The 46,840-nt window shown below is 42.4% G+C and carries 50 protein-coding genes (1 of these 50 only partly in view); 26 read left to right on the top strand and 24 right to left on the bottom strand.

Annotation, left to right across the window (positions count from 1 at the left end):
- Positions 1-281: 281 nt before the first annotated feature.
- Positions 282-698: a MerR family transcriptional regulator gene (locus tag L3V43_RS11505; RefSeq protein ID WP_237116503.1), complete on the bottom strand. Its 417-nt coding sequence runs from the start codon at positions 696-698 to the stop codon at positions 282-284.
- Positions 699-852: 154 nt separating this feature from the next.
- Between L3V43_RS11505 and L3V43_RS11500 the strand changes: the two genes are divergently transcribed.
- A complete protein-coding gene (locus L3V43_RS11500) occupies positions 853-1,773 on the top strand; it encodes an NAD-dependent epimerase/dehydratase family protein (protein ID WP_237116504.1) in 921 nt (306 codons plus the stop codon).
- Positions 1,774-1,910: 137 nt separating this feature from the next.
- Here L3V43_RS11500 and L3V43_RS11495 read toward each other — a convergent pair whose 3' ends face one another.
- The 3 genes from L3V43_RS11495 to L3V43_RS11485 form a co-directional block, all read right to left on the bottom strand.
- The gene (locus L3V43_RS11495; protein ID WP_237116505.1) at positions 1,911-2,219 is read right to left on the bottom strand and encodes a hypothetical protein; all 309 of its coding nucleotides are present in this window, start codon (positions 2,217-2,219) and stop codon (positions 1,911-1,913) included.
- Positions 2,220-2,330: 111 nt separating this feature from the next.
- Positions 2,331-3,344 carry a protease SohB gene (gene sohB, locus L3V43_RS11490; RefSeq protein WP_237116506.1) on the bottom strand — a complete coding sequence of 338 codons (1,014 nt, stop codon included), beginning with the start codon at positions 3,342-3,344 and terminating at the stop codon, positions 2,331-2,333.
- Positions 3,345-3,447: 103 nt separating this feature from the next.
- Complete coding sequence (locus L3V43_RS11485; RefSeq protein WP_237116507.1) at positions 3,448-5,877, bottom strand: VolA/Pla-1 family phospholipase; 2,430 nt, start codon at positions 5,875-5,877, stop codon at positions 3,448-3,450.
- A 196-nt stretch (positions 5,878-6,073) separates the two neighbouring features.
- Here L3V43_RS11485 and L3V43_RS11480 point away from each other — a divergent pair, with 196 nt between their 5' ends.
- A complete protein-coding gene (locus L3V43_RS11480) occupies positions 6,074-6,817 on the top strand; it encodes a YciK family oxidoreductase (protein ID WP_010604961.1) in 744 nt (247 codons plus the stop codon).
- Between the two features lie 302 nt (positions 6,818-7,119).
- On the opposite strand, the gene L3V43_RS11475 is transcribed toward L3V43_RS11480, so the two are convergent.
- The 6 genes from L3V43_RS11475 to L3V43_RS11450 all read right to left on the bottom strand — a co-directional run bounded on the left by L3V43_RS11475 (position 7,120) and on the right by L3V43_RS11450 (position 11,572).
- A complete protein-coding gene (locus tag L3V43_RS11475) occupies positions 7,120-7,524 on the bottom strand; it encodes a GFA family protein (protein ID WP_010604962.1) in 405 nt (134 codons plus the stop codon).
- A 273-nt stretch (positions 7,525-7,797) separates the two neighbouring features.
- Positions 7,798-8,658, bottom strand: a complete 861-nt coding sequence (gene rluB / locus L3V43_RS11470; RefSeq protein ID WP_010604963.1) for a 23S rRNA pseudouridine(2605) synthase RluB — start codon at positions 8,656-8,658, stop codon at positions 7,798-7,800.
- A complete protein-coding gene (gene scpB, locus L3V43_RS11465) occupies positions 8,655-9,242 on the bottom strand; it encodes an SMC-Scp complex subunit ScpB (RefSeq protein WP_010378581.1) in 588 nt (195 codons plus the stop codon). The genes rluB and scpB overlap by 4 nt, the downstream gene beginning before the upstream one ends.
- 53 nt (positions 9,243-9,295) lie before the next feature.
- Entirely contained in the window at positions 9,296-10,090 is a 795-nt protein-coding gene (locus L3V43_RS11460) for a segregation/condensation protein A (RefSeq protein ID WP_211866237.1), read from the bottom strand.
- 11 nt (positions 10,091-10,101) lie between these two features.
- Positions 10,102-10,722 (bottom strand): L-threonylcarbamoyladenylate synthase, encoded by a 621-nt coding sequence (locus tag L3V43_RS11455; RefSeq protein WP_010378577.1) that lies wholly within the window; start codon positions 10,720-10,722, stop codon positions 10,102-10,104.
- Between the two features lie 4 nt (positions 10,723-10,726).
- A complete protein-coding gene (locus L3V43_RS11450) occupies positions 10,727-11,572 on the bottom strand; it encodes a PHP domain-containing protein (protein WP_235367753.1) in 846 nt (281 codons plus the stop codon).
- Between the two features lie 437 nt (positions 11,573-12,009).
- Here L3V43_RS11450 and L3V43_RS11445 point away from each other — a divergent pair, with 437 nt between their 5' ends.
- From L3V43_RS11445 to trpA, 6 genes are read left to right on the top strand one after another with little or no spacing between them, the layout of a single operon-like run.
- A complete protein-coding gene (locus tag L3V43_RS11445; protein ID WP_237116508.1) occupies positions 12,010-13,587 on the top strand; it encodes an anthranilate synthase component 1 in 1,578 nt (525 codons plus the stop codon).
- Positions 13,580-14,161 carry an aminodeoxychorismate/anthranilate synthase component II gene (locus L3V43_RS11440; protein WP_237116509.1) on the top strand — a complete coding sequence of 194 codons (582 nt, stop codon included), beginning with the start codon at positions 13,580-13,582 and terminating at the stop codon, positions 14,159-14,161. Before L3V43_RS11445 ends, L3V43_RS11440 begins: the two co-directional genes overlap by 8 nt.
- 9 nt (positions 14,162-14,170) lie before the next feature.
- The gene (gene trpD / locus L3V43_RS11435; RefSeq protein WP_237116510.1) at positions 14,171-15,175 is read left to right on the top strand and encodes an anthranilate phosphoribosyltransferase; all 1,005 of its coding nucleotides are present in this window, start codon (positions 14,171-14,173) and stop codon (positions 15,173-15,175) included.
- A complete protein-coding gene (trpCF, locus tag L3V43_RS11430) occupies positions 15,168-16,532 on the top strand; it encodes a bifunctional indole-3-glycerol-phosphate synthase TrpC/phosphoribosylanthranilate isomerase TrpF (RefSeq protein WP_237116511.1) in 1,365 nt (454 codons plus the stop codon). The genes trpD and trpCF overlap by 8 nt, the downstream gene beginning before the upstream one ends.
- A 7-nt stretch (positions 16,533-16,539) precedes the next feature.
- Positions 16,540-17,724: a tryptophan synthase subunit beta gene (gene trpB / locus L3V43_RS11425; protein ID WP_010604969.1), complete on the top strand. Its 1,185-nt coding sequence runs from the start codon at positions 16,540-16,542 to the stop codon at positions 17,722-17,724.
- Positions 17,721-18,527: a tryptophan synthase subunit alpha gene (gene trpA / locus L3V43_RS11420; protein ID WP_010604970.1), complete on the top strand. Its 807-nt coding sequence runs from the start codon at positions 17,721-17,723 to the stop codon at positions 18,525-18,527. Before trpB ends, trpA begins: the two co-directional genes overlap by 4 nt.
- A gap of 42 nt (positions 18,528-18,569) precedes the next feature.
- On the opposite strand, the gene L3V43_RS11415 is transcribed toward trpA, so the two are convergent.
- Positions 18,570-18,842 (bottom strand): HU family DNA-binding protein, encoded by a 273-nt coding sequence (locus L3V43_RS11415; RefSeq protein WP_010604971.1) that lies wholly within the window; start codon positions 18,840-18,842, stop codon positions 18,570-18,572.
- 122 nt (positions 18,843-18,964) lie between these two features.
- Here L3V43_RS11415 and L3V43_RS11410 point away from each other — a divergent pair, with 122 nt between their 5' ends.
- Positions 18,965-19,534: an inner membrane-spanning protein YciB gene (locus L3V43_RS11410; protein ID WP_010604972.1), complete on the top strand. Its 570-nt coding sequence runs from the start codon at positions 18,965-18,967 to the stop codon at positions 19,532-19,534.
- 90 nt (positions 19,535-19,624) lie between these two features.
- Complete coding sequence (locus L3V43_RS11405) at positions 19,625-20,266, top strand: CPBP family intramembrane glutamic endopeptidase (RefSeq protein WP_102056944.1); 642 nt, start codon at positions 19,625-19,627, stop codon at positions 20,264-20,266.
- Between the two features lie 72 nt (positions 20,267-20,338).
- Here the strand turns inward: L3V43_RS11405 and L3V43_RS11400 are convergent, their stop codons facing one another.
- On the bottom strand, positions 20,339-21,763 hold the full coding sequence (locus L3V43_RS11400; RefSeq protein WP_102056945.1) for a sodium-dependent transporter: 1,425 nt from the start codon (positions 21,761-21,763) through the stop codon (positions 20,339-20,341).
- 221 nt (positions 21,764-21,984) lie between these two features.
- On the opposite strand from L3V43_RS11400, the gene L3V43_RS11395 reads away from it, so the two are divergent.
- From L3V43_RS11395 to L3V43_RS11375, 5 genes are all read left to right on the top strand, one after another.
- Positions 21,985-22,284, top strand: a complete 300-nt coding sequence (locus L3V43_RS11395) for a YciI family protein (RefSeq protein ID WP_102056946.1) — start codon at positions 21,985-21,987, stop codon at positions 22,282-22,284.
- A 108-nt stretch (positions 22,285-22,392) separates the two neighbouring features.
- Positions 22,393-22,650 (top strand): PepSY domain-containing protein, encoded by a 258-nt coding sequence (locus L3V43_RS11390; RefSeq protein ID WP_010374059.1) that lies wholly within the window; start codon positions 22,393-22,395, stop codon positions 22,648-22,650.
- A gap of 2 nt (positions 22,651-22,652) precedes the next feature.
- Positions 22,653-23,327, top strand: coding sequence for a response regulator transcription factor (locus tag L3V43_RS11385; protein WP_010374057.1), 675 nt, complete (start codon positions 22,653-22,655; stop codon positions 23,325-23,327).
- A complete protein-coding gene (locus L3V43_RS11380; protein WP_211866261.1) occupies positions 23,321-24,664 on the top strand; it encodes an ATP-binding protein in 1,344 nt (447 codons plus the stop codon). Before L3V43_RS11385 ends, L3V43_RS11380 begins: the two co-directional genes overlap by 7 nt.
- The gene (locus tag L3V43_RS11375) at positions 24,648-25,082 is read left to right on the top strand and encodes a hypothetical protein (RefSeq protein WP_010604978.1); all 435 of its coding nucleotides are present in this window, start codon (positions 24,648-24,650) and stop codon (positions 25,080-25,082) included. The genes L3V43_RS11380 and L3V43_RS11375 overlap by 17 nt, the downstream gene beginning before the upstream one ends.
- Before the next feature lie 121 nt (positions 25,083-25,203).
- Here L3V43_RS11375 and L3V43_RS11370 read toward each other — a convergent pair whose 3' ends face one another.
- Positions 25,204-26,241 carry an AI-2E family transporter gene (locus L3V43_RS11370; protein WP_237116512.1) on the bottom strand — a complete coding sequence of 346 codons (1,038 nt, stop codon included), beginning with the start codon at positions 26,239-26,241 and terminating at the stop codon, positions 25,204-25,206.
- Positions 26,242-26,356: 115 nt separating this feature from the next.
- Between L3V43_RS11370 and L3V43_RS11365 the strand changes: the two genes are divergently transcribed.
- Entirely contained in the window at positions 26,357-27,253 is an 897-nt protein-coding gene (locus L3V43_RS11365) for a TIGR01777 family oxidoreductase (protein WP_235367748.1), read from the top strand.
- 14 nt (positions 27,254-27,267) lie between these two features.
- Here L3V43_RS11365 and L3V43_RS11360 read toward each other — a convergent pair whose 3' ends face one another.
- Together L3V43_RS11360 and L3V43_RS11355 are read right to left on the bottom strand one after the other, a co-directional pair.
- Positions 27,268-28,593 (bottom strand): murein transglycosylase domain-containing protein, encoded by a 1,326-nt coding sequence (locus L3V43_RS11360; protein ID WP_235367747.1) that lies wholly within the window; start codon positions 28,591-28,593, stop codon positions 27,268-27,270.
- A 41-nt stretch (positions 28,594-28,634) separates the two neighbouring features.
- Positions 28,635-29,213: an LPP20 family lipoprotein gene (locus L3V43_RS11355; protein ID WP_010604982.1), complete on the bottom strand. Its 579-nt coding sequence runs from the start codon at positions 29,211-29,213 to the stop codon at positions 28,635-28,637.
- 176 nt (positions 29,214-29,389) lie between these two features.
- Here L3V43_RS11355 and L3V43_RS11350 point away from each other — a divergent pair, with 176 nt between their 5' ends.
- Genes L3V43_RS11350 through L3V43_RS11340 form a run of 3 tightly spaced genes read left to right on the top strand, consistent with a single transcriptional unit; the run spans position 29,390 to position 32,661 of the window.
- Positions 29,390-31,051 carry a hypothetical protein gene (locus L3V43_RS11350; RefSeq protein ID WP_235367746.1) on the top strand — a complete coding sequence of 554 codons (1,662 nt, stop codon included), beginning with the start codon at positions 29,390-29,392 and terminating at the stop codon, positions 31,049-31,051.
- Between the two features lie 4 nt (positions 31,052-31,055).
- The gene (locus L3V43_RS11345) at positions 31,056-31,673 is read left to right on the top strand and encodes a penicillin-binding protein activator LpoB (RefSeq protein WP_174168739.1); all 618 of its coding nucleotides are present in this window, start codon (positions 31,056-31,058) and stop codon (positions 31,671-31,673) included.
- Entirely contained in the window at positions 31,621-32,661 is a 1,041-nt protein-coding gene (locus L3V43_RS11340) for a hypothetical protein (RefSeq protein ID WP_237116513.1), read from the top strand. The genes L3V43_RS11345 and L3V43_RS11340 overlap by 53 nt, the downstream gene beginning before the upstream one ends.
- Positions 32,662-32,697: 36 nt before the next feature.
- On the opposite strand, the gene L3V43_RS11335 is transcribed toward L3V43_RS11340, so the two are convergent.
- The 3 genes from L3V43_RS11335 to yejK all read right to left on the bottom strand — a co-directional run bounded on the left by L3V43_RS11335 (position 32,698) and on the right by yejK (position 35,357).
- Positions 32,698-33,102: a phosphate ABC transporter substrate-binding protein gene (locus L3V43_RS11335; protein ID WP_010374038.1), complete on the bottom strand. Its 405-nt coding sequence runs from the start codon at positions 33,100-33,102 to the stop codon at positions 32,698-32,700.
- Positions 33,103-33,112: 10 nt separating this feature from the next.
- Complete coding sequence (locus tag L3V43_RS11330) at positions 33,113-34,189, bottom strand: porin (RefSeq protein WP_010604987.1); 1,077 nt, start codon at positions 34,187-34,189, stop codon at positions 33,113-33,115.
- A gap of 154 nt (positions 34,190-34,343) precedes the next feature.
- Positions 34,344-35,357, bottom strand: coding sequence for a nucleoid-associated protein YejK (gene yejK / locus L3V43_RS11325; protein ID WP_102056952.1), 1,014 nt, complete (start codon positions 35,355-35,357; stop codon positions 34,344-34,346).
- A gap of 65 nt (positions 35,358-35,422) precedes the next feature.
- On the opposite strand from yejK, the gene L3V43_RS11320 reads away from it, so the two are divergent.
- From L3V43_RS11320 to L3V43_RS11290, 7 genes are all read left to right on the top strand, one after another.
- Positions 35,423-35,635 (top strand): DUF1414 domain-containing protein, encoded by a 213-nt coding sequence (locus L3V43_RS11320; protein WP_010374035.1) that lies wholly within the window; start codon positions 35,423-35,425, stop codon positions 35,633-35,635.
- A 4-nt stretch (positions 35,636-35,639) separates the two neighbouring features.
- Positions 35,640-37,160, top strand: coding sequence for a DUF3413 domain-containing protein (locus tag L3V43_RS11315; protein ID WP_235367744.1), 1,521 nt, complete (start codon positions 35,640-35,642; stop codon positions 37,158-37,160).
- A gap of 65 nt (positions 37,161-37,225) precedes the next feature.
- Positions 37,226-37,702 (top strand): hypothetical protein, encoded by a 477-nt coding sequence (locus L3V43_RS11310; protein ID WP_102056954.1) that lies wholly within the window; start codon positions 37,226-37,228, stop codon positions 37,700-37,702.
- 162 nt (positions 37,703-37,864) lie between these two features.
- On the top strand, positions 37,865-39,589 hold the full coding sequence (aceK, locus tag L3V43_RS11305) for a bifunctional isocitrate dehydrogenase kinase/phosphatase (protein WP_010604991.1): 1,725 nt from the start codon (positions 37,865-37,867) through the stop codon (positions 39,587-39,589).
- Between the two features lie 16 nt (positions 39,590-39,605).
- The gene (locus tag L3V43_RS11300) at positions 39,606-40,544 is read left to right on the top strand and encodes a LysR family transcriptional regulator (protein ID WP_010604992.1); all 939 of its coding nucleotides are present in this window, start codon (positions 39,606-39,608) and stop codon (positions 40,542-40,544) included.
- A 99-nt stretch (positions 40,545-40,643) separates the two neighbouring features.
- Positions 40,644-41,018, top strand: a complete 375-nt coding sequence (locus L3V43_RS11295) for a hypothetical protein (RefSeq protein WP_235367743.1) — start codon at positions 40,644-40,646, stop codon at positions 41,016-41,018.
- A 282-nt stretch (positions 41,019-41,300) separates the two neighbouring features.
- A complete protein-coding gene (locus tag L3V43_RS11290; RefSeq protein WP_017219127.1) occupies positions 41,301-41,909 on the top strand; it encodes a MarC family protein in 609 nt (202 codons plus the stop codon).
- A gap of 37 nt (positions 41,910-41,946) precedes the next feature.
- Here L3V43_RS11290 and mltG read toward each other — a convergent pair whose 3' ends face one another.
- The 6 genes from mltG to fabD form a co-directional block, all read right to left on the bottom strand.
- Positions 41,947-42,918: an endolytic transglycosylase MltG gene (gene mltG / locus L3V43_RS11285; RefSeq protein ID WP_102056956.1), complete on the bottom strand. Its 972-nt coding sequence runs from the start codon at positions 42,916-42,918 to the stop codon at positions 41,947-41,949.
- Positions 42,919-42,923: 5 nt separating this feature from the next.
- The gene (gene pabC / locus L3V43_RS11280; protein WP_010604996.1) at positions 42,924-43,763 is read right to left on the bottom strand and encodes an aminodeoxychorismate lyase; all 840 of its coding nucleotides are present in this window, start codon (positions 43,761-43,763) and stop codon (positions 42,924-42,926) included.
- Between the two features lie 33 nt (positions 43,764-43,796).
- Positions 43,797-45,035, bottom strand: a complete 1,239-nt coding sequence (gene fabF / locus L3V43_RS11275; protein ID WP_010604997.1) for a beta-ketoacyl-ACP synthase II — start codon at positions 45,033-45,035, stop codon at positions 43,797-43,799.
- 86 nt (positions 45,036-45,121) lie between these two features.
- Positions 45,122-45,358 carry an acyl carrier protein gene (acpP, locus tag L3V43_RS11270; RefSeq protein WP_010374019.1) on the bottom strand — a complete coding sequence of 79 codons (237 nt, stop codon included), beginning with the start codon at positions 45,356-45,358 and terminating at the stop codon, positions 45,122-45,124.
- Positions 45,359-45,574: 216 nt separating this feature from the next.
- Positions 45,575-46,321: a 3-oxoacyl-ACP reductase FabG gene (fabG, locus tag L3V43_RS11265; protein ID WP_102056958.1), complete on the bottom strand. Its 747-nt coding sequence runs from the start codon at positions 46,319-46,321 to the stop codon at positions 45,575-45,577.
- A gap of 13 nt (positions 46,322-46,334) precedes the next feature.
- A protein-coding gene (gene fabD, locus L3V43_RS11260) for an ACP S-malonyltransferase (RefSeq protein ID WP_237116514.1) crosses the window boundary here: on the bottom strand, positions 46,335-46,840 show its 3' portion. 421 nt of this gene lie beyond the right edge of the window; 506 of the gene's 927 nt are visible here — the last part of the coding sequence; the start codon falls outside the window, past its right edge — the gene reads right to left on this strand; its stop codon occupies positions 46,335-46,337.

Genomic DNA, 46,840 nt, shown 5'->3' with positions numbered 1-46,840 from the left:
AGAGCAGCACCTTATTTAGGGTGACTCAAAGTGACTGTTTATCAATACATACAAATAGTAAATGAGAGATAAATAAAAGAAGCAACAAGGCTGTTAAAACAACCTTGTTGGATGAGTATTACTTGACAGCAGCTGAGCGTCCATATATGTCATCAATGATTCACTATAGATTTCATTGATTTGATTGCTTTCAGATATCGCGCTGATCTTGATACTACTCAGTTGACAAACATTACAAAAAATAATCTCCGCTTTGGCAGTTTACTGCGCTTTTTTTGCATCTACCTCCTCCCTTTACCCATCCCCATTTGTGATATCACTCGCTTGGCATTGTCGGCACACGCCATGTCACCTGGTTTGGCTTCTATGTCATTAAGGATGGAGTTTAATTGTCGTTTGTTGTCTGCAAGCTTTTTCTCCATCAGTTCAATATCAGCAAGTTTTTGACGTAAAGCGTTAAGTAACTGATCATGTTTCCAGTCACTTAGATCACTCGGAAGTAATTTACTCAACTCATCTAAACTAAAGCCTGCCTTTTGACCATTTGAAATTAAATGCAATACAGTTTCAGCTTCAGGGGGATAGGTCCTATAACCATTGGCAGCGCGCTTAACTAATTTAAGTAGGCCAATATCCTCATAGAATCGAATTTTCGACGTCGCTAAGCCTGTTCTTTTTGATAATTCACCAATTTTCATAAACTCGAGTTCCTACTGCACTCAGTCTGCTACCTTAAATGAAAAAATCTGTGCTTATCCCAAACAATAGCAGATAACAGAAATTAAGTATTGACCTTCAAGTTTACTTTAACCTTATGCTTGCACAAAACAGATACAAATTAAGGTAATTTTTATGCAAACAATACTTGGAGCAAACGGCCAAATTGGTAGTGAACTCGCCCGAGCTTTAAAGAAAGACTTTACCGATAACATTCGTCTTGTCAGCCGAACACCAAAAAAGATAAACAACACGGACGAATTACTCAGCGCTAATCTACTTGACGGCAGTCAAACGCAAAAAGCAGTAGCAGGCTCTAAAATTGTTTACTTAACCGCAGGACTGCCGATTGACACAAACATGTGGGTTGAGCAATTTCCTATTATGATGCGAAATGTAATCGATGCGTGCGCAAAACATAATGCCAAATTAGTGTATTTTGATAACACCTATATGTATCCGCAAAGCAATGAACGTCTCACAGAAGAAACACCTTTTTTGCCATATGGCGAAAAAGGCAAAGTTAGAGGCCTAATAGCGAATATGCTGCTCGATGCGATGAGTACAGGCCAAGTCAATGCGATGATTTGCCGCGCGCCTGAGTTTTATGGACCGGGTAAAACGCAAAGTATCACCAATACAACGGTTCTTGATAAGCTGCGAGCAGGCGATGCTGCGAAAGTATTTATCAGCGATAATACGTTACGTACCTTGATATACACGCCAGATGCTAGCAGAGCAATGGCGTTACTAGGCAATACCTCTGATGCGTATGGCCAGACATGGCATCTACCATGTGATGACAATCGACTCACTTACAAGCAAATCGTTAACTTAGCGAGCGAAATACTCGGCATTCAAGGCAAGTATTCAATATTAAAGAAATGGCAGCTATCACTGCTAAGCATTTTTAGCAAACCTATAAGAGAAACACGAGAACTGTTACCTCGATATGCAGTCGACAACATATTTGTATCAGATAAATTTAAGCAGCGCTTTACGGAGTTTGAAATTACCACTTACCGAGATGGACTAACAACAACTCTCAAGGAATGACGACGTTATTTAATACCTAGATCATTAGGCGTTAAGTTAAGTGCTACAACTAACACACGCTTTGGCGAGGAACAAACACTTAGATTGCTAAACTTGGACTCTGTACGGGAAATTGCCCCGCACAGAGTTGATGCTTTTTATCTCATCCCTTTAAGAATTTCGACAATTTCTAGGGTGTTTTCAAGTACCCTGATGACCCTACCTTCAACGCTTATCGTTACCAAATCCCGATCTCTGTCGCGATAAATCACTTTGCCATGGTCGTAGATATCTGGATCTAAGCGTTCTCCAACTTGGAGCTTTTTTTGCCAACCTGGTGGAAGTGGCTTGCCCTGCTTCAACTTTTTCTCAAGGCCCGGTGGTAACTTCTTCAGTTTAGCATTCGCCTGATTTAAACCTAAAGTCAGACTAAAGGTAAGTAGAGAAAGTACAATAACTTTATTCATAACAACCTCTCTTTTAGCGCGGCATCATGCGCTTTGTGAACACAATGCCGTCTATAAAGTATTGTTAATAGTTTGAAATAAAGCTTATTGATATAAACTGAACAACAATCACTAATATTTAGACTGATTTAGTTTTGTTAACGCTTTAACGGAGAAACGTTCAATGGCGAGCCCCAACTGAAGTCCAAACTTCTCAGCAACGCCTTTTTTAGCCTTATAAGCCACTTTATAAAGTTGGTGACTTTCATTTAGTGACATGAGTAAATCGTCGCTGGTTGATATTTCATCAACTAGTTTAAGTTCTAACGCTTGTGTACCAAACCAATGTTCTCCAGTGGCCACTTTCTCAATATCGAGCTCGACACGGTTATCAGAGACAAAGTGTTTGAACAGACCATGCGTTTCTTCAATCTCCTCTTTAAACTTTTCTCTGCCTTTATCCGTATTTTCACCAAACAGCGTGAGTGTACGCTTATATTCACCAGCGGTTACCATTTCAAAGTCAACGTTATTCTTTTTCAATAAACGATTGAAGTTGGGGATCTGCGCAATCACACCGATTGAACCAATAATTGCAAATGGCGCTGCAATAATCTTATCTGCAACACAGGCCATCATATATCCGCCACTTGCAGCAACCTTGTCTACACAGACGGTTAGAGGAATACCCGCTTGCTTGATACGCGTAAGCTGCGATGCACCAAGTCCATAACCGTGAACAACCCCACCACCACTTTCTACAGACACAATAACCTGATCCTTTTCTTTATCTGCAATCGTTAAAATAGCGTTGATCTCTTCTCTTAAACCCGAGACTTCGTGAGCGTCCATACTCCCGTTAAATTCAAGATAAAAAACATTTTTCTCTGTTTCTTTATCTTTATTTTTTTGCGCTTTTGATTGCGACTTATTTAGGGCTTTTAGCGCCTTTTTATCAAGCGTTTGCTGCAAAAACTGCTGCTTAGATTGCGCCAAGCTGTCGCTTAAATCGGTAACTTCTATTTCGCCCTTTTTCGATTTTGGTTTTGAGCTTGCTCCCACCATCAAAATAATGACTACTGCAATACCAAAGATAACGGTTACTGTCTTGGCTAGAAATAACCCATATTCAAACAAAAATGCCAAGTCGTTCTCCTCATTTAGCTCATAAAGGGGCCCATTTAACTCAATATTAAATAGACACAAAAAAGGCCGCTAGCTGCGGCCTTTTATAGTCTCGAAAAATGTCTTAGTTTGCAACAACATCCGGGTTAGATACTTGTAAAACCAAACCCTTTGACTTCAAGAAGCTTGCAACTTGTGTTTGCATTTCGAGTGAAGCTGCGGCGTGTCCTGCTGCTGTACCACCGGCTCTTTCATCAAAGCCTGTCGTCAAGATTGAACTATGATGGCCCTGAGAGAACTTCACTACATAACTTCCAGGTGTTCCGTCTTGACTCATTTGCGTTTCGCTTGCAGGCATTAAGCCCATGAAACCAGCAAGTGGTAAGCTACCTGACAAGAAGCTGCGTTCTGTTGTTGGAGGAATAACCAAGTCAGCAGCATTGCCATCAACACCACCCGTAACAACGCTCATATAAACTGGCGTTTGTAGCGCTTTCACGGAAGCTGCATAGTTAAGTGGATCGGCACTGCCTAATGCCGTTTGTGCTGCAAAACCAAACTGCGTCACCGTACCATCAATCAGTGCAAGTGTTGCGGTATCTTCAGCCGCCTCTAGCCCTGCTCTAAAGGTTGCATAAGCACACGACACAAACTCACTTTGTACAGCAACAAGCGTACCACAGTCAGCAATTGCGCCTTCTTGCAGATAGGTATTAAACGCTTGCGATGCTAGGTTACCTGCAGAGCTCAACACTGAACCTTGTACAAACGGGCCAAATGATTTTGATTCAATCAAGAAATTAGCAATACCCGAACCACCACTTGCAAGCGCTGCTGACTCAACTTTAAAGAAGCCATCAATTGCTGGATTTAATGGTGTATTGGTTTGTGCAAGGAAGCTTGGGCCTACAATAGAACCAAGTGAGTGACCTAGGTAACTAACTTGTTGAGTATTAAAGTTAACTTGACCGCCAGATGCTAGATTAATGAAGTTTAAGCCTAAACGTAAACCCATTAAATCTGCTGCTGATTGCTTTAAGTTATCACGCGCAACCAACAACGATGTAAGGTTCATGTAGGATAACACGCTACCTGTCGAGGCATTAAAATCATCAGTGCCATCACCATCGATATCTAAACCGCGAGCACCGTGCATTGGGTGATCGATCGCAACTGTGGCAAATCCTGCTTGTGTTAATGACAACGTCAAACCAAGCATGTCTTCTTTTTTACTCGTGATACCATGTTGCAAGATAACAACAGGCCAGCCGCCTTCTGGGCGCTGAGACTCATCCGCAGGCATTGTGATTTGCACAGGAACATTAGCAAGCCACTGCTCTTTAGGGATTGGATTGTACTTAGTTAAGAACTTAGTACCATCTAAACCTAAATCTCTCAACTTTCCACCCGAAAGTGTATTACAAGCAATATCATTTGGTTCTGTTGGCTCTGGTAAACCACCAGCTTGCGCCGCATATCCAGCGACAGCTACCGCGCTGTCGCAGCGAGCTTGCCAATAGGTATCAGCTAGCGCAGAGATATCTTTATTTTTTGGTTGTGATAAGTACTGAGGTAGTTGTATTTGACCTTGCAATAAACGTACGCTTCTAAAAGCAGGTAAAATAGCATCAGGCACTTTTCCTGCAAGTGCATCTGCAACGGTGATCACCGGTTGTGCAGGTACAGCGACAACAGGGTTAGCACCACCTTGTAATTTAGCGGCTAACAATTGCTTAGTCGCCGCCAATGCGTGGCCTGTCGACTGTGTCGTCATTGCAGCTGTATATATAATCTCTTCTTTACTCACCGAACCCGCTGCAGTTACCGCCCCTTCATAGCTACGAATCACAGCCTGAAGAGACTTCTGAGCATCAGTTACCAATGGCGCGTCTTGGCGCAATAAGGTGTAAGTCGAAGAAGCATCTACACTTTGACCTTTTGAGTCTTTAAGACCTTTGGTCAAAACAGTAATGTACGTAGTTTCAGGTTTGAATGGTTTAACTGGGATAATAACTAAACCGTTACCTGTGCTATTAGCCATGGTAACAAAATCACCATCAGGGCCAAATTGTAATTCAGCAATTGGCTTACAAGCGATACCTGAAGGCACCTGAGCACAGTCTTCGTCGGTCTGTAATGGTCCACCCATTGCAACTTCAAAAATTCGTACAGAGCCCGGGGTCATGACGCTTTGCGCATCGAGTGTCAAACCATTCGGTGTCGTCATGTCGATAACGTAAGGCATTTGCGTCGACCAACCATCTAAGGCGCCAATCACAATACTTGGGTTTGCGTAGCTTGCACGCGTTACCAGAGGGTTACCTTCACCATCTTTCACTCCTAACATTTCGTCAGGTAGGTTTAAGGTACCGTCTTGAGTGCCGGATAAAAGAATATCGTTTGGAACTGAGATCACACCACCTGATGGATCAAATTTAACAGAAATCGTTGGAGAAACGGGTGTAGTATCATTTTTTACATCTTCTAACGTTTCACCGCCTCCACAGCCAGCGAGTGCTGCTGATACTGCGAGTGAGAGTAGCATTTTTTTCATTTTATAGGCTCCGACATAATCTTATTATTATTGTGATAATTCTCGTTAAATCTATGTAATTGCATTTTTAATAAGACATTAGACCAGTTAAACTTAACTCAAACTTTGTTATTTCGCCAGCCATATTTACAATAAATTCGCTAACTTGCTACGGCATTGTGATAAAATAGCCCAAACATCTTAATTGGAGTCCAGAATGCAGACTTATCAAGCTCCTGAAAACGCACTTGCGAATAAAACGATACTAGTAACAGGTGCCGGCGACGGCATCGGCCGTGTTGCGGCAATTAATTACGCCAAATATGGTGCAACGGTTATTCTATTAGGCAAAACCACCAGTAAACTAGAAGCCGTTTATGATGAAATTGTTAACGCCGGTTACCCACAGCCTGCAATTGTACCTTTAGATTTACGTGGTGCAACCAAACAACACTTCCGAGACTTGGCTGCCACTATCGAGCAGCAATTTGGTAAGCTCGATGGCTTGCTAAATAATGCTTCTATTTTAGGCTCTTTAGGTCCAATGGAACACTTTTGCGTTTCAACCTTTGAAAACATAATGAAGGTAAACGTAACAGCCCAAGCGGTGATCACTAAATCGCTATTCCCAGTAATGAGAAAAGCGCCTAATGCTTCTATCGTCTTTACTTCATCGGGTGTAGGACGTAAAGGTCGTGAGTTTTGGGGAGCGTATGCAATTTCTAAATTCGCAACCGAAGGTATGATGCAAACTTGGGCCGAAGAAGTGGGTAAAACCAATATTCGCATCAACTGCATTAATCCTGGTGCAACAAGAACAAGTATGCGTGCATCAGCATTCCCAGGTGAAGATAAAGATAAACTAAAAACACCTGAAGAATTAATGCCAACATACCTGTACTTGATGTCTGATGACTCAATCGGAGTTAATGGCCAATCTTTAGATGCCCAAACCTACTAACTAGTAATATAGAAGGCTGCAGATCCATAGTTGCAGCCTTCTATATTAACCTGAGGTTTGGATAAGGAATGTTCCAACTCATTGTTGCTAAAGCACAACTTAGTTTTTTCCTTGCCTAGCCAGAGAGTTTTAGGGAAAACACCGCTTCCGCGTCCTGCTCTCGCTAAGGTACCTACATCCTGTAGGCAAGGCGAATTTACGCACCAATAGCTGGCTATTGGAAGTGAATTCAACGCAGTTAGCGATAAAACTCGCTGCTAGAAAGGCATTAATTATCCGCAGCTCAGGTTATATTACTTAAGTTAATCTCTCGGCAAGGTTTCAAACGCCAGCACTTGCTCTAATTTTTCATCCCACTTCGCTTTACTCGCGATAAATAGGTGTGCAGTTGGCGTAAGACTCGGCGCATCATCTAAGCTACCGGCAGGTACAACTAAACCAACAGGCTGCTGGTTTGGTAATGCAGAGCCACAACAAGTACAAAAGGCTTTAACGTGCTTAGTATTCGGTAAAATAAAGCGGGTTATTAACTTTTCGCCCGCAAGCCAAGTTAGCACTGCATTTTGAAAAAATAAATTCGCAGCATGTGCGGAGCCTGTGTCTTTTTGACAATACTCACAATGACATAAATAAAAGCCCTGCGCGTTGCCCTCTACAAGATACTTAACCTGACCACACAGACAACTACCAGCAAACATCTCTTTCATTTGCATCTCCTTATCAAATACAAAAACACCAGCTCACTAGGCTGGTGTTCAATACCAATTAGTCTTAATACTTGATCAATTTGAAGGAGCAAATCTGACGCTAACTACGTTAAAAACTTCTCATTTAGAACAACTAAATAGCAAAATTTTTGCCTTGCCTATATGGATGTAGGTACCTTGGCGATAGCAGGACGCGGTAGCGGTGTTATCGACAAGATTTTCTCGCCTCAAAATAGCTCACTTAAATAAGCTAATTGGTATAAAAAGCTTAAATTACTTTCTTCTTGGGGTTTTGACCCTTTGATTATGCTTTTTCACTGCTTTGCGGATCTTATTAATTTTCGCGCGCTTGTCTTTGCGCTTTTCTGGCATAACCGACAACTTAGTTTGCTGCTCGGCCCTCATGCTTACCGATTTACGTAGGTAGTTAACATCTTCTAATTTTAATTCTTCCCATCCACCTTGTGGTAAACGCTTATTAAGCTCCAATTTACCATAGCGGATACGGATCAAACGCGACACTTCAACATCTTGCGACTGCCAAAGACGTCTAACTTCACGATTACGCCCTTCCGTCAGTGTTACATTGAACCACTTATTCAGACCTTCACCGCCAAGTGGCTTAATCTTAAGGAATTTTGCAGGACCGTCTTCTAGCTCAACACCTTTGGTTAATGTACGCAACGTTTGGTTTGTTACTTCACCAAATACGCGAGCAGAATATTCACGTTCCACTTCGTATTTTGGGTGCATCAAGCGATTAGCTAGCTCACCATCATTGGTAAAGAGCAACAGGCCTGATGTATTGATATCTAATCGCCCAATAGCTATCCAACGGTCACCATCTAACTTTGGTAGCCTATCGAATACAGTACGACGACCTTGAGGGTCGCGACGAGTACACAGCTCACCTTCAGGTTTATGATACATAAGTACGCGACAGATGCGCTCTTCTTGCTGCTCTATTTTAACAATATGTCCATCTACACGGATCACCGAAGTCTCTTCCACTCGGTCTCCTAGCTTGGCAACTTTTCCATCTACACTTACGCGGTTAGACTCAATATACTTTTCCATTTCGCGTCTTGAGCCAACGCCAGCTCTTGCCAATACTTTTTGTAGTTTTTCACTCATTCAGATGGTTCTCTCACAGAAGGATCGTTTAATAACTGTTCTATTTTCTCATTATGTTGTTCCGGTAATCGAGGTAATTCCCCAAGACCAGATAATGAGAAGTAATCTAAAAATTGTTTTGTCGTTGCATACAATGCAGGCTTACCCGGTACCTCTTTGTAACCCACCACTTTTATCCACTCGCGATCTATCAAGCTTTTGATAATATTAGAACTCACGGTGACCCCGCGCACTTGCTCTATTTCGCCTCGAGTGATTGGTTGCCGGTAAGCAATCAATGCCAAAGTCTCAAGTGTAGCACGTGAGTATTTTGGTGCTTTTTCCTGCCACAGTTTACTTAGCCAAGGGCTCAAGCTCGGGCAAGCTTGAAAACGGTATCCAGTACCAACCTCAACCAGCCTTACACCGCGAGTTTGATAATGATTTACCAATGTTTCCAGTGCCTGATCAATACGCGGTGATGACACGCTGATATCTTCCAGCACAGTTTCTTTTAAGCGCTTTTTAGATAACGGCTTATCTGAAACGAAAATCGCTGCTTCAACCAATTCAACCAGTTGTTCATCGCTAACGCGTCTTTTCATATTTTATGCTTGAAGATAAAAATGCGGAGTATAGCAGAGGCTGCAGCCATCCCCTAGCCTTTTAAATGCAGGTAAATCGCCGCTGCTGTTGCTGACTGAATATAGTCAACTAATTGCTCCTTAATGAGTTCGAGCATGGCAATAAAAGTAACCACCACACCACTGCGCCCTTCGTCCAAGGTAAAAAATCGCACAAATTCTACCGGCTTATTCTGTTCTCGTAGCAATTGCAATATAAAGCTCATACGCTCTCGAGTCGAAAGTGCTTCTGCGGATATATGATGGTGCTCAAAGGTCTTGGCTCTAGCCATCACTTCCGACAGCGCCAAAAGTAATTCCCTCAGTTCAATGTCTGGGAATTCTGGCTCAGAGTCGGTACTACTGTCTACCAACGCATGAGCGACAAAGATATCACGCTCAACACGAGGGATCTCATCTAAATTCTCAGCAGCTTGCTTAAATTGCTCGTATTCCTGCAAGCGTCTCACCAGCTCTGCTCTGGGATCTTCCTCTTCCTCTAACTCTTCGTGTTTTGGTAGTAGCATTCTTGATTTTATTTGTGCCAGCAAAGCTGCCATCACTAAGTATTCACCCGCAAGTTCGAGCTGCATGTCCTTCATCATTTCAACGTACTGAACATACTGCTGAGTAATACTAAAAATCGGTAATTCTAGAATATCTAATTTATGTCTTTTTATAAGATAAAGCAGTAAGTCCAACGGGCCTTCAAAGGTCTCTAAGATAACTTCTAGGGCTTCGGGGGGAATATAAAGATCTTCCGGCTTTTCAATTACCGCTTCACCGTGTAAAAAAGCCAGCGGTAATTTCTGTTGGAGTGCTTCTGTCATCTCAACATGCGTTATTCAAAAGGCGACGTATCGCCACAGCCACGACGCAAAATTTCAATGGTGTCTTCGGACATATCAATAACGGTGGTTGCTTGCTCGATTAAATAGCCACCATGGATGATTAAGTCTACGTGCTTCTCAAGACGCATGCGGATATCATCGGGGTCAGACTCAGTAAACTGCTCTCCTGGCAAAATCAAAGAGCATGACATCAAAGGTTCACCTAGTGCTTCCAACAACGCGCAAGTAATTGGGTTATCAGTAACACGGATCCCGATGGTTTTTTTCTTCTCATTGAGCAAACGGCGAGGAACTTCTTTCGTCCCTTTAAAAATAAACGTGTACGGACCGGGCGTATTATTTTTAATCATTCTAAACATTTGATTATCGACACGGGCATAGGTCGAAAGCTCCGACAGATCACGGCATAAAAGAGTGAAGTTATGGTGCTTTTCGATGCCGCGGATCCGCTCTATCCGCTCCTTAGCTTGCTTATTACCGAGGTTGCAACCAATGGCATAGCCGGAGTCGGTTGGAAACACCACCACGCCACCTTGTTCAATTATATCAGCCGCTTGGCGAATTAAACGCGTTTGCGGGTTATCTGGGTGAATATGAAAAAATTGACTCATAAGCTTATTCCTCTTTGCCTCCCCAATGACGCCAAACTCCTTGACAATCTTTAGGTAAATACAAGTTACGACCAAGGTCGACCCAAGGCATTGGGAAGTGGAAATCTGACCCTTGGCTTGCTAACAATTCAAACTCTTGACTTAGTCGTCCCAAAAACTGGCGCTCAGTAGGCGCTTGCTGGGGCTGTGCAACTTCCATTGCAGCTCCCCCAACCGCTTTAAATTCAGCAATTAACTTTCTTAGCCACTTATTCGACATCTTATATCGAGCAGGGTGTGCCAATACACTTACTCCACCCGCTGCGTGAATAGCAGAAACAGCCGTTTGTATATCGCACCACTGACTTGGCACATACCCAGTTTTGCCGCGTGCTAAAAATTTATTGAAAACGCTTTGCACATTTTTAGCCACGCCCCGCTCAACCAGCACTTGAGCAAAATGCGCTCTGGTGATCTGCGCAGTTTGGGCAAGTGCAAGGGCATCTTCGTAAACATGCTCATAGCCCTTTTTGGCTAATCGCTCGCCGATTTCTTTTGCTCTGGCTTCTCGCTTTTGCTGCTGTTCGTGCAGCAACTTTGTTAATGCTTCATGCTCAGGGTCAAAATTCAATCCAACAATATGGATCTCAAAGCTTTCCCATTTTGTGGAAATTTCAACGCCATTGATAAGTTCTAACGTGAGATTATTTTGACTAATGTAGTCACGGGCAGGCTGGATCGCATCTATCGTGTCATGATCTGTAATTGCAAGAATATCAACGCCTTTTTCCGTTGCTCGCTCAAGCAATTCATCAACAGCTAAGCGGCCATCGGAAAAAGTAGTATGGCTATGAAGGTCATATTTAATCAAAATGTATTAACTATCTCTATGAATTATCAACGTTTTGATTATATCACAAGTTAACTGATACGACCTTAGGTTATTTTCTGATATTTGCCCTTGACACTTGTAGCAAGAATAGGGTTTACTGTAGCTAATTTAGATTAAACAACGAAATATTCACAAATGAACAAACAAATTCAAAAAAACATTTGGTGGTGGCACTCGAACTAAGCGGGTGTGTTTCGTTATATCTACGATTTATCAACCCGCGCAATGTCGCGGGTTTTTTTATACTTTTTAGAGGCTTATATGAACAACAATATCACAGTAAACACAATTTGGTGGTGGTGGATGCCCTAGCGGGACGGTATTGTTGTGTCTGAACAATAACCCCCGCAGAGCTCAGCTTTCGGGGGTTTTTTTATTTTCTAAACAGAATATCTAGAAATTAAGAGGAATGAGGTTTGATTTTTAGTCATATAACGACCACACCAGGTGAGGTCACCAGCATAAGACAAAGGCGCGATTATATTGCCAGCCCACTGTCTTTATACGCAGGTTTAAACAAAGCAAACTCGTTACTGCTCGAATCAGCAGAAATAGAGTCTAAAGACAATGTGAAAAGTATCGTGCTTGTGGATAGTGCAATTCGATTCGAATGTAATGGCGCCCAAGTCATTGCCAAAGCCTTGTCTAACAATGGTGCTCAGTTGCTACCGTACCTTGCGCAAAAGGTCACAAATTGTGACGTGATCCTCAATGATAATACTTTGACGCTCACGTACAACGCATTGGAAAGTAACATTGATGAGCATACAAAACTAAAAGCGGATAACGCCTTTAGTGCGCTCAGAACCTGTATCAATGAAATTAAACGTAACTCAGATACGCCGTTTTCCGTCTTTTTAGGTGGTGTATTCGCCTATGATATGGTGGCAAACTTTGAGCAACTTCCTGAAGTACCAGATGGGGACAACGACTGTCCCGACTATGTTTTCTATCTCGCTGAAACCTTAGTTGTGATCGATCATCAAGCACGAACTACTGAGCTCATTGGTAATGTTTTCAATGGCCCTGAAGTTCACGCCAATTGTTTTGAAGTAGGCAAACAGCTAGAAGAGCTAAACAGTCAATGTGACCAAATCACTGAATTTCAGTTTGAGCCACAAAGTGGCGCTGCAGACGTCAAAGTCAATGTGAGTGACGACGAATATTGTCAACACGTTGAAAAGTTGAAAACCAACATTATTAACGGTGACATCTTTCAAGTCGTTCCCTCTCGCACTTTTTCACTTCCTTGCCATAACTCACTCGCCGCCTATAAACAGCTCAAACTACAAAACCCTAGTCCTTACATGTTTTATATGAAGGATGAGCGCTTTGTACTATTTGGCGCATCTCCAGAGTCTGCACTCAAATATTGTGAGCAGAGTAACCAAGTTGAAGTCTATCCCATCGCGGGGACGAGACCACGAGGTAAGTTTGCTGATGGTAGTATCAATCCAGATTTAGATAGTCGCATTGAGCTTGAGCTGCGCAACGATCAAAAAGAGCGTGCTGAGCACCTTATGCTGGTTGACCTTGCTCGTAACGATGTCGCACGGATCAGTATTGCAGGTACTCGACACGCAAAAGAATTATTGAAAGTGGACCGCTACTCACAAGTCATGCATTTAGTATCACGCGTCGTTGGCCAATTAAAGCCGGATTTAGATGCGCTTCACGCCTATCAGGCTTGTATGAATATGGGCACTCTCGTCGGCGCACCAAAAGTTAAAGCCGCAGAACTTGTTCGCCATACAGAAAAGCAGCGTCGTGGTAGTTACGGCGGAGCGGTAGGTTATTTGATGGGCAATGGCGCGATGGACAGCTGCATCGTAATTCGCTCCGCGTTTGTAAAAGATAACGTTGCTTACGTGCAAGCGGGTGCGGGTGTTGTGTTTGATTCAAATCCACAAAGTGAAGCAAATGAAACCAAAGCTAAAGCCATGGCAGTGATTAAAGCAGTACAGTCCACGTATGAAGGAGCAAACCATGACTAAGGTATACTTTTTAGATAATTTTGATTCTTTCAGTTATAACCTTGTGGATGAGCTTAGTTTGCTAGGGCTCGATTTGGTCGTTTATCGTAACAATCTCTCTGCCGAAACCATTTTCAATAAAATGTGTGCAGAGGTTGATCCAGTGATATTAGTTTTATCACCAGGACCTGGCGCGCCATCGGAAGCAGGCTGTTTGCTCGCGTTAATTGAGCTATGTAAAGGTAAATTCCCCATGCTTGGGATTTGCCTCGGTCAACAAGCCCTAACCCAAAGTTATGGTGGTAAAGTTGGCAAAGCGGGTGAGACGGTACATGGCAAATCTTCTATTATTGAAGTGGATGAGCATCCGGTATTTGCCGGACTTGGGACGCAATTCCCTGTTGCGCGTTATCACTCTCTGATGGCAACAAGCGTACCACCAGCACTACAAGTGATCGCGAGATATCAGGCCATTCCGATGGCTATCTATCACAGTGAACACAAAGTAATTGGCTATCAATTTCACCCAGAATCAATATTGACCCCCAATGGCGCTCAGCTATTACAACAAAGTATCGCGTACCTTAGCGCTTAGGAGAGCACGATGGAAAAGTTACAACCTCTATTACAGCAACAAGATTTATCGTTCGACGCCGCCAAATCCTTGTTTAGCGATATTATGGCTGGACAACTGAGCGACATCGAACTTACCGCAGCGCTGCTTGCGCTAAAGTTTAAAGGTGAAACAGCGGCGGAAATAGCCGGAGCAGCTCAGGCCATGCGTGATCATGCCACCGCATTTGACAAGCAAAATCTACTCGCAGCAGACAGCTGTGGTACGGGTGGCGATGGCACAAATACCATCAACGTGAGTACCACCGCCGCCATTGTCGCCGCAGCATGTGGTATTAATATGGTCAAACACGGTAATCGCAGCGTGAGCAGTAAATCAGGTTCCGCGGATTTACTAAAAGCACTTGGGATCAACATTGATATGACCCCCGCACTTGCAGAAAAGTGCTTAGCAGAGACCGGCTTTACCTTTTTGTTTGCGCCGCATTACCACGCCGGTGTAAAACATGCCATGCCGGTTCGCACGCAACTAAAAACACGCACGATATTTAATATTCTCGGGCCATTGGCAAACCCTGCTAAGCCTGAGGTGCAATTACTCGGCGTTTACGACCCTGCCCTTGTTTTACCCATGGCTGAAACGTTAAACCGTTTAGGTACGAAACGAGCGATGGTAGTTCACGGTAGTGGCACAGATGAAATTGCCCTACACGGCGAAACGCTAGTCGCAGAAGTAAAGCAGGGTGAAGTGACGCAATACACCGTTACCCCAAGCGATTTTGGACTAGAAAACTATTCACTTGAATCTATTGCTGGTGATACGCCAGAATATAACGCGAAAGCGAGCCTTGCGATTTTAAATGGTGAAGGCGAAGCAGCACACAATGCAGCGATTATTGCAAACGTTGCAGCCTTGTTGGTATTAACCGATAAGGCGTCAGATTTTAAAACCGCAAGCCAACAAGTACGCGAAGTGCTTGCTAGCAAGAAAGCCATGACAACCTTGGCTAACATTGTAGAGGTGAGTAATGGCTAATGTATTAGAAAAAATTGTTGCCGATAAAGTCGAAGAATTAAAAGCGCGCAAGGCGCAGCGTCCGTTAAGTGACTTTATCGATGAAGTAACCCCCACCACGCTTAACTTTATCGCTGCGTTGGCGCAAGCTGGGACCCAATTTATTTTAGAGTGCAAAAAGGCGTCACCTTCAAAAGGCCTTATTCGCTCACATTTTGATTTGACTGAAATTACCAATGTTTATCGTAAGTACGCGACGTGTATTAGTGTGCTAACCGACGAAAAATACTTTCAAGGCAGTTATGAATACCTTGCCACGGTGAGAAAGCTGGTTGATCAGCCTCTGATCTGTAAAGACTTCTTTATTGATGAATACCAAGTTTATCTCGCCCGCTTACACGGTGGCGATGCCATTCTTTTGATGTTGTCTGTATTAAATGACGAAGAATATTTGGCACTAGCGAGCGTGGCTAAATCACTTAATATGTCGATTTTAACGGAAGTAAGCAACGAAGAAGAAGTGACAAGAGCGCTTGCGTTAGATGCTGAACTTATCGGTATTAACAATCGTGATCTCAGAGATTTATCAACGGATTTAGCAACAACAGAAAAGCTACGAGCGTTAATCCCCGAAGACAAAGTGGTGATTTCAGAGTCTGGCATATACACGCACCGCGATGTGAAACGCTTATCACCGATTTGTGACGGCTTTTTGGTTGGCAGCTCACTGATGGCTGAACAGGACTTAGAACTTGCTTGCAGACGCTTGATTTTGGGCGAAAACAAAGTGTGTGGTCTTACTCGAAGCCAAGATGCGCAAGCAGCTTATGAAGCTGGAGCGGTATACGGTGGCCTTATCTTTTATCCAAAATCGCCTCGTTATGTCGACATTGATTGTGCGAAGGCCGTCGCCGATAGCGCACCGCTCAAGTACGTTGGTGTGTTCGTTAACGCACCGCTTGAGCAAGTTGCTGAGTATGCGCAAATATTAAAACTGAGTGCAGTGCAATTACATGGCAATGAAGATGCGCTGTACATCGATACCCTGCGAAAACAACTTCCAGTTACCTGTCAAATTTGGAAAGCACAAGGTGTGGACACAGCACTGCCAAGCCCCTTCGCTGGCGTAGACAAGCAATTGTACGATACCAAAACCGACACCGCATTTGGTGGCACGGGACAAGTGTTTGATTGGCAGCTATTAAATCGTAGTTCGAGCAATTATATGTTGGCTGGCGGCCTAAACCCCGACAACATTCACGGTGCCGTCAATATAGGTGCCGATGGTTTTGACCTAAATTCAGGCGTTGAGCAATCGCCTGGTAAAAAATGCGCTCAAAAAATCGCAAACGCGTTTACACAAATTCGAAAATATTGAGGTGGACATGAGTAATTCAGCTTATTTTGGTGACTTCGGAGGCATGTTCGTGCCCGAGTTACTCGTACCTGCGTTAAAGCAGTTAGAACAGGAATTTTATAAATCACAAAAAGACCCAGAATTTCAGCAAGAGTTTTATCAACTTTTGAATGAATTTGCGGGTCGCCCAACACCACTGACCAAGACACGCAACTTAGTTAAAAACCCTAAGGTCAAACTGTACTTAAAGCGTGAAGATTTACTTCACGGTGGTGCACACAAGACCAACCAAGTGTTAGGTCAAGCGCTCTTAACCAAACGTATGGGTAAAAAAGAAGTCATTGCTGAAACCGGCGCTGGACAACATGGTGTTGCAACCGCCCTAGCCTGCTCATTACTCGGCTTAAAGTGCCGAGTATACATGGGGGCTAAAGATGTTGAGCGTCAGCAACCAAACGTATTTAGAATGCGTTTGATGGGTGCGGAAGTTATCCCAGTTACCGCTGGCTCAGGCACATTAAAAGACGCGGTAAATGAAGCATTACGTGACTGGTCTGCAAACTACAAAACGGCACATTATTTACTCGGAACGGCTGCAGGTCCTCACCCGTTCCCGACGATTGTCCGAGAGTTCCAAAAAATGATTGGTGAAGAAGCGAAACAACAAGTACTAAAAGCAGAAGGTCGTTTGCCAGATGCGGTTATCGCTTGTGTGGGCGGCGGCTCAAATGCTATTGGTATGTTCGCAGATTTTATTGACGAAAAAGGCGTGAAATTAATCGGGGTGGAACCGGCTGGTAAAGGCTTGGATACTGACGAACACGGCGCAGCATTATGTAAAGGTACTAAAGGTATTTTACATGGCGCCTATACCTATATCATGCAGAACAAAGATGGCCAAATTGAAGAATCTTATTCTGTCTCAGCAGGTCTTGACTACCCAGCTGTTGGTCCACAACACGCCTACCTTCATGAAACAGGCCGCGCGCAATATGTTGGCATTACCGACACTGAAGCATTAAATGCCTTTCAAGCGCTTGCTAAACACGAAGGTATTATTCCAGCCCTAGAGTCAAGCCATGCTCTGGCATACGCACTAAAATATGCAGAAGCGCAAACGGAAGAAACGGTGATTGTTGTTAACTTAAGTGGTCGCGGAGACAAAGACTTAGCTCACGTCCACCAGGTACTATCTGAGCGAGGTGAACTATGAGACGTTATGACGCGATGTTCGCGCACTTAAATGAAAAAAACCAAGGTGCATTTGTTCCTTTCGTGACGATTGGTGATCCCGATAAGGCACTCAGTATTGAGATCATCAAAAGCCTGATTGACGGTGGCGCTGATGCATTGGAGCTCGGTATTCCGTTTTCCGATCCCATCGCTGATGGTCCTGTTATCCAAGCGGCTAACATCCGTGCATTAGAGCAAGATGTTAATACGCAAGACTGTCTTGAGATCATCGCTGAAATTCGTCGCTACAACAGTGATATTCCAATTGGTTTGCTGCTTTACTCAAACTTGATTTTTGCTCGTGGTATTGAGCAGTTTTATCAAGACGCCAAAACTGCGGGTGTGGATTCTATCTTAGTTGCTGATGTGCCACTGCACGAAGCCAAACCGTTTAGGCTCACTGCAATGGCAAATGACATCGCGCCCATTTTCATTGCCACACCGAATGCCTGCGATGATACGTTACGAGAATGCGCCACCCGAGGTCGTGGCTATACCTATTTACTTTCGCGTGCAGGCGTGACAGGTACAGAAACGACAGCACAAATGCCGGCAACAGAGATGATCACCAAACTTATCGAATATCATGCTGCGCCTCCACTGCTAGGGTTTGGTATTTCTGAACCGGAGCATGTAAAGCATGCGATTGGCTCAGGTGCAGCAGGTGCGATAAGTGGCTCTGCAGTGGTGAAAATCATCGAAAAACACTTGGATGACCCTAGCACCATGTGCTTTGAGCTAAAAACCTTTGTTGAGCGAATGAAAGCTGCAACGCAGAAGTAATATTACTTTCAAGCCAGTGTTTAACACTGGCTTTTCTTAGAATTAACGCAAGTTATCTTTTAAGGCTTTAGCAGGCTTAAATAATACCTTATTTTGTCCCTCAATGGTGATGGTCTCACCCGTTTGAGGATTACGTCCTTGCTTTGGGGGATGATAACTTAACGCGAATGTCCCAAGTCCATTGATTTGCATCTGATCGCCTTCTGACAAGCGCTTTTTAGTGGCCTGTAAAATGACATTTAACACCGTCTGTGAATCTTTCTTTGTTAATCCACTAATTTCCGCCATTTTTGTAACTAAATCGCTCTTATTCATGCAAATACCTCTGAACCATTGAATGAGCGCAGCAGGCTATGGGTTTCGTCAAAGAAAGTCAATGTTGATGTTCTCGCCGTATCTTGGTAAAACCCTTACAACCAACTTTGTTAGGATAAAAAATGTCATTTTTAATTGAGTACTTACCGCTTATCCTGTTTTTTGCGGTTTATAAGTTTGTCGATATTTTTTGGGCAACGGGTGTGCTAATCATCGCTTCTCTTATACAGGTTGCACACCAATACATCACTAAGCGCGAAGTCGCAAAACGTCATTGGGTATTCTTAGCGATTGCGTTGATCCTCGGTGGAATGACGATTTTCTTCCATGATGAGCAATTTATAAAATGGAAAGCCACTATTATTTATGCAATTTTAGGTGTGGCTTTACTCGTATCGAGGTACTTGTTTAATAAAAACTTGGTAAAAGGCGCACTCGAAGGGGTATTAAAGTCAGTAGCTGAGAAGGAAAAAAGCGAGATTGATATTGATTTACCAGTAAAAGACTGCGACCAATTAAACCTATTTTGGGCAGTATTACTTTTCTTCATCGCTGGCCTAAACCTTTACGTTGCGTACCACTTCTCTCTTGATTTTTGGGTGAACTTTAAAGTCTTTGGTTTAATTGGGATCACCTTCGTTGCACTCCTCTTTACCATGTTTAAAATTCAAAAATATTTACCTGAAGAGTAACCATTCAAGGTTCATCTACAGCTGCTATAGTTAACGAGTAAGAGCTAACTATAGCGGCTTGTAGCCGCCAAATATTTTGGGGAACCAGCCTTGAACGCAAGCCAATACCGGTGGTGTGAACTCGTATTTGTATTCTTTGTCCTGCCCATTGTCGCTTATCAATTCCGTGATCACCTCAACAATTGGCTTTTTCCAGCACTGATCATTTTAATGGCAGTCTGTACCCATTTACTACTAACCGACCCCCATTTCAAACGATTTAGGTTAACCAGTTTGGGAGAGTTTTCGTCCGTCAAAAAACGTTTATTCACCACGTTTTTCGCAGGTGCGATGTTTTCAGCCATGCTCTATGGTTTAGTTAGTCAAGGAAATTGGTTTTCCCTGCCGCTCAATTCACCCAGCGACTGGTTATTATTATTATTTGCTTACCCTATTCTTTCTGTCTTACCACAAGAGTTAATTTTCAGGAGCTACTTCTTTCATCGCTATAAAAGGATTTTACCAAATAAAAACAACCGAGTTTTGTTAAGTGCATTGGTGTTTGCGCTTGCTCACTGCGTCTATGACAACTGGATAGCCGTGGCGTTATCTTTTGTTGGAGGACTACTATTTTCTTATACTTACGCACACAGCCGTTCCCTTGCCGTGTGTGTGTTAGAGCATAGCCTGTGGGGGCTGTGGATGTTTACAATAGGAGTTGGGCAGTACTTAGATTCGGGCGTAAAATTTTAGTGGCTTAGTGAAGAATAAACATCGGCGCATTAATACGCCGATGTCATCGTGCCCAAACCAAATGTTCCGTTGCTAGAAGCCAAAGATACTAAATGCAAAATATTTAGTTGCAACGGTATTAATGAAAATAGCTAACAGGATCACCGGGATGAATGTAGATAGGGAGAAATTAATATATTTCTCAGTAAAGCTGCCTACGTACCCCTCTGAACCTTGCGCAAGTTCTTCATTCAAACCAGATTTTTTCCAGCGATAAGTAACAAATAGACACAACAGCAGACCATTCAAGGGTAAAATAGTGTCGTAAAACACATCGTAGATTAGGTCAAAGAAGCTCTTCTGAGCATCGCCATAACTTACAAAACTTGTAAGCCAATCCACCATTCCAAAAGACATAGTAGATAGCACAGTCAAGATACCTGTGGTCAACGCTAAGATAATCAATGCCTTTTTACGTGAAATACATTTTTCTTCCATCAAAGTCGCTGTAGGCACCTCGACAATTGACACTAGCGACGTTATCGCAGCAAAGAAAACCAGTAAAAAGAAAGTACCTGCAACTATTGAGGCACCGACGTAGCCAATATCATCTTGTAAAGCCAATAACAATTTCGGCAAGTAATCGAAAATCATAGATACAGAAGAGTCAGATAACTTACTTGGATCTGTATTCGGATTGAAACTGAAGATAGCCGGAAGTACCATCAGACCTGCGATAAACGCCACTAATGAATCTGTAATAGCGACCATTTTAGAGCTACCGACGATGTCGTCTTTCTTAGAAATATACGAAGCGTATGTGATCAATATACCCATCCCCAAAGACAGTGAAAAGAACGCTTGTGACAGTGCGCCATTTAACACACTTGCATTCATCTTTTCGAAGTCAGGAACGATGTAATAGCGTACACCTGCCATCGCGTTATCAAGAGTTAATACGTATGCGACAAGGCCAATTAACATGACAAATAACGCTGGCATGAGTAACTTAGCTGCTTTTTCAATCCCTTCTTTTACACCGCCAACCAAGATAAGATTCACGATCACACCCACTATCAACATATAGATGAAAACATTGGTATCGTTGATAAAAGTGCCAAAGTACTTCGGAGAGGCGAGTGCATCTAAGTTACCTAAAGCTGTTTGCGCTAAGAAGCCAAAAATCCAAACGGTAATAACCATATAGAAGACGGCAATCATAAACGGCGTGAGTACAGCCAAGAATCCAGCTATTGACCACTTTTTATCATGATTAGATAGCAGCTTATATGCGCCAAACGGGTCCTTTTGGGCTTTCCTACCCATTGCCATTTCGGCCATCATGACAGGTAAACAGATAAACACTACAAATAGTGCATAGATTAGTAAAAATGCCCCACCACCATTTTTTGCGGCGGAAACAGGAAAGCCGACTAAGTTACCAATACCAACAGCAGAACCTGCAGCGGCAAGGATAAACCCTAATCGGGAGCTAAAATGCTCACGGTTTGCACTCATTGCAATCAACCTTATTATTATTTTCTACAAATATCCGAAGGACTCTACCAGTCAAGCTGAGTGTTTTTCAAGTTTAAATGTCTAATCACTGAAAAACTCTGTGTACATTTACTTTTGCACTGAGGGCGTTTTATCATAGTATTGATAAACGGGCCTGAACAGCCGACAAAATACGTAAAAATAACAATAATAACCTAGAAACCAATCCGGAACTAATACTTATGCTTTACATGATCTATTCAACCGACGCTGAAAACTCATTAGAAAAGCGTCTTGCTGTACGCCCTGCTCATCTAGCTCGTTTAGAAGAATTAAAACAACAAGGTCGATTGTTTGCAGCAGGCCCGTTACCGGCGATTGACTCGGAAGATCCTGGTGAAGCGGGTTTTGCGGGTTCTTTGGTTATTGCTGAGTTTGAAAACCTAGAAAGTGCACAGCAATGGGCGAGCGTCGATCCCTATATTGATGCTGGTGTCTATACTGCTAGTATTGTAAAACCGTACAAGCGAGTTCTGCCATAAAAGTTTACTGAACGTTAAGTTCAGCAAAGGTTAATTACAAAAGCACTAAATTTGTTTGAGATTTATGAAGTTTAGACACTTAGTATCTATGAAACTGTGGAGCTTAAAATGCGATTGCAACTCACTCTTTTAGCGTTGATTTTGGCGTTCGCTTCGAGTGTAGCAGACGCCAATAGCCGCAATGATAAAAATGTAAAGACAATTACAAAAAAAGAAGCTGTGTCTCTGGCGCTTGATAAGTACGCTGGGAAGACGCTTAAGATTTCTGAAGAAAATCAGTTTTTTGTGGTAAGAATTCTCCAACCAGATGGTCGAATTGTTGACTTAAAAGTAAACAAGAAGACAGGTGAAGTAAATAAGGACTAAGGATGCGTATTTTAGTTATCGAAGACGATATTCAACTAGCAGAAAACCTGCGAAATGCATTAGAGAAAGAAAAATATAGCGTTGACTTGTGTCATGATGGTGAGTCTGGATTATTTCACCTTGAAGAATATCCGTTAGATATGGCAGTAATCGACCTCGGTTTGCCAAAACTTGACGGTATTGAAATTATCCGTAGAGCACGTGCTAACGGCGTTAAGATCCCTATTTTAATCTTAACGGCACGCGACCGCTGGCAAGACAAGGTGGAAGGCCTTGATGCAGGTGCTGATGACTACCTCACTAAACCGTTTCATGTTGAAGAGCTAATTGCGCGCTGTAATGCACTTATTAGACGTAGCGCTGGACAAGCAAATCCAGAGATTTGCATTGGTCCAATCAAAATCCATACTCGCTCACAGCAAGTCTGGGTTAACGATAACGAGCTATCACTAACAGCCTATGAATATAAAGTTTTAGAATACTTAATGGTTAACCCACAAAAAGTCATTTCTAAATCTGAGCTCACTGAGCACATATACGATCAGGACTTTGACTTAGACTCTAACGTCATTGAAGTGTTTGTCTTAAGGCTGCGTAAGAAACTTGATCCTGATGGCACTCTGAACCCTGTTGAAACCCTTAGAGGACGTGGATATAGGTTTAAAAATCAGTGGTAAACAGCTCTCAAATTTCGCTTAAAATAAGACAAGGATTTATCCTTGTCTTTGTGCTTATTATTGCCCTTCCCGCGCTATTTTTCTCCGTGGGCAGGGCTTATTACTCTTCTTTAGTCGATGCGACTGAAAAAACATTGGAAGCCCACCTCTACTCACTTATCTCTGAAGTCGAATTTGTCTCTAACGGACTCGAAATGCCTCGCAGTATTCTTGCACCTGAGTTAAACAGATTGAATTCTGATACTTATGCACTGGTCTATCAAGATAACTCCCTCGTTTGGTATTCCGAGTCGGCTGTAAACCTCTCAATTTCACCTGACTTTTCAGAAAACCAGGCTGGAGCATCTGAGTTTAAGCGAGTTGAATATAATGGCGTACTGTTTTGGCAACTTAGCCTGACCGTTATTCTCGGAAATGCAGAGCAATCGCAGCAAGCCCGCTTTGTACTTTTAAAGAAAAATGACGCGCTGATGGAATTAATGTCAGGGTTTAGAAACACCTTGGTCAACTGGATGCTGGTTATGGGTGTAGTGATAGCCGGATTGATGGCATTTGGGTTTGTATGGAACGCAAGGCCGCTGCAACGACTCGATAGAGAAATTAAAGAGATTGAAGCTGGCGAGCGCGATAAGATCACAGGTCTTTACCCCGTCGAACTCCTAACAATCAAATCCGACTTAAACCTACTATTAGAATCTCAAAAGCGTCAAAAAGAGAGATATAGAGCTTCACTTAGCGACCTTGCGCACGCGTTAAAAACTCCCCTTGCGGTGATCAAATCCAGTCCACTGGCAAAAGATGCAGACGCTCAGGAGCAACTAGACAGAATCAATGCAATGATCGAACATCAATTGAAACGTGCTGCAACGGGCGCATCCGATACATGGAAGAAACAAACATCAGTAAAACCCGTACTTGACTCAATACTCAACGCCATGACTAAAGTGTATCACGACAAGCACATTCAATTTTCATCCGAATGTGGTGAGGAGGTTGCATTTTTAGGTGATAAAACGGATTTAATGGAAATTCTTGGTAATATTATAGATAACGCCTGTAAAGCATGTGGTTCCTTGGTCGATATAAAAGTAAGTGCACCTAAAAAGCGCCTACTAATCATAGAAGTAGAAGATGATGGCCCTGGCATTCCAGAGCATCGCCGCTCAGAACTACTAACCAGAGGTGCAAGATTAGACACCTATGAAGCTGGCCACGGCGTAGGAATGGCTATCGTATCTGATTTAGTTAAGTCCTATCATGGCTTGATGCAAATCGGTACTTCCAGACATGGTGGCGCGAAATTTACGATAGAGTTTAACCATGAAAAGAATAATTAGCAGTCTATTGGTATCGGGATTAACCTTTTCTGTGATTGCAGACGACGATGTCACACTACAAGACTGTACGAAGTATGAGTCAACGCACCCGGAAAAGGCAAAAAAATTCCTCATGTGCCTGGATGGCAATATCAACTTACTTGAACGTCATCGTCAAACCTGGATCACTAAGTTATTGCTCGATACTAAAAAGTACCAAGCGGACACTGGTAATACACAGATCTTGCCAATTATGGAACGTGCCCTTCGCAATCAGGAGGAATATATGGAAGACAGCTGCCGGTGGCGATACTTACTAGACATGCCAAACGCGACGCGCTCAGCGACAGCTTATAAAAATTGCAAAATTGCATTTTTAAAAGCGCACATCATCGAGCTAAAGAGCAGTAAAGTATTGAAAGAAGATTTGAATCTCTAGCGACATTTTTGATTGGATTATTAGGTGCTAAGCTTTAATAACCTGAGCTTCAGATAATGACGAGTAAACCTTAGAAAGGAGCTGTTTATAGCTCCTTTTTATTTGCCGGATCTCAGCGTTGTTAAGATGATCTATTATCGGGTTGTTCTGAACCGAGAAGGATTGCAAGCCATTTACCCTCTTCGCTGGTTTCAAGGGCAATTTTCACAACCATGGTAAGTGGCACAGAAAGCAGCATTCCAACAGTTCCGAGTAACCACCCCCAGAAGATTAACGAGAGAAACACTACCAAGGTCGATAAACCTAACCCTCGACCCATAAACCTTGGCTCAATAATGTTGCCCATCAAGGTATTAATACAAATGTAACCCACAGCAACAATGCCGCTCACCAATGGCCCCTGTGTCACTAAGGCCAGAAAAACAGGCGGCACAGCCGCAATGATTGAACCTATGTTTGGAATATAGTTAAGCAAAAATGCAACTACGCCCCAAAGCACGAAGTAATCAACATCTAACGCCCATAAAAAAACGGCCGCCACGACACCAGTCGCCAGTGAAACAAGCGTTTTAATCGCCAAATAGCTATTGATAGAATCTAAAAATCTATCAATTTGCTGCATTTTCATCTCTGGATCGTCTAGTGCGAGATGCACTTTGTGGCCCAAAGAAGGCGCTTCAAAAAGCATGAAGACGACGATAAGCAGAATTAAAAAACTATTTGCCATCACACCACCAAAGCCAGTCAGCATGTTGGTGGCCACATCGATTAGCTTATTTGGGTCTAGCATGCTAATAAGTTGTTGTTTATCCAATAATATATTGTAGTTCGCTGCAGTATTGACCAACCAAACGAACTTTTCTTGTAAGTCTTCTTTATAAGTTGGCAGCTGCTTAGAGAAATCATTGACTGATTGCCCAACAAGCCCACCAATGCTTGCACCAATTAAAATCACAAGTGCGATAATCACCAGAATGGCCAGACCTTTTGGTATCTTAAAACGGGCCAAAAGCTTGAGCATGGGATTACAGATAATCGCAATGAATGCGGCTAATATAAACGGCACAACAATCTCAGACGCAAGCTTGATCCCACCTAACACTAAAAATAGCGAGGCCAAAACCACCAGCGTTTTGTTAATTCCAGTCAGTGAAGACACAGTTCACTCCTTTTACTTTTTTACCATTCTAAAACAAACCACCTATAATGAAAATGAGTGATCTAACTCCTTGCTAAAACGTAAGTTTATTTTATTACAATAAAGAGTATTGAGAATGAATATATTCATAACAGGCGCTACAGGATTAATTGGTAAAAAGCTATGCCAATTTTTAGTACACAAACATAATCTGGTTGTACTGACCCGTTCGCCTTCAAAAGCTGTAAGCCTATTACCAGGAGGGGTTAGCTGCGTCACCGATACTGATGATGTCGACTTTAATGAGCTTGATGCGGTCATTAATCTTGCGGGTGAACCAATAGCCAATGGCCGGTGGAGCAAAGAAAGAAAACAAGAGATCTACAATAGCCGGATAAAAATCACTGAGCAAATCGTTACAGCGATAAACACTGCGACGTCACCGCCCAAGGTGTTTATTTCAGGTAGTGCAATAGGTTTTTATGGACGCCAACCGGATAACTTGACCATCACTGAAGATTTCAAGGATTACCATGATGAATTCTCCCATAGGCTGTGCCGAGATTGGGAAGATACCGCCTTTAGAGCCAGCTCCAGCCAAACTAGAATATGTATAATAAGAACAGGCATTGTGCTTTCAAAATCGGGAGGTGCTTTAGATAAAATGTTACCGCCTTTTCGATTTGGCGTTGGCGGCCCGATTGGTTCTGGAAGACAGGTGATGTCTTGGATCCATATCGACGATATGATTCAGGCGATAATGTATCTACTTAAACATGACGAGATCTGCGGTGTTATTAATGCAACAGCCCCAAACCCGGTATCAAATAAGCAATTTTCTCAAGCCTTAGCACGCGCTATCTCACGCCCTTGCCTATTTACCGTACCACCGTTTGTCCTCAAATTGGCATATGGTGAAATGTCAGAATTGCTATTGTACGGCCAATACGTCGTACCAAAAAAACTTCTCGATGCAGGTTATCGATTCCGCCACGATCATATTGAAGATGCCTTGAACGCACTTAACTTATAACTTTGTGCAATACTTTATTCAGATGGTATATAGAGCTTTTCCCGCGTTAAGACTTTATCCAGGTAATGTTTGGTTTCATCATACGGTAAACTTTTGTCTAGCGCTGCTAGTACGTTTTCTGGCGAGAGTGAATTAATTATCTTTGCTGCTTTTGTAATTGATCTCGAATCATCAGCATTAAAAACGCGAGCAACATTTCCAGCACCGGTGTTATAAGCCGCAATCGTGCAATACTTACGACTAAGTGGGTTATGTATTTTACTCAGGTAGCGCTTATCTAGAATATTCAGGTAAGCCGTCCCCGCTTCAATATTATTATCCGTCACATATAGATAAGGTGCCGACATCGGTTCATCGCGATTGTACAACATACGATTCACATCAACACCCGCACTCGTCGGTACTATCTGCATCAAACCAAACGCAGGAATGTGTGACTTTGCCATTGGGTTAAAGTGGCTTTCGGTGTGCATAACCGCAAAAATTAAACTAGGTTCAATGTCAAAGCGCTTCGCTTGTGCATTCACTTGGCTCACATAACGTTCTGCTCGATGCTTGGAAAGTTCAGTCTGCTTGGGTAGCTTAAGCACGATTTCAGATACGACAGTTGCTTCACTTTTACCAGTATTACTAGCTGTTTCTAATAGCTTTTTAAGGCGTTTTTGCTTTAACAACTCCAACTTTTTCTGTTGCGCTTGTTGTTGAGCCTCTGCTAATTTTGAATCTTCACCGTCAATGATGGCCTCATCCGTCTGACGTTCTATGTACCGTTGCTGTTGTTCAAATTGGCTATCTATTTGCTTTTTCGCTGCGATCAACGCTTTTGCACGAGCAGCGTTATCCACTTCACGTTTCGTTGTTTCACTTTGGTTTATCGCGAGCGTATCAACATTAAATACATCAATTACTGCACGGTCTTTTGCGGTAAATTCCTTGTATAGGGCTTGAAGTTGAGCCTGAGATACCTTTTCATCTTCTGCATGCCTAATGCTTACTACCAACTCATTGGCTTCAAAGTCGACAACCATTCTGGATGATAAATCGTCACTGTAGGTGACAAATGCAGCTTGATCAGCAACAGTTATATCTCCCCACTGTTGGATCACATTATCACGAAAGGCATCGTACTCTTCAAAATGCTCTTCGACATAATCAGCAAACTCACTTAATTGTTGGCGTTTATATTGCTCAAACTCGCTCAGCTCTTCATCATTAGGCTCGGAGGTTTGCCAACGTGACATTTTCTCTGATAGCTCTTCAAAAAGCTGGGCTTGACTCGCCACCGCACTTGGAATGGCACTTAACGCCATGACTAAAAATGAGTATATCGATTTGCGCATAGAGCGTTCCTTTCAAAAAATTAAAGCGTGAAACTCACGCTTTAATTAGTTAGCCTTGCAATTTCCTTCTCCAGATCTTTTTCTGCTTTGTAAGCTTTAAATTCTTGATATAAAAACTTTTCATCTTGAGGGTTTACACTGCGCTTACTTTCTTTGATCAAATCTTTGAAAAGTTCTTTAGTCTGATCAGGTGATAACGTCGTCAATGCACAGAAATAATCTTTACCAGAAATATCGATAACATCGGCCTTAACGATACGAGAGCCATTTAATGTTTGTTTAGTCAATTGTTTGGATACAGAGCTAAAGGTTGCGCCTACCGTTGTGTCATCGTTTGCATCTGTACGGTTCGCGAATGTCTTATCAAGGCCTTCAACACGGGTTTCAATTTGCTGAGCTAACGCAAGACGTGCATTTGCAACCGCCATTTTTTGATCGATTGAAATGTTGCCCGAGTATTTCACACAATCTGCTGCAGCTATACCATCTTCGATTGTTGGATTGAGAACCCATTCTGGAATATTAACTCTTGGGCTTGAAGCCGCATCATCTTTACTTGAACTACAAGCCGATAGCATCCCTATAACGGCCACTGATATAAGTAGTTGTTTTGCTTTCATGTTGGGTTCCTTAATTGCCCTGATTACGGAATAAAATTTATCAAAAAAATTATTGATTAACAGTAATAAATTGTAAAAACGATTTTTAACAATTTAGCACTTTCAATTCAATTTTTTACTATTTAATTTATTGTTATATGATTGAACACCACAACACTGCCATTATAAGAACAAGTATGCAAGGAATGCGATTCCAAATTGATTTATATAACTTCATGATAAAGCTCTTTATCTTTACAGGTTGCTTGATGCTGAGCGGCTGTAACTTGACCCCTAAAGCCAACAAGCAGGCCATAGAATACGCGGAGCAAGGAGATTTTATCTCAGCCCAACAGCGTATTGACGATGCCTATAAAAATTCATCTAGTGACGAATTATTGTATTACCTAGAATCAGGCATGTTAGCTCACTTACAACATCATTATGAGTTAAGTAATCAACATCTTTCTCACGCAAAAGAAATTATTGAAGCCGCTTACACTGTCAGCATCAGCGACCAGCTTTTTTCTGCTTTTACTGGTGCGAGTTACAAAAAATATACTGGCCGTGCTTTTCATAAACCTATGATCCATACATTAATGGCGCTTAATTATGTATCGTTAGCAAACGCATCAAAAGTGAATCGTGTTGCTATGTATGACTCTGCACTGACAGAAATGCGTCAACTGGATTTATATCTCTCTCAATTACAGCAACAAACCGGAGGCTACGTAAATCAGCAAAAGGCAGGAAATGATATTGAGCAAATTTTTAAAGCGATTTTTAATCAACCATTTATCAGCGGTGAACTTGAGTATAAAGACGATGCATTTGCACAGTATTTAAGCGGCGTTCTATATGAGCAACAAGGCGAGCTAGATAGTGCTCGGATCCAATATGAGCGAGCGGTGAGCGCATACAAAAATGGCTTTAGTAAACAATACAAACTAGGTCAATATGCAGGCCAACAAGCACAGCAAGACCTCAACAGAATGGTTGCAGACAAGGAAGAAAACTACTTCACATTAGTTCAAAGCTTAGGTGTATCACCGCAACGCAAAGAGTTTAACCTTTACCTTAGACCTGATGAAGAGGCACAAGCATTAGTGATTACGCCAATTTATTGGGGAACAAAAGAAGAACGCCAAGCCCAGTTCGCATGGTTTAATTTAATGTTTGCTGATACCAGTCTGTTTGATCTCATTCAAAACTATGCAACAGGCGACTTTAGCGATGTTGTATTAGGCACTGTCACAAAACGCTTACCTCTCGGTGATAAATTATGGCAAAAAGCGGTAGACGAAGGGGTGATTGATGCACTCAAGTATGGCAGTAGAATCTCGGTTACTTACTTACAACCTCATAAAAATGATATTCAACATGTTGCGCTTTTCGCCAACGGACAAAAACTTACAGAATTACACCCCTTTTATTCGGTAAACTTACTCACACTGTACGACGCGCTAGGTAATGCCAATATGGAAATTTACACCGCTATTTCACGAGAAGTGTTAAAAGCAGTCACAGCAAGTAAAGCTATAAAGCAAGTTGGCATCCAACAGAACTCGCTGTTGGCTGGGCTTGCTCAGCTAACATCATCTGTCACCAACGCCATTACAGCAGCGGCAGACACAAGGCAATGGCAATCTTTACCGGGTGAGATTAGAGTGGCTCGAGTGAAATTACCCGAAAATACCACTCACCTGCAATTGCAAACCCAATTAAGGACTGGCAGAGTAATTAAACAGGATATACCGCTGACTCAAACAGCACCATTGCTCAGCCACATTCGCACCTTCACCGGTGTAGCTGAACCAGAAAAACAAAATTATTTATCATCTCTAACTAACATGGACTGAATACATGAAGCCTAAATTTGCAGTTAAATTAGTTGTCCCAATGCTCATCGCGTCTTGCGCAGCTATGACGGGTTGTTCTTCAACAACCAAAGTGAGTCGCGTGGACGCCAATGAAGAAATAGCGCTTTCAGATAAATGGAATGCCAAAGACTCTCAGTTAGTTGCTGAAGCAATGATAAGCGATATGCTCGGCTTCCCTTGGGTACGTGAACACCGTGCCAAAGAAGGCACTCGACCCGCAATCATTATTCAATCTGTTCGTAACAAGTCGCATCAGCATATTGCAGTTGACACTTTTTTGAATGACCTCAAGCGCGCCATATTGCGAAGCGGGCAAGCTGACTTCGTCGCAAACCGCTATGTACGAGATGAAATTCGTGAGGAAAGGCGAGACCAAGAGCTTAATTCAAGCCTCGAAACTCGTAATGAGATCGGCCAAGAGCAAGGTGCTGATTATGCACTATCCGGCACGATTAACTCATTTGTTGATGAACAAGGTGGTAGTCGAGTCACTTTCTACCAAGTAGATCTTCGATTAATAGACATGACGACTAACCGAGAGGTGTGGAATGGACAGAAGAAAATTCAAAAACTTCAAGAGCGCAGCGGGTATGGTTTCTAAACGTCTAGCGTTACCTCTGTGTATTCTACTTAGTTTATCTGCCTGTCAGTCTACCAAGCAGGCTGTTGCAAAGGAAGAAAGCTTGCCCATTTGGGCTACACAGCAACCGAGTTCCGATTATCTAGTGTATGGCGTTGGTTCAGCGAGTCATATTGTAGATAGGACGGAAGCCAAACTTGCCGCCCAAGAAGCAGCTAGATTGGCGATTGCCAAACAGTTAAATGTGGAAATTGAAGGAACAACACAAGTTGCTCAAAGTCAAGCTAATGGCGATTTTTCGTATCGAGTGGATGAGATTTTATATTCTCGAGTCCCAAGTATACAATTACAGGGGATCAATATTGAGCAGGAGTTTTACTCCACAGAGCAAAAAACGGCCTATGCCCTTGCCTCATTTAACAAAATTGAGTCAAGAATGCACGCTGAGCTTGATATTAGACAACTTGACGAAGAGATCAGTAACGCGACTATTTCGGCACTAACCAATTCAGAAAAATTAAAAGAAGCGATGGCAATTAAGCGACTAATTGCTAAAAGACGCAAAGCAAACGAATATCACAGGCAATTAGGTGGCGGCAGCATTGCCATACCAACCTCAGTGAGCAACAAAAACAAAATGCTGAATGATTTTATTCAGTCATTAACTTTTAGTATTTCATCAAAGTTTTGGGGACAGGAGTCTATCCGCAATCAGTTAGCCGAGAGCCTGACTAAGCAAGGTCTTACTGTTGTGGGTGAAAAACAAAGTGCAGACTTTCAAATTGATTTTAGCGTTGATTTCGAAGACGTGAAGAAAAACAGCACTTATTATGTTTTTGCCAACTCAAGTTTAAAACTCATGGAAAACGATAAAGAAAAGGCGCATGTTTCTGCACAAATAAAAGCAGCGTCTAGTTTTGAGAACATGGCTAAGTCTAGTGCTGAAGAAAAGTCAGCAAAAATGCTAAGCAAAAAACTGACGATGTTAATCATTGATAGCAAAATCTAAAGTAAGGCCCTTTTATAGGGCCTTACTTATCTCTTCCTAAAATGACTTCACCACTTTAACGCTGCTATCTGCAGCTCCCGAAGATACAAACCCAATTAGGTTAGGGTTACTCGCAACGAGTTTAAGTACCTCAGCATCATCGGCGGCTTCTTTTGGTGGTGTCCCTTTTCCAGTAAATACTAATTTTGACCAATAAGCTTTAAGTTGGCTTGATGACTTATTAAGTACCTTTTCATTAAACTCATCGGTTACCGTCGAGCCATCAGCCTGAGTTATCGGAAGTGCTTTAGAGCCATCGGAGAATGACTTTGATTTACCAATAAAAATTTGCTTAATTTCATTTTCATCAAGTGTAGAGGTATTGGCAGGATTGACAATGACATCCACGGCTAGGCAACTAAAAGCGCTGCAAAGTAGAGTAAGTAAAAATAATTTTTTCATGCTTCTCTCCTTAAAATACCATGTCGATGCCAATTGTAATGGCTTTACTATCACCTGCGACCGCTAAACCAACGGAGTTATCCTCGACCTCATCGTACTGAATCTTGAAAGCAGCGGAGGAATGAAAATCCCAACGTACTCCAAACGAAGTGGTTTCATGGCTTTCGGCATCGTCGCCCTCGCCTTCAAAATCTGCGTAAGATACGAATGGCGTGATATTGTCAAAGCGATAGCCCAGTGTCAGCATCTTAGTGTCTAGATTGCCGTCTAAGTCCAACCGATTTAGCTCAGATAAAATAAAGAAATTTCCCCAGTCTGCATTTACTGCTAAACCATAAAACTTACCATCTCGCTCATCACTCCCCTCCCATAAAACAGGCTCTCCAGAGCGATACCGCTGGTTGGTGTAACGCATATGGGTTAAACGCACTTCAAGCCAATCATTACTGGTTTGAATTACGCCGCCTAGGATGTCTTTCCAGATTTCTCTAGTTGGCTCTTGAAAGAAAAACTCGCTCAACAGCTTATTGTCATCATCGTCTTCTTTACCGGCGTAAATATTCCCGCTTAATGACCAGTCGCCTATACTGCCGCTGTAGAGCATATTGATGCCATTATAATTAAAGATTTGCCAGGTGTAGTTGTCCGCGGGTGCACGCATCCAAATATAGGCGTAACCCACATCATAAAAGTCGGAGTAATAGAATAGCGGTAAGCGCTTTTTACCTGCTTGGAACGTCCAATTCTCATTAATCTCATAGGACAAATAAGCCCACTCGAACTTTGCATCAAAATCGTCTGCGCCGCGCGCAACAATTTGACCAGTAACACTTAAACCTTCTGTTAGATCAGCACTAAATTGAAGGCCCATCAGTGTTTCAGGTTCAAATGAGATATCCTCGTCGTAAACACTGACGATAGGATAATCGGCGAGAAATATTGGATCGTTTATTCCGAATTGTGGAACACCGCTTCCGCTCAGCACCTTACCAGCATTGATACTTGCGAATCCGGAAAAGTTAACCTCTGCATGCCCTGAAAAACAGGCAAGGCAAAGGGTACAACCTAAAGCTAGTTTCATCTTCATTGTAATTCATCCCAATTGCTTGTTCTACAAGTACTACATTGCAAGTATAGTTAAATTTAAGAAAATGCTAGCAAAAGCAGCAAATTGATATAAATATTTGCAGAAAAAGGGATGAAACAGGAACAAAAAAGCAGCTTACGCTGCTTTTTATAAACTAAGATTCGCCATTATAATAACGTTCAATTTGGTCCTTTAAGTTAGGCGGTACACCTTTAATCGTAAGTGTATCAGTCGCAGCATCATAAATAACCCGCTCACCCAAATGCTTACGTTCAAAGCCAACGCTTACTCCACCGCCAAGCCCGGAAAATTTCACCATACTCGTTACTGTCTTTTTATCGACAGGAAAGCTTTCTTCCAGCTCATAGCCCTGCTCTTTATAAAAGTCTTCAAACTTTACGTCTGAAGACTTAGAAAGCGTCTCGGACAGTGTATTAACATCTGCGTCCTCGCCGCTTGAAACACAGTCGTTACAGTAATCAAAAATTTCCTTGCGGATGTCGTCTTTTTCAGACTTTTCAAATTGCTGTGTAGACAAATAATCCTCAACCGCGTGTAACATAGTTTGTGATTGCTGCTTTGGATCGATCCCCTCTTCACAACCAAGAAAATCTAAAAAGAAATCAGCAACTTTTCGACCAGCACGCCCCTTAATGAAGGAAATATAACGGTTTTCTTCTGCGGCTGTATCCCAAGCATCTAAATCGATTCTAGCAGCCAATTGCATACGTGAAATATCTAAGTGTTTTGCTGCGGATAAGTCTAAGTCTGAGGTAATCGTGTAATGCTCTTTAATATTAATCAGTGCAATCATAATAAAATTGCTGGCAACATACTGATAATGACAAAACACTAAATACCCAGTTTCATGAAATGCATATTTATTAAGCTCTTCTTTAAGCACATTGGTTGCTTCTTGGGTTAAATTCCAAAAGTTAAGCTCATTATTTCTATAACTCTGCATCGCAGACGCGACCACACTGCTTTTTTCGCCGCTAAAAGCACAGAACCCTTTACCCGGTTTGCCATTGTAGGCATGATGCAATTGTTCAATGAAAACATTAACTTTGTCATTGACTTGCATTTCATCGTCACGTAGATGTATTTCGGTATCTTCGTCTTGTTTGTCTACATAGTGAACAACTAGTTTTTTTACCTCAACGCTCATCTTTGTTTTTCACGCCTCTAATGTTAAAATGTAAAAATTATTGCTTTTATAAATTGAACCAACTGATGCCTATCCAATCAAAGTATTCCAATAAACAAGTAGAAGAAATTGTTGACCAATTAGTTAATGTATTAAGCTCGCAAAACGCACCAGTTGATCTCAGCTTAATGTGTTTGGGTAATTCTATCACGCACATTCTAAAAGAACATGTTCCAGAGAGTAAGAGACAATCTGTTGCCGAAAATTTTGCCAAAGCACTTACACAATCAGTAAAGTAACGGAATGAATCTTACACCGCACAGTCCTTTTTCATCAAAAGCAAGTCAATTACTCAGCTGGGGACACTGGTTTACCTTTGCTAACATTGGCTTGGTTTTATTGATTAGCTCAGTTTATTTGTTCGCCGACAAAGCGCCAAGTACCTTTGTCGGTTGGTTTTATATGCTGATCACGTGGATAAGCCATACCAGCTTTATCACTTTTTGTGCGTTTGTATTAACTATCTTTCCGCTTAGTTTAATATTCCCTTACCCGCGACATATTCGCGGGATGGCTGCAATTATTGCCTCGGTTGGTATTGTTGTACTAACAGTGGATGCCTTTGTTTACCTACAACTTGGCTACCATATAAACCCAGCTTCGCTTTCCGATATTTTTGTTTTATTGTGGGAAACCTTAGTCGGATCATCCCTCATTAATCTCATTGTTACCATTGCAATGCTTGGACTGGTGCTCACTTTTGAACTACTCGCAGGTAATTATGCTTGGCGTCATTTGGCCGAGCTTAAATCCTATAAATTCCCTCGCTATGCAACGGGGACCATTGTTACCTGCTTTGCGCTCAGTCACAGCCTGCATATTTGGGCCGATGCGAATGCCTTTTTCGATATCACTAAGCAAGATAATGTATTACCTCTCTCATATCCTACAACCGCAAAGAGCTTACTCGCCAGACACGATTTACTTGATATCGAGCAGTATGAAGAAGCGCACTCACTAAGCATTGGTGATACGCATTCAAAATACAAAGCCCCTGTAATTTCGGCGGTATGCAAAGAAAAGAAAGATACCACAGAGCAACCTATCAACGTTTATGCTTACACAGATGAGGCGCTTTTCCAAAAAACAGCAACAGCACTTCAGAGCAACGGTAAAAATAACGTGTTCCGAATGGATTCTGTTTTACGCGCAGGAAATAGCAGCGATGCACTATTCAGCCTGGTATACGGTCTACCGAGTTATTATAAAGAGTCTGTCCTGCTACAGCAGCAAGTTCCGGTATGGTCAATTAATAATGACTTAATGAGTGTTAATGCTAACGGCGAGTTCTCTTTTGTACCCTCTCATCAAACAAGTAAATTAACAATCATTGAAGTAAGTGACGAAATTGACATTGATAGTTCAAAGCCGTTCGTGGCAATTGATATTAGTGCACAGCAAGCGACGGTATTAACCAGTTCTGCGGTAACGAACATTGAGCTGTTTGCTCAGGCTTCTGGTCTTGTGCAGCCCAATGACATCACCTACACCCTATTAAGCTCTTATCTAGGCTGCGACCCCCTTGCTCAACAAAGTATGCTGGCATCGAACATTAAAACTCGCTCTCATGCAGAAGGCGTTAACTTTACGCAAGGTGTCTTAGTTGCCTTCAAAAAAGACAAAATCACCTTAGTCAATCAAGATGGTAGCTTCAAGCAGATGTCAGCAAAGGAAGGCTTTGTGTTAAACGGCAATCTAGATATTCCATTTTTAATACAAAGTATTAAGACATTAAAAAAATTCACAGCCCCTGAAGCGCAATAACCTTGAACAAAATGGGATGTCATCTATGGTTAAGTAGATATTAACTGTTACAGCAAGGATGCCAGATGCAATTATATCTAAAACTACTCGTACTGATTTTTGTCTCTACTCATTGTTTCGCCACAACAACGGTAAAATACTTTAAATGCACGACCGACAGAGGCATCGTTTTTAGCCAATTTCCCTGTTCGGCCAATGCGACCCAGCATACGATAACCACATCCGATCCTAAAGCCTCGGCTCCCTCAGAGCAGCACTATAAAACGTTAAACAATTTGGAACGTAACCAAATTGCGAAAAGGACAAAGCGTGCACTCAGAGCCAAACACCATGAAAAAGCCGTGCTCAATCGCAAAAGAGATACCGCAGTTAGAGAGCAACAAGATCAATTAACTAAACTGATGAATGAAGACAGGCGCAAAAAGGTCGTCAGACAAGTTAAAAAGGAAATAAAGGCCATTAATAAGGCACATGCTAAAGCGATTAAAAGCCTAGAGAAAGAGATTTCAAAATTAGAAAGGCAACTCAAAGAATATGAGTGATATAACCGCTCAATTACATTGGTTGTTTTTTGAGAATCACACTTGGTCTATGCGCATTCGCTATAGTTATGCAAACACCTTAACTGGTATTACCAGATGACTTTTCGCACATTACCTTGTAAAGTGAAACCACTCCGCGTGGATAATTTATGAGGGATGTAGATGCAAGCACAGCAGTTAGCAGAGCGAATTTTATCAGGTTTTCAAAACCACTATCACGCATTTGTAAAAATTACCAAACTGGCACCCATCGCTTTTGCTGCTCAAAATTGGGGAGAGATAGAGCGGATAAGTAAAGCGAGGATCAGCCAATACGATAGTAAAGTTGATGAAACCGCACAGAAGTTAATACAACTCTATGGCTCTACGCAACTGGATGAATCGCTATGGTATAAAGTAAAACAGGCTTACCTTGAGCGTCTTACCTTTCACCCTCAACCAGAGCTTGCTGAAACTTTCTATAATTCAGTTTTTTGTCGCCTCTTTCACCGCCGATATTACAATAGCGATTTCATTTTTGTTGAAACCCAGCTTGCTAACGCCACATCACTCCCTGTAGAAGCAGAGTATCGAAGCTATTTTCCAGTCGTCAGTGGCCTCAAACCCACCATCAAAAGAATCATTGAACACATTGACTTTCATTGTGAATTTGAAGATTTAGATAGAGATATTCGACTACTCGTTAAGGCGTTTCTTAAACAAGCACCTAACACGCATCATCAGGCACACTTAATGCGCTTCGACATCCTCAGCGCACCTTTCTATCGTAATAAAGGCGCCTATATTGTCGGCCGAGTGGTATCTAAATCTGGTGTACAGCCGTTTATCATTTCGGTATTACACGCACAAACTGGGGGCTTACTGATCGATGCGCTGCTTACCAACAGCTCACAAATGCGGGTGATTTTTGGTTTTGCGCGGGCTTACTTTTTAGTAGAGACCCACGCCCCATCTGCGCTAGTTAAGTTTTTAAATCAACTCATGCCAAATAAAACAAAGGCTGAGCTTTATAACGCCATCGGCTTTCATAAACAGGGGAAAACCGAATTTTATCGTGAGTTTTTACACCACTTAGCTAATTCCGAAGAACAATTTGAAGTCGCTCCAGGTACGCCCGGCATGGTAATGATGGTATTCACTCTGCCAAGCTTTCCCTATGTTTTTAAAGTGATCCGTGACCAATTTCCAGAAAGTAAGCCATTTACAAAAACAACCGTTCTAGAGCGGTATCAACTTGTAAAACGCCACGATCGCGTAGGTAGAATGGCAGATACAATTGAATATTCCGATGTGGTGATCCCACTTGCACGTATTTCACCAGCCCTTTATCAGCTATTGCTGGACTCTATCTCTCAAAGTATACGTATTGAGGGGGATAATATGGTGATAAAGCACTTGTATATTGAACGCCGTATGACACCGCTCAACCTCTTTGTACAGCAAGCCGATGAAGAAACGTGTGAGCAAGTCATTAGAGATTACGGCTATGCGCTCAAAGAAATGCTCGCTGTAAACATTTTTCCAGGTGACATGCTGTTAAAAAACTTTGGCGTGAGTAAACACCATAGAGTTATCTTCTATGACTATGATGAGGTGCAATATCTCACGGAAATGAACTTTAGAGCGCTGCCAAAACAAGGGCTAGATAATATGTACGACTCTGGCGATATTTCCAGTGCACCACAAGACGTCTTTCCTGAACAGTTGTGTACATTTGTTCTGACAAATCCTACACTAAAGGAAATGTTTCTGCGCCATCATGCTGATTTGGCTGAGGTGTTGTTTTGGCAGCAAGCACAACGAGATATTCGTGAGAAAGTCGTAAGACATATTTACCCTTATCCACATGACAATCGCTTTCTCCAAAATGCCAAAAAAGAAGAATAATACAAAGGAAAACTGAGTGAACATTAGTAAAATTGACCTTAACCTGCTGGTTTACCTCGATACCTTACTTCGAGAATGCAATGTAACACGTGCCGCAAATCAATTAAGTATTACCCAACCGGCAATGAGTAACGGTCTTAAGCGTCTCAGAAACCTCTTTAATGACCCTATTTTAGTACGTACCAGCGAAGGCATGGTGCCAACAGAGCGCGCGCTTGAGCTACAGCCTGTGATCCGTGGCATACTCATGACTTTGGAAGAAACCTTAGCCCCTAACAGGGAGTTTGAAGCAGCGAGTAGTAATCGAGTGTTTAGGATTATGGCCAGCGACTATGCTGCAAGTACGCTTGCGCCGAAACTTCTAACTAAACTTCATGAGGAAGCCCCAGATACGACCCTTGATATTCTCACGCCGAGTGATGTTACTTTTCATGATGTAGAAAATGGCAAGGTAGACATGGCAATTAACCGCTTCGAAAATCTACCGCAATCGTTTCACCACAAACGAATTTGGAAGGATAGTTTTTGCTGTCTGGTGAAGTCCGATAACCCCGTTATTACCAACTTTACGCTTGATGCCTATTTAAAATCTCGCCATATTTGGGTAAGTAAAACCGGATTTGGTGTTGGGGTCGGAATGGATCCCGCCGATGTACAGAAACTTGGCTGGGTTGACGAGGCACTCGCACACTTTGGAAAACACAGAAACATCGCAACTTTTACACGTAATTACCACGTTGCAATTCACTTAGCAAAAGAGCAGAACTTAATCGCAACATTACCGTCAAAAGCCGCGAATATCTATCGTGATGATCCGACCTTAACAGTTTTGGAGCCGCCATTCCCTATTCCGCCGTTTGAGTTAGATATGATTTGGAGCCCGCTATTACACCGTGATGCAAGCCACATTTGGCTGAGACAAAAAATCGCTGAGGTAGCTGAAGAGCTAGCATAGCGATATAACTAAGCTTTGCTTTGGTGCGCTTTTTGAAATTGGTATCGCCAGCTAATTGAACTATCCTTTTATCTATATGCATAAAAGGTGCAATAGAGCATGGCAAAATTCTCTTATAGAGCAACGGTTGATAGTAAAGAGAAACTTATCCACGCAGCCGCATACGGGGAATGCGTGGAAGCCAATATCATCGAGATGTACAAAAATTTAGGGCTTGCACTTAAATCGAATCAGCTAAAAAGTTTAGTTATCGACGTCTCTCAATTACATATCACCTACGACTATCCAAGCGTGCTAACCGTTTTACAAAAACTCAATCAATTTGTCGATGGGGTTACTCTTGCCCGAGTTATCTCCCCCTCAGACACCAAAAGTGGATTAATTGAAGCATTTGCTGACAAGCACGGCTTAGCGATTAAAAACTTCGAGAACTACAACGACGCAGTAGCTTGGGTACATGCTGTGAATACATAAAATAATTAAGGAAATTCAGAATAAAGTCATGAAATTAGTGATATTATTTGCCGTTGGTCAATAGCAGATGGCCAACCATAAGTAATACCAATTGAATTAATTCTCTAATCAATTTGAAGGGTGAAATAGCATATTAGCTTCGTTAAAAATTTCTCATTTAGAACAACTAAATAGCAAAATTTTTGCCTTGCTACTAAAGCTATTTCCCCGCTTCAAGATAGATCATTTACTTAATACAACTGGTATAATTTGTGAACAACCTTTATTTCATAATAGGGAACTATGGAACACTATATCTCAACGTTCATTTTTTTCTTTGCGGTCATCGACCCCATTGGCACTATACCGGTATTTATCGCAACCACCACAGGCTTTGATATTGCGACGAAACGAAAAATAGCGGTAAAAGCTACACTGGTTGCAGCCATTGTGTTGCTGTTTTTTATTATTGCGGGCGAAATCATTTTAAACGCAATTGGTATTCCCCTACCTGCATTCGCGATTGCCGGAGGCATCGTACTGTTCATCTTTGCCATGACAATGATTTTTGGCGAGGGTAAGCCAAGTGAAGAGATTAAGTTAGACAGTAAAGCATCCGATACCGCTATTTTCCCTTTAGCAATGCCTTCTATCGCAAGCCCAGGGGCAATGCTAGCAGCCGTTTTGCTTACTAAAAACAGCGAAAACAATGTATTTGAACAACTCCAAACGTCGATTATTATGCTCAGCGTATTGGCTATCGTGTTGATATTTCTACTGGTTGCGACAAAAATTCACCAATGGATTGGTGATAGTGGCGCAAGTATCGTCAGCCGAGTAATGGGACTTATTTTAGCTTCAGTTGCAGTATCTAGTGTATTGGCGGGTATTAAAGAATATTTTATGTTGTAATAGAGAGTAACGAGAGGGTTAGCCCTCTCTTTCGATGTCATTGTTTCAAAATAAATTTCTTCACCGCTTTATTATGTTCAGTCAGTGTTTTCGAAAAGTGGTGTCCACCATCTCCTGACGCAACAAAGTACAAGTATTCGGTTGTTGCTGGATTAAGTGCCGCATGGATCGCAGCACGAGACGGCATTGCAATGGGTGTCGGTGGCAAACCATCAATCCGATAGGTGTTATATGGTGTCTTTTCACGGATATCTTCACGTTTAATATCACCATCAAACTGCTCACCGATACCATAGATAATGGTTGGATCTGTCTGTAAACGCATGCCCTTACGCAAACGATTGATAAAAACGGAGGCAACTTTATCTCGTTCTGCGACTACACCCGTTTCTTTCTCAATAATCGAAGCCAAGATCAAGGCTTCATAAGGCGTGTTTAAAGGAAGATCTGGCATTCTATTTTGCCACTCTTCTTCAAGCACACTCTGCATTTTGGTATGGGCACGTTTAAGTAAGCGCTGTGCTGAATCATTTCCATGATAGTGGTAGGTGTCGGGGTACAACCACCCTTCAGCTGAACTTTGCGATATATTCAGTTGTGCTGTCAGCTTATCAATGTCTTGCGTTAAGTAGGGGGCGCTGAGGAGCTTGTCTTTGACTTCCCAAATGGGCATCCCTTCAATGATTGTAAAGCTAAAGTTGTGTTGCTCCCCGCGACTAATTTTGCTGATGGCATCTAGTACAGTTAGCCCTTTAAGATCGTAAAAGCCCGCTTGTAACGCGAATAACTTAGGCTCTAACTTACTATAAAGTTGATAAGGAAAGCAGTTAGATAACGCCCCGCTACGCTGCCATAGATGACATAGCTGATTGAATGTTTGCCCAGCCTTTATCTCAACTAATGGCTCAGAGATATTAAGTGGTTCAAATTTAACCTTATTTATTTGCTGAGATAACCACCATGACGCTGCTGCTATCAAAAATGCGACTATGATGAACAGTTTTTTCATTTATATTATTTCCCTAAAAATCGCCTTTTCAATTCATGTAAGTCGGCGATATCGAAATGTTTATTCTCAATTCTTACTACAGGTACCAACTGCATTAAACTATTACAAATAAATACACCATCAGCCGCTTGTAACTCGTCAAAAGCAATATTTTTGACCCTAATATCGTGTTTACTTTCAAGTGCGGTTAAAAACACGCCTTTAATGCCTGAGCCACTAAGTTCTGGTGTATACAGCCTGTTGTCTTTAATCATGATGATATTTGCCGCTGACGCTTCAATCACCCTATCATTGATGTCCGTCACAATGACATCGTCACAAACCAATGTCTGAGCATCTTGTTTAATAAGTACTTGTTCTAACCGATTCAGTGTCTTTAATCCAGCGAGTAACGGCTGAATACCCAGTTTAACCCGGCTTAATGCGACTTCAATCCCACTCTGCTGCCAAGTTGTATAGTGTGAAGGAAAAGGTAATATCTGAATACTCACACTCAGCTCAGGCGTCTCAGGAGCTTGATAACCACGGCCCCCTTCCCCTCGAGTGATAAGGAGCTTTAGCACCGCTTCCCTTTTATCTTTAACTTGCTCTTGAACCAAAGACTCGATTTCGCCTAGTCGTAACTCAGGAAAGCCCAAGCGCTGCTGACATTCCACCAGTCGGTTTCTATGAAGTGGCCACAAATCAACATTTCCATCACGGACTAACGCGGTGGTAAAAAAGCCATCGCCATAGGCCAATCCTCTGTCAGTGTTAGAAAAAAGCTGTTGATTATCCACATCACTTTCCTTTTTAAGGGTATCAAAAACATAAAAAAACTCGGCAATGCCGAGCTTTTTTATCATAACCTACTTTGCTATCAAATTACTAAGGCTGATCTACACCTTTTTAAATAGCAACGAACCGTTTGTTCCACCGAAACCAAACGAGTTACACAAAGTGTACTCTAGTTTCGCATCACGGGCAGTATGAGGCACATAATCTAAATCACAGCCTTCATCTGGGTTATCCAAGTTAATGGTCGGCGTTACTTTTTGGTCTTGCAGCGCAAGAATCGAAATAATTGATTCAACTGAGCCTGCAGCACCAAGTAAGTGACCCATCATTGATTTAGACGAGCTCACCATCACATTTTTTGCCGCAGAACCAAATACCGACTTAACAGCATGCGTCTCTGCAACGTCACCCGCTGGAGTAGAAGTGCCGTGTGCGTTGATATAGCCAACCTGCTCTGCATTGATCCCTGCATCATTCAATGCATTAACCATGGCCTGTGCAGCACCTGCACCGTCTTCTGGTGGTGATGTCATGTGATATGCATCGCCACTCATACCAAAGCCAACCAGTTCAGCATAGATCTTCGCACCACGAGCTTTCGCATGCTCATATTCTTCCAGTACGATCACACCGGCTCCATCAGCTAGCACAAAACCATCACGGTCTTTATCCCAAGGGCGAGAAGCCGCTTGCGGATCATCGTTACGCGTAGAAAGCGCACGAGCCGCGCTAAAACCACCCATACCAATTGGCGTTGACGCTTTTTCAGCACCGCCTGCTACCATCGCATCCGCGTCGCCGTACGCAATCATACGTGCCGCATGGCCAATATTATGAAGGCCAGTTGTACATGCAGTCACAATCGAAATATTTGGACCTCTCAAGCCATGCATGATGGACAAGTGGCCAGAGATCATATTGATAATGGTAGACGGAACGTAAAACGGAGAAAGCTTGCGTGGACCGCTATTTAATAGCTTAACGTGGTTTTCTTCAATAAGCGTCAAGCCACCGATACCAGAGCCGATGGCCACACCAACTCTAGCGGCATTCTCTTCGTTAACTTCAAGACCTGAGTCTTTTAAAGCCTGTACACCTGCAGCGATACCATACTGGATGAAAACATCCATTTTTTTAGCATCTTTAGGGGAAATGTACTCAGTGACATCAAAGTCGTTCACTAAACCAGCAAACTTAGTCCCGAAACCTTCTGTGTCAAAATGCGTGATATTGCGAATACCACTACGGCCTTCTAATAAGCCCTGCCAGGTAGATGCAACATCATTACCCAGCGGCGTCAACATACCTAAGCCAGTTACTACGACTCGACGTTTAGCCACGGTGTCCTCCAAAAAGGGATTATTATAATAATTGGGGGGTCTAGAAAGAGTTAGGGCAGCGAGTGCTGCCCTAATAGAAAAGCTAGTTACTCAGCGTGAGCAGTAACGTAGTCGATAGCTGCCTGAACAGTAGTGATTTTCTCAGCTTCTTCATCAGGGATTTCTGTATCGAACTCTTCTTCTAGCGCCATTACAAGCTCAACAGTGTCTAGAGAGTCAGCACCTAAATCATCAACGAAAGACGCTTCTGATTTAACTTCTTCTTCTTTAACACCTAGTTGTTCAACAATAATTTTCTTTACGCGTTCTTGGATGTCGCTCATTCTTCTTTCCTTTATTTAAACGCTACTGCGTTAATTTTCAGATTGCGGCGCAGTTTACGACGCATCATTCTGGGATTCAAGGATTGACCCGTACTTTTTTTTCTGGTCAAACCTGTTACAAAGCTTTGGATCTTTTTATCGCCTATTTTCGTGACGATTTCAAGTACGTTGTCGACAAGATCACAAAAATTTCAATTGATTTGTGATCTTAGCGGGTTAAACCATGTACATCGCACCATTTACGTGCAAAGTTTCACCAGAAACATAAGCTGCCACATCTGATGCTAAATAAACCACAGCCGCTGCGATTTCTTCAGGCTGACCTAAACGACCTGCTGGTACATTCGCCAAAGTCGCTGCTTTTTGCTCATCAGTTAGCTCATCCGTCATGTCTGTCTGAATGAAGCCCGGTGCTACAGTATTTACCGTAATACCACGAGATGCAACCTCACGCGCCAATGATTTTGTAAAACCAATTACGCCCGCTTTTGCAGCAGCATAGTTAGCTTGACCCGCATTACCCATAGTGCCCACTACTGAACCAATGTTAATGATACGGCCATTTTTCTTCTTCATCATTGGGCGAAGTACCGCTTTTGATAAGCGGAAAATGGATGACAAGTTAGTATCGATGATGTCATCCCACTCTTGATCTTTCATGCGCATCAGCAAGTTATCGCGTGTGATACCAGCATTGTTTACCAACACATCGATATCACCTAAGTCTGCTTTGATTGCATCCAAAGTTGCTGCGATTGAGTCGGCATCTGTCACGTTTAGCGCATAACCTTTACCACTTTCGCCTAGATACTCAGAGATACGCTCTGCTCCAGACTCACTCGTTGCAGTACCCGCAACTTTTGCACCTTGTGCCACTAAGGCGTTAGCGATTGCTTTACCAATACCTCGGCTAGCACCCGTTACTAGTACTACTTTTCCTTCTAAAGAAAATAAATTACTCATAATACTCTCGTTATTATTCTGCTGCTGCAATGGCAGCTAAATCATTTACCGACACGCACGACACTGAGCGGTCGATGCGTTTGACAAGACCCGAAATCACTTTACCAGGGCCGAACTCAAAAGTTGTTGTAACACCTTCTTTTGCAACCGCTTGTACAGTTTCAGTCCATCTTACTGGACTATAAAGCTGGCGAATAAGCGCATCTTTTATTGCTGCAGCATCTTTTGCAACAGCAACGTCAACATTGTTAATCACGTCAAACTTTGGCTCTGAAAAAGCGAGTATCTCAAGATCTTTAGCTAATTTATCAGCTGCTGGTTTCATTAATGCGCAATGAGATGGAACGCTAACTGCAAGTGGTAATGCGCGTTTAGCTCCTGCTTCTTTACACGCTTCAGAGGCTCGATTTACTGCTTCAACATGACCCGCAATCACCACTTGACCTGGTGAGTTGTAGTTTACCGGCGAAACAACATCCCCCTGTGCAGATTCGGCACACACCTTAGCAATCACGTCAT

Origin of the sequence: Pseudoalteromonas sp. L23, from assembly GCF_021728455.1 — a bacterium.
In the GTDB taxonomy this organism is placed as follows: Bacteria; Pseudomonadota; Gammaproteobacteria; order Enterobacterales; family Alteromonadaceae; genus Pseudoalteromonas.
The sequence above is the reverse complement of the archived record's forward strand: the minus strand, read 5'-3'. Positions and strand labels throughout refer to the sequence as shown.

Coding starts and splice junctions, on each gene's coding strand:
- L3V43_RS11505 (WP_237116503.1), bottom strand. CDS start 698: ATGAAAATTGGTGAATTATCAAAAAGAACAGGCTTAGCGACGTCGAAA.
- L3V43_RS11355 (WP_010604982.1), bottom strand. CDS start 29,213: ATGAAAGCAAAACAACTACTTATATCAGTGGCCGTTATAGGGATGCTA.
- trpB (WP_010604969.1), top strand. CDS start 16,540: ATGAGTAATTCAGCTTATTTTGGTGACTTCGGAGGCATGTTCGTGCCC.
- L3V43_RS11415 (WP_010604971.1), bottom strand. CDS start 18,842: ATGAATAAGAGCGATTTAGTTACAAAAATGGCGGAAATTAGTGGATTA.
- L3V43_RS11460 (WP_211866237.1), bottom strand. CDS start 10,090: ATGACAGAAGCACTCCAACAGAAATTACCGCTGGCTTTTTTACACGGT.
- L3V43_RS11440 (WP_237116509.1), top strand. CDS start 13,580: ATGACTAAGGTATACTTTTTAGATAATTTTGATTCTTTCAGTTATAAC.
- L3V43_RS11335 (WP_010374038.1), bottom strand. CDS start 33,102: ATGAAAAAATTATTTTTACTTACTCTACTTTGCAGCGCTTTTAGTTGC.
- L3V43_RS11315 (WP_235367744.1), top strand. CDS start 35,640: ATGAATCTTACACCGCACAGTCCTTTTTCATCAAAAGCAAGTCAATTA.
- L3V43_RS11310 (WP_102056954.1), top strand. CDS start 37,226: ATGCAATTATATCTAAAACTACTCGTACTGATTTTTGTCTCTACTCAT.
- L3V43_RS11345 (WP_174168739.1), top strand. CDS start 31,056: ATGAAGCCTAAATTTGCAGTTAAATTAGTTGTCCCAATGCTCATCGCG.
- L3V43_RS11455 (WP_010378577.1), bottom strand. CDS start 10,722: ATGAGTCAATTTTTTCATATTCACCCAGATAACCCGCAAACGCGTTTA.
- L3V43_RS11395 (WP_102056946.1), top strand. CDS start 21,985: ATGCTTTACATGATCTATTCAACCGACGCTGAAAACTCATTAGAAAAG.
- L3V43_RS11495 (WP_237116505.1), bottom strand. CDS start 2,219: ATGAATAAAGTTATTGTACTTTCTCTACTTACCTTTAGTCTGACTTTA.
- trpA (WP_010604970.1), top strand. CDS start 17,721: ATGAGACGTTATGACGCGATGTTCGCGCACTTAAATGAAAAAAACCAA.
- L3V43_RS11375 (WP_010604978.1), top strand. CDS start 24,648: ATGAAAAGAATAATTAGCAGTCTATTGGTATCGGGATTAACCTTTTCT.
- L3V43_RS11320 (WP_010374035.1), top strand. CDS start 35,423: ATGCCTATCCAATCAAAGTATTCCAATAAACAAGTAGAAGAAATTGTT.
- L3V43_RS11410 (WP_010604972.1), top strand. CDS start 18,965: ATGTCATTTTTAATTGAGTACTTACCGCTTATCCTGTTTTTTGCGGTT.
- rluB (WP_010604963.1), bottom strand. CDS start 8,658: ATGAGTGAAAAACTACAAAAAGTATTGGCAAGAGCTGGCGTTGGCTCA.
- mltG (WP_102056956.1), bottom strand. CDS start 42,918: ATGAAAAAACTGTTCATCATAGTCGCATTTTTGATAGCAGCAGCGTCA.
- yejK (WP_102056952.1), bottom strand. CDS start 35,357: ATGAGCGTTGAGGTAAAAAAACTAGTTGTTCACTATGTAGACAAACAA.
- L3V43_RS11290 (WP_017219127.1), top strand. CDS start 41,301: ATGGAACACTATATCTCAACGTTCATTTTTTTCTTTGCGGTCATCGAC.
- L3V43_RS11385 (WP_010374057.1), top strand. CDS start 22,653: ATGCGTATTTTAGTTATCGAAGACGATATTCAACTAGCAGAAAACCTG.
- aceK (WP_010604991.1), top strand. CDS start 37,865: ATGCAAGCACAGCAGTTAGCAGAGCGAATTTTATCAGGTTTTCAAAAC.
- L3V43_RS11400 (WP_102056945.1), bottom strand. CDS start 21,763: ATGAGTGCAAACCGTGAGCATTTTAGCTCCCGATTAGGGTTTATCCTT.
- L3V43_RS11330 (WP_010604987.1), bottom strand. CDS start 34,189: ATGAAGATGAAACTAGCTTTAGGTTGTACCCTTTGCCTTGCCTGTTTT.
- L3V43_RS11295 (WP_235367743.1), top strand. CDS start 40,644: ATGGCAAAATTCTCTTATAGAGCAACGGTTGATAGTAAAGAGAAACTT.
- L3V43_RS11485 (WP_237116507.1), bottom strand. CDS start 5,877: ATGAAAAAAATGCTACTCTCACTCGCAGTATCAGCAGCACTCGCTGGC.
- scpB (WP_010378581.1), bottom strand. CDS start 9,242: ATGAAAAGACGCGTTAGCGATGAACAACTGGTTGAATTGGTTGAAGCA.
- L3V43_RS11390 (WP_010374059.1), top strand. CDS start 22,393: ATGCGATTGCAACTCACTCTTTTAGCGTTGATTTTGGCGTTCGCTTCG.
- L3V43_RS11500 (WP_237116504.1), top strand. CDS start 853: ATGCAAACAATACTTGGAGCAAACGGCCAAATTGGTAGTGAACTCGCC.
- L3V43_RS11360 (WP_235367747.1), bottom strand. CDS start 28,593: ATGCGCAAATCGATATACTCATTTTTAGTCATGGCGTTAAGTGCCATT.
- L3V43_RS11480 (WP_010604961.1), top strand. CDS start 6,074: ATGCAGACTTATCAAGCTCCTGAAAACGCACTTGCGAATAAAACGATA.
- pabC (WP_010604996.1), bottom strand. CDS start 43,763: ATGATAAAAAAGCTCGGCATTGCCGAGTTTTTTTATGTTTTTGATACC.
- trpCF (WP_237116511.1), top strand. CDS start 15,168: ATGGCTAATGTATTAGAAAAAATTGTTGCCGATAAAGTCGAAGAATTA.
- fabG (WP_102056958.1), bottom strand. CDS start 46,321: ATGAGTAATTTATTTTCTTTAGAAGGAAAAGTAGTACTAGTAACGGGT.
- L3V43_RS11350 (WP_235367746.1), top strand. CDS start 29,390: ATGCAAGGAATGCGATTCCAAATTGATTTATATAACTTCATGATAAAG.
- L3V43_RS11365 (WP_235367748.1), top strand. CDS start 26,357: ATGAATATATTCATAACAGGCGCTACAGGATTAATTGGTAAAAAGCTA.
- L3V43_RS11475 (WP_010604962.1), bottom strand. CDS start 7,524: ATGAAAGAGATGTTTGCTGGTAGTTGTCTGTGTGGTCAGGTTAAGTAT.
- trpD (WP_237116510.1), top strand. CDS start 14,171: ATGGAAAAGTTACAACCTCTATTACAGCAACAAGATTTATCGTTCGAC.
- L3V43_RS11340 (WP_237116513.1), top strand. CDS start 31,621: ATGGACAGAAGAAAATTCAAAAACTTCAAGAGCGCAGCGGGTATGGTT.
- acpP (WP_010374019.1), bottom strand. CDS start 45,358: ATGAGCGACATCCAAGAACGCGTAAAGAAAATTATTGTTGAACAACTA.